We start from the raw sequence: 42679 nt of genomic DNA on the forward strand, positions 1-42679 counted from the left end.
GCGGGAGGAGGTGGGGCTTCCTGGTCCGTCGGGACGGCGGACGGCGCGGCGTCCGTGGCCGCCGCTTCGGCCTTCGCGGCCTCGGACGCGGCCATGGCCTCGGCGAGGTGCTCCGGGACCACGAGCGGCAGGACGGTGCGCACCGGGTAGGGCGCGCGCCCGCGGACCACGACGGTGGCGCGCAGCATCCGGCGCAGCTCCGCGTCGAGCATCTCGGCGTGGTTGGCGGGCCCGGTGGCCACGCCGTAGAGCATCCACCGCGAGCCGTCCACCCCGACGAACACCGACTTCGCGGCGCCGGAGGTGGCGTGCAGCTCGCGGCCCCACTGCCCCTGGAACGACCGGACCGTGGCGCCGCCCTCGCGCAGCGACGCGTCGATCTCGCGCGCCAGCTCCGGCCACAGCTTGGACGACTTGGGGGCCGCCAGCGCGCTGACCGAGAGCCTGCCCTCGGGGAGCGCGACGTGCACGGCCTGCATCCGCCCGTTGGCGGTGGGCTCGACGGCGACGGTGCCCTGCATCGGCACCGGCACCCGCACGGCGCCGAAGTCGACGAGCCCCGCGGCGTCGGTGATCTCCGGGTCGAGGTCGTCCCCGTCGTACGGACCGGTGGCCGGCACGTCGTCGTCCCGGGGCTCGAGCGCGAGCGCACCACCCGTGCGTAGCTCGTCGGGGTCCGCCTTGGTGGCGACGGCCGCGCGGTTCCGCCGGGCCACTACAGCGCCTCTCCGGAACCCAGTCGCTCGTGTCCCCCCGTGGAACCGTGGCCGCCGGCCCCGCGCTCGGACGCCGGCAGGGCCGCGACCTCGACGAACCGCACCTGCTCGATTTTCTGCACGACGAGCTGCGCGATCCGGTCGCCGCGGCGCAGCCGCAGCTCCTCGCGGGGATCGTGGTTGATCACGCACACCAGGATCTCGCCCCGGTATCCGGAGTCGACAGTGCCCGGTGCGTTGACGATCGAGAGCCCTGTGCGCGCGGCGAGGCCGGAGCGGGGATGGACGAACCCCGCGTAGCCCACGGGCAGCGCGATCGCGACGCCGGTGCCGACCACCGCCCGCTCGCCGGGCGGGAGGACGACATCGGCCGTGCAGCGCAGATCGACCCCGGCGTCACCCGTACGGGCATAGGAGGGAACGGGCAGCTCCGGGTCGAGCCGGGTGAGGAGCACCTCGACCGGGGATCGGGGCAGCTCGGCTGCCGGCGATGCGATGAGCGGCTCATGGTGAGGAGCGTCGACAGGGCCGGGCACGACGGGCGACGCTACCCTCGGCTCCCGTGAGCGAGCATCCGTCGGCGGGCGCGCCTGCGACGTCCGGCAGTCCCCGGTTCGACGAGCGGTTGTCCGTGCCCCTGTGGTGGTATCTGCCGGCCATCGGCGTGGGGGTGCTGCTGGGCGCAGAGATCCATATGGGTTACCCCGGCGTCCGGGAGTGGATCGGCTACGCGGTCTTCGTCCCGCTGCTGGTGATCATCCTGTTCTGGCTCGGCCGCATGCGCATCCAGGTGACGGCGACGGAGCTGGCTGTCGGTCAGGCCCGGATCCCGCTGCGCCACGTCGGTCGCGTGGAGGTCGTTCCGAAGGAGAACAAGCAGCAGGCGCTGGGTCCGGAGCTGGATCCGACCGCGTTCCTGATGCTCCGCGCCTGGGTGGCGCCCGTCGTGCGCGTCGAGATCACCGACCCCGACGACCCCACGCCCTACTGGGTCTTCAGCGTGCGCAACCCGGAAGCCCTGGTGGCGGCCCTGCAGAGGTGACGAGGACGGGCCGGAGGGCAGTCGCGAACACGACCCCGAATACGACTCTGCCCCGGACCGGAGAACCGGTTCGGGGCCGTGTCGATCGGGTGACGTCCTCTCCGGAGCGCCACCACGGGGCGCCGGACAGCATCGCCGGCGCCTCGCACGTCAGGCGGCGGTCACCGCGCCGCCCGACGACAGTGCACGTGCGTCAGGCGGCGCAGTCACGGCAGATGTACTGCGAGCCGTTGCTCTCGGCCAGCCGGCTCCGGTGGTGAACCAGGAAACAGCTGGCACAGGTGAACTCGTCAGCCTGCTTCGGCAGCACCTTGACCGTCAGCTCCTCGCCGGACAGGTCGGCACCGGGCAGCTCGAAGCTCTCCGCCGTGTCCGACTCGTCAACATCGACGACGGACGACTGTGCCTCGTTCCGCCGGGCCTTCAGCTCGTCGAGCGAGTCCTCAGCCAGGTCGTCTGTCTCGTTGCGCCGCGGCGCGTCATAGTCGGTCGCCATCGTTCCCACCCTCTTAACACACCTGTCGTCATCGTGCGGCTGGTCAACGCGGCAGCACAGGGCTTTGTGCCCCGCATTGGAGTGACGCGCGTCTCAGCTCAACCCGGGCCGCGACTGGATCGGATATAACGCCGTCAAGTGCTCGGACTGCCCCCGGGGCGCAGAGGGTAGCTCAGGGCCTCGACACGCGCCCGGTGCCCCGCCGTGCTCTGGTGCGGCCGTTAGGGTGCCCGTCGTGGCACTCTCCTCCAACCGCGACGTCACCGACGATTCGCGAGCTGTCCCCGATTCGCACCCCGGGGCAGATGCGGCTGTTGTCGGCGCCTGGTTGGCCGAGCGCCTCGATGACCCCGCGTGGCGCCACAGCACGCTCCGCCCGATCGGGGGTGGCCGGTCGAATCTGACCTATCGGGTGGACAGCCCGGCCGGGGCCGTCGTGCTGCGCCGCCCGCCGGTCGGCGAGGTCGCCGCCACCGCCCACGACATGGGCCGGGAGCAGCGCGTGATCTCCGCGCTGGCGGACACCCCCGTACCCGTCCCCCGCGTGCTGGCGTCGTCGGCGGGCGGGCCGCCGGTGGACGCCCCCTGCTACGTGATGGAGCTCGTGGACGGTGTCGTCCCCCTCGGCGAGCTGCCACCGGGCTGGGCCACCACCGAGGACGAGCGCAGACGGGCGAGCCAGGCACTGGTCGACGTGCTGGTCGCGCTGCACGAGGTCGACCCCGCGGCGGTGGGGCTCGGTGACTTCGGGCGGCCGGAGGGCTTCCTGGCGCGTCAGGTGCGGCGCTGGGTCACGCAGTGGGAGAAGGCCCGCGACAGCGGGATCCCGGTGGAGGAGAAGACGGTCACCGAGCTGACCAGGCTCGCCGAGGCGCTGGCCGGGGCACTGCCCACCACGCAACGCCACACGATCGTGCACGGCGACTACCGCATCGACAACTGCCTGTTCGACGCCGGCGACCCGGGCCGCATCCGGGCCGTCCTCGACTGGGAGCTGTCGACGCTCGGTGACCCGCTCGCCGACCTCGGGCTGCTCCTCGTCTACTGGCGCGAGGCCGACGACGGCCCGGCCTGGCGTGCGGCGCGGTTCATCCCCAGCCCCACGCAGCTTCCCGGGTTCCTCGGGCGGACCGAGATCGCGCGGGCCTATGCCGCGGGCTCGGGCCTCGACCTGGCCCCCCTGCCGTGGTACGTGGCGTTCGGGGCGTTCAAGCTGGCGGTGGTGCTCGCCGGCATCCTGGCGCGGGTCCGCGCGGGGGTGGTGCCGGCGTCGATGGCAGAAGGGCTGGAGGGCAGCGTGGACCCGTTGGTGGCGCTGGGACATCACGTACTCGCCGAGGGACTGGCGGCGTGATGGCGAGCGGAACGATGCGACGCCCCCGGCCCTACCAGCGCCGCAGGCGCACCCCCGTGCTGATCCTGGTGGCGGTGCTCGCCGTGGCCGCGGTGGCGACGTGGACGACGGTGCTGGTGAACGCCTCCGGACCGGCGGGCACCGCGCTGTGCCCGCCGCCGGTCGCGGGGCCGCCGCCCGGTCAGCCGGTGCCGGCAGATGTGGTCAACGCGGTGCCTCCGATCCCGCCGTCGTCGGTCCAGGTGCGGGTGCTGAACGCGGGCGGGCAACGCGGGCAGGCCAACCTGGTGGCCGCGCAGCTGGGCGACCTCGGCTTCGGCGAGGCGGCGCCCCCGGACAACGACCCCTTCTACCCGGACGAGAACCTGGAGTGCATCGGCCAGGTCCGCTTCGGGCCGGCCGGTGAGGCCGCGGCGAGCACGGTGGCGCTGGTGATCCCCTGCGCCGAGCTGGTGCGCGACGCGCGTACCGAGAACACGGTGGACGTGGCGGTGGGCACCGCCTTCGGTGACCTCAACCCCACGCGGGCGGCTCAGGACGTGCTCGACCAGCTGTCGAAGGGCCCGAGCGGGGGCACGGACGGCTCCGCGAACGCCGACCCGAACGCGGCCGATGCGGCCCCCGCCCCGCCGGTGGTGGATCCGTCGCTGCTCGAGGAAGCCCGCTCCGCGAGCTGCTAGGGGGTGGCCCGCTCCGCGGTGGTCACACGGACGCCGCCCCGTGCTCCCGCGCCAGCGCGGCGAGCTCGTGGGCGATGCCGGGGGTGGCGGCGAAGAGGGCGTCGGCACCGAGACCGTCGTCGGGCGGGGTGCTGCCGGTGGGGCCGGGGGTACGCACCACGGCACCGGCCTCGGTGGCGATGAGCGCGCCGGCGGCCCAGTCCCACCAGCTGCAGCCGTGCTCCAGGTAGGCGTCCGCCCAGCCCGCCGCCACCGCGCAGAGGTCCAGTGCCGCCGAGCCGGTGCGCCGGACGTCGCGCACGAGGGGCAGCAGGCCGCTGACCATCGCCACCTGCCGCACCCTGCGCTCCGCGCGGTAGGAGAAGCCCGTGGCGAGCAACGACAACGACACGTCGGACTCGGCGGAGACCCGCAGGGGCCTGCCGTCACAGGTGGCCCCGCCGCCGGCGGACGCGCTCCACAGCCGCCCCGACGCCGGCTCGATCACGGCGCCCGCCACGGACACCCCGTCGCGCACGGCCGCCACCGACACCGCGTACCAGGGCAGCCCGTAGAGGAAGTTGACGGTGCCGTCGATCGGGTCGACGACCCACAGCGTGTGCGAGCCGCCCGCGGTGCCCCCGTACTCCTCCCCCACGACGGCGTCACCGGGCCGCAGCTGCCCGAGCCGCTCCCGGATCAGGTTCTCCAGCGCCTGGTCGGAGGCGGTGACCACATCGGTGGGTGTGCTCTTCGTCGAGAAGCTCTCCGGCGATCCGCCTGCGACGTCGTCGTCCCACGGACGGGGGAGCCCCCGAAGGTGCTCGGCCGCCTCCCTGACGAGGCGCTCCGCGATGCGCCGCAACCCTTCCGGGTCGTCGGCGGATGCTGTGCCGGTTTCGGTCGGTACGGTCGAACGGGCCTCGTCCACGGACGTCATCCGACCATATGACCCCCACAGAGTGACGTCCGTGTACCCGGCCGAACACAGATCGTCCACGCTTCCCGTGGCGAGGCGCGGACGTCTGGAGCACACGCAGTTACAATGACGCGGTACCCCGATGCGGGATGGCCTCCAGAGAGCTCCAGGACGGCGATCCAGCGCGGTATCCGACAACATCTCGACCTGCAGCCGGATCTCATACGCGTCCCGGCGCACCGCAGAGCGCACCGTAGCGAGAGGGCCTAGTGGCAGCCGCAGACTCCGCAACCCGCATCGACTCGACCGTCGAATCGACGACGAGTCCCGCACCCGCACGTGCCCGTTCACGGACGGGCGCGTCCGCCAAGACCGCGACGAAGTCGCCGCGGTCCCGTACGGGTGCGCCGGCGAAGAAGAACGGGGGTTCGACCCGCAAAGCGGGCGCCCCTGCGGGCGATGGCGAACCCACCGAACTCGACGGCGCCGACGTCGAGCTCGATGGCGAGCCGACCGACCTCGAGGAGGTGGACGTCGAGCTCGACGCCGATCTCGTCACCGACGTGCCCGAGGGCACGGAGGTCGCCGTCGACGAGGACGACGACGACGAGGACGACGACGAGGTCGCCAACACCGGCGCCAACCGTCGCAGCCCGGCCCAGCGGGAGCGCTCCTCCACGCCTCAGAAGTCCGGCGACTTCGTGTGGGACGAGGAGGAGTCGGAGGCACTGCGGCAGGCCCGCAAGGACGCCGAGCTCACCGCCTCCGCCGACTCGGTCCGCGCCTACCTGAAGCAGATCGGCAAGGTCGCGCTGCTCAACGCGGAGGAGGAGGTCGAGCTCGCCAAGCGCATCGAGGCCGGCCTCTACGCCGCCGAGCGGATGCGCCGGTCGATCGACGCCGGTGAGAAGGTCTCCCCCCAGCTCCGCCGTGATCTACGCTGGATCGTCCGTGATGGCGAGCGTGCGAAGAACCACCTGCTGGAGGCCAACCTCCGGCTCGTGGTGTCCCTGGCAAAGCGCTACACCGGCCGCGGGATGGCATTCCTGGACCTCATCCAGGAAGGCAACCTCGGTCTGATCCGCGCGGTCGAGAAGTTCGACTACACCAAGGGCTACAAGTTCTCCACCTATGCCACGTGGTGGATCCGCCAGGCCATCACCAGGGCCATGGCCGACCAGGCCCGCACCATTCGTATCCCGGTGCACATGGTGGAGGTCATCAACAAGCTCGGTCGCATCCAGCGCGAGCTGCTCCAGGACCTGGGCCGTGAGCCCACCCCGGAGGAGCTCGCGAAGGAAATGGACATCACCCCGGAGAAGGTGCTGGAGATCCAGCAGTACGCCCGGGAGCCCATTTCCCTCGACCAGACCATCGGTGACGAGGGCGACAGCCAGCTCGGTGACTTCATCGAGGACTCCGAGGCGGTCGTCGCGGTCGACGCGGTGAGCTTCACGCTGCTGCAGGACCAGCTCCAGTCCGTGCTCGCCACGCTGTCGGAGCGCGAGGCGGGCGTCGTGCGGCTGCGGTTCGGCCTCACCGACGGCCAGCCCCGCACGCTCGACGAGATCGGGCAGGTCTACGGGGTCACGCGCGAGCGGATCCGGCAGATCGAGTCGAAGACGATGTCGAAGCTGCGGCACCCGTCGCGGTCGCAGGTGCTGCGCGACTACCTCGACTGAGAAAGTCTGCGGACGCCCTCTGAGCCGGCTCGTGTCGGCTCAGAGGGCGTTTCTCGTGTCGCGCACAACGCTGCGGTGTCAGCACCATGCTTCTGTGGGACGGTCGTCACCGCCCAGTCGAGGCGTCCGCCGAAGAGCTCCGGCCACTTCCCCGGGGAATCCACCAGCTCACAGCCGGCGTTCGGACCGGATTCGAGAACATGCACGGTCTGCCCATGGTCGAGCAGTCTGCGGATGATCACACTTCCCGCCGAGCCTGCGCCTACCACCACGTAGTCATGCTCAGAACGCTCGGAAGACATTCTCCCCCTTGCTCCCGCCCGTTTCCCGGACGGCGGCAGTCTCAGGCCTTACGTGCACGGCGAACCGAGCTTGTCGTCCCACACGGTCGAGGGCAGCTCACGCCGCACCACAGGCATCACCTCGGCGGCGAACAACTCGAGCACGGCGCGCGAATCGGTGGCGTTCAACGCGTCGACGGACAGCGCCAGCACCTCGTGTCGGAATGAGGCATGATAATCGGCGATCTTGTCGATCACCTGTTGCGGGCTTCCTACCAGCGCCGAGCCGCCGTCGATGATCTCCTCGACCGTGCGGTAGGGCGATCCGTGCCGCTGGTGGAGTGCGGACCGAGCCCTCGCGTCGAAGTAGGGTCGGTACCCGTCGACGGCACCCTGCGACGTCGACGCCACGAAAAGGCCATCCGCCCCGGAACCCACCAGCGCGTCGGCCGGGTCCCGCCCGTACGCCACCCAGCGCTCGCGGTAGTGGTCGACCAGGTCGGCATAGCGCTTCTTCGGGTGGAAGAGGTTGGCGGTGAACAACGGGTCGCCGAAGCGAGCGGCCAGCTCGGTGGACTCCGGGCTCGAGCTGCTGCCGTGCCAGATCGGGGTCGACGGCCGGAAGGGCCGGGGAAGGACGGTCACCCCGTGCAGCGGCGGCCGGAACCTCCCCGACCAGGTCACGTCGGATTCGTGCAGCAACCGACGCAGCAGCACGAACTTCTCTTCCTGGTAATCCCATCTGCGGTCGGCGTCCAAGCCGAACATCGGGTAGTCCCGCGCGTCGTTGCCCTTGCCGATCATGAGCTCCAGACGGCCACCGCTGAGCTGGTCGAGTGTGGCGTAGTCCTCAGCCACCCGTACCGGGTCGAGCAGGCTGATCACGGTGACCGTGCTGAGCAACCTCATCCGGCGGGTGTGCTCGGCGACTGCGGCGAGCACCACCGGCGGTGCGGTCGAGAGATACGGCTCGCTGTGTCGTTCCCCCACGCCGTACGCATCGAAGCCGAGCTGCTCAGCGAATACGGCCTCGTCGATCACCTGCCGAAACCGTCGGTGAGCGGTCCGTTCTGTGCCTGAGACCGCTTCCGGGGCATTCTTTATCAGTGAGAACAGTGCGAACCTCATCGGACCCTTCCCGAGTTGCTCCGCCGGCTGACCGATTCTTGCCGCTCGAGGCCCGCCGCGCATTTCCTGAGGCTATGCGCAGACTTGACGAAACCCCAACCGCCCCCACAATATCTCCATGACAGATGGAGCGTCGATACGGTCCATTCGGATCGATGGCGCGGGTGGCGATACCCACACTGTTCACCCGGACCGGGCAGTGTCGGGCTGAACCCGACAGGGACTCGCCGACTTCCATGCAATCAGGGGGCATTCTGTTGAGTGGCGTTTCGTCTCGTTCTGCTCGTCGCTTTCGGTGGGGGGCGCTCGGCACCCTCCCCGCGGCTGCCGCCCTGATGACGTTCGTGCTGGCTCTGTACACGTTGCTCGTCTTCTTCGGCAATGTCACCGATTTCGGCACGAACCTCGAGTTCGTCCGGCACGTTCTCGCCATGGACACCACGTTCCATGACCCGGCCCTGGCCTACCGGGCGATCACGAACCCGGCGCTGCAGGAAGCGGTCTACATCGGCGTGATCGCCTGGGAAGGGCTCACCCTGGTCGTCCTGGTCGGCGCCGTCGCGCAGTGGCTGCTGGCGTTCCGCGGCACGAGCGGCTTCGACCGGGCGCGCCGATCCACCACGGTCGGCCTCCTGATGCTCATCGCACTGTTCGCGGGCGGTTTCATCGTGATCGGCGGCGAGTGGTTCGCGATGTGGCAGTCCACGCAGTGGAACGGCCTGCAGCCGGCCCTGCAGAACACGATCCTCGCCGCGTTCGCGCTGCTGCTGGTGCATCTACCGGCCCGGCAGTGGGAGGCCGGCGAAGCCACCTGACTTCCCACTATTCAGGAGCCTCGTTGCACCATGTGGACAGCGGGGACGAGCATCGAGGTCATGCACGCCGACCGAGAGACCTATACCCACGGGCATGCCGAGAGCGTCCTGCGCTCGCACCTCGTCCGCACCGTCGACAACTCCGCCGCCTACCTGGCCGCATACCTGCGCCCCGGCACCGACGTCCTCGACGTCGGCTGCGGCCCCGGCACCATCACCGTCGACATCGCCGAGCGGGTCGCCCCCGCCCCCGTGCTCGGGATCGACAGCTCGGCCGGTCCGCTGGACGGCGCCCGCGCGCTGGCCGCGAAGGCCGGCACCGGCAACGTCACCTTCGCCGTCGGCGACGTCTACGCCCTCGACGCCGCCGCCGACTCGTTCGACGTCGTGCACGCCCACCAGGTGCTCCAGCATCTGGGCGACCCCGTCGCAGCGCTGCGGGAGATGCTGCGCGTCTGCCGTCCTGACGGGGTGGTCGCGGCGCGCGACGCCGACTACGCGGCGATGACCTGGTATCCCGCCGACCCCAGGCTCGACCGCTGGCTGGAGATCTACCGCGCCATCGCCACCGGCAACGGCGCCGAGCCCGACGCCGCCCGCCACCTCCTGTCCTGGGCACATGCCGCCGGAGCGTCCTCCGTCACGCCGAGCGCGTCCGTCTGGTGCTACGCCACACCCGAGCAGCGGGACTGGTGGGGCGGGCTGTGGGCGGACCGCATCCTCAGCACGGCGATCACCCAGCAGGCCCTCGACGGAGGGCACGCCGATGCCGACGAGCTCGCCGGCATCTCCGCGGCATGGCGCGAGTGGGCCGCCCACCCCGACGGCTGGTTCGCCATCGTGAACGGCGAGGTGCTCTGCCGGCCCTGACCGCGCCCGACCATGCCCCGTCGTCAGGCCCTGATCAGGCAGAACGGATGGCCGACCGGGTCCAGGAACACGCGGAACGAGTCCGGCATCGGCTGCACGTCGTGCTTCCGGGCGCCGATCTCCAGCACGGCGCGCTCTGCGGCGTCGAGGTCGGGGACGTCGAAGTCGACATGCGCGCGCTGCGGGTGATCCTGGCCGGGCCACTCCGGCGGGCGGTACTCGCCCTCCACGATCCTCTGGAACGCGAGCGTGGCGCCGGCGCCTCCCGCGTCCAGCTGAGCCCAGTCGGCGTACTTCTGCGGCGCGATCGGCCATCCGGTGATCCGGCTGTAGAACCCGGCGAGCGCGAGCGGGTCCGGGCAGTCGAGCGCGGTGAGGCTGTACGTGGCGATCGGCGCGGCTCGACGGTCCCGGCCCCCATCGCCTCCGCCCGGCATCAGCGCTTGAGGGCGTAGACGCGGTTCGTCGGCCCCTCCACGGCGAGCGTCCAGTCGCGGAGCCCGGCCTCCTCGGCGATAGCGCGCTCCGTCTCCTCGCCCGGGTGGTTCCCCAGCGCGTGCGGGCCCTTCTGCGCCAGCGCCGCCGGCAGGCACACGATGACCGACGACGCCGTGAAGGCCCGCCCGAGTGGGTTGATGTTCTCGACAACCTCTCCCGACATGTTCGGTTCGACGACCATGCAGGTGCCGTCCTCGGCCAGCGTCTGCTCGGCCCGGCGCAACGCTCCGCCGGGATCGCCGAGATCGTGCAGGCAGTCGAAGAACGTGATCAGGTCGTACTTCTCACCCGGGAAGTCCTGAGCCGTGGCGACGTCGAAGGTCACCCGGTCGTCCAGTCCCTGCTCGGAGGCCAACCGGCGTGCCGTCTCGATGGACGGGCCGTGGAAGTCGTACCCGCGGAAGCGGGACTGCGGAAACGCCCGGGCCATGAGCAGGGTGGAATGGCCGAAACCGCACCCGACGTCCGCGACCGACGCCCCGCGCTCCAGTTTCTCGACGACGCCGTCCAGTGCCGGGAGCCATTCCGACACCAATGCCGCGACATAGCCCGGGCGAAACAATGTGGCGGTTCCCTCGAACAACCCCCGGCTGTAGTCCTGCCAACCCACACCCTCGCCGGTGCGGAAGGCCTCGGCCAGGGCATCCTCCTTGTCGTAGAAGGCTCCGAGAATCCGGAAGGTCCCGACGGCGTAGGTGGGTGAGTCCGGGTCGGCCAGTACGGCGGCGTGCTCGTCCGGCAGCAGGTAGGCGTCGCCCTCGGCGTCGTACCGCACGTACTCCCCGGCCACCTGGGCGGCGAGCCATTCCCGCACGTAGCGTTCGTTCAGGCCGGTGCGCTCCGCCAGTTGCCCCGATGTCAGAGGCCCGGCACCGGCCATGGCCACGTAGAGGCCGAGCCGGTCACCGAGCGCCGTGGTGAGCCCCGCGACGGCAGCACCACCCTCTGTGACGACGCGCTCCAGGAACTCCGTCATCACGCTGTTGTCGAACGTAGCTTCGCTATTGTTCATCGAATGGTCAAAACCCACCACGTGCTCCTCCTCGTGCTGTCGATTCGACCGTGCCCGGCATTTCATTGACACAGCTAAGATTGCCGAGCCAAGGATCATTGTCAAACTTCCGGATCAGCCTGACCGCGGGCGACCCGGACACCACAGATCGATGAGTGCCACACCCGCCGGTTGCGACATTCGCGCGCACCGCCTCGGTCCCGGACGAGTCGGTCGCGGCCTCAAGCGGGTCGGTGGCCGTCGAGGGGGTTGGCGGCGACTCGCCCGGCCATGTCCCTCTTGCCGACCGATACCGCGCAGGCGCTGTCCGGCTTGCGCCCCGCCTGGTCCTCGAAGCTCGCCAGTATCTCCGTGCCGAAACCCAGCCAGGGATAGCGGGCAAGCACCTCCGCCCTCGCGTCCGGCGGGAACTCCTCCGGGCGGCGTCCGACGACCTCCCAGCTGGTGGCGACCTGCAGCAGGTGGGACTCGGGGTCGGCGGTGGCGGACACGTCGTCGCGCATGTGCGTCACGATGATCTCCGCGGCGCGGGAGGCCCGCTCCGCGGGCCAGCCTGCGGCCACCCCGAAGGTCCAGGCCAGGTTCCCTCCTGCGATCTCGAAGGGAAGCATGTAGTTGTCGAACGCCTCGGTCAGCCCGATGTCGTGCAGCAGCGCCGTGACGTAGAGCAGCTCGTCGTCGACGGCGATCCCGTGTGCCGTGCCGTACATCGTCGCCCAGAGGTAGGAGCGGATGGAGTGGTTGAGCAGCGCGGGTGAGTGGAAACGGGCGGCCACGGACAGCGCGGCCGCGGCGGCGGGAGTCTCAGGAAACATGGTCAGCCTTTCATGTGGTCGTCGGAAGCCACCGCCACCTCCGCACGCGCCGGCCGATCGCGGTGGCGTGCAACGAGCGGGCGGTCGATCACGCGGAATGGTGAGGATTCGACGAGTACGGCGGCGGTGCAGGAATCCGTTGCTGCGCCTTGGTCGCGAGCTCCTCGTCGGACACCATCGTGATCATCTCGACCCCGGGTGCACACAGCATGACCACGACGAAGCGGCTCGTCCGGTCCGCGAGCAGGTTTGCGACCGTGTAGTGGATGACGTCGCCGCCCGGTTCCCAGAAGGCCTCTCCGGCCTTGATCGGATAAGGCGCCTGGCCTTCGAGCTCGAACAGCATCTCCCCCTCGAGCATGTAGCCGAAAACGGGGCCGGAATGCCGGTGTGGAGCGAGGCCAGGATCCCCCGGCGGCAGCTCGAGGAGCCGGACCATCGCGGCAGAACCCGGCGCGATGAACGGCGGCACGACTTCCAGCAGATCTATCTGGCTCATGGCGGTAGGAATGGACATCTGATCTCCTCTGTCAGTTGTCGTCGGCGAGCCGTCGTCGAGATCACGAACTCGCTCCCGGTCAGTCCCGGACGACCAGAACGGTCTTGCCCGGGCGGGACCTCCGGAAGGCGCCGCTCTCGTAGGCGGCCCGGCCGTCGGCCAGGGGAAATGTCGCGGCGACGCCGACCTTCAGGGCGCCGGCGTCGATCATGTCGGCCACCCGTGCCAGGCCGTCCCGCTCCGCGGTCACGATGAAGAACAGGGCCGTGACGCCGTACTCGTCGGCCAACTCCTGTGAGGGAGGCTCCTGAAGGGTGATCAGGCGCCCGCCGCGGCGAAGCGCCGCGAACAGGGCTTCCGGCGTCTCCCGGCCGACGGCGTCGATCACGATGTCGAAGACACCCGTCTCCGCGTCGAGCGACTCCTCGTCGGTGTTGATCACGCGCTCGGCGCCCAGGGCGAGGACGTACTCCACGTCGGCGGCATGCACCGTGCACGTGACGCTCGCCCCCAGCGCGACCGCCAGCTGGATGACGAAGGCGCCGACACCGCCGGCGCCTCCGTGCACCAGCACGCGCCGGCCCGGTTGTAGTGCCGCCTGGTCGACGAGCGCCTGCCATGCGGTCAGCGCCGGGAGCACGGCAGCCGCCGCGACGACGTGCGACACCGTGCGCGGCCGGGCGCCCACACTCGTAGCCGGCACGCTGACGTACTCCGCCGCGGCGCCGTCCCGGTCGAACGGGACCAACCCGTACACCTCGTCACCGACCGACAACCCGGCGGCACCGTCGCCGACCTCGGCCACGACCCCGGAGAACTCGTGGGACGGGATGACCGGAGTCCGCTCCACACCGCCGGAGACCCAGGTCTCGGGCCAGGCCAGCTCGTCGAACGTGATCCCCGCCGCATGGACCACGACCAGCACCTCGCCGTCCCCCACGGTCGGCCGTGGCGCAGATTCGTACGCCAGGACCTCGGGACCACCCCGCGTGTGCGCCCGCAGCGCCATCATGCTGTCCATGGGCTCAGCCCTCCTGGTGTCGTCGGTTGCCGACACCAGGATACGTTACACTTCATCTCTGTAAAGGTTGCCGACGTGGGCACTCGCCGTCGGCGTGCCTGCCGGCGACCGGCTCGGCAGCAGAACTGGTGACGACGACGTCGTCGGGCGGTGGCCGTGGTCACCGCACTGGTCGCAGCCGCCGTGCCGCTGCGCCTACCCCCGCCGGAGGTGTCGCTGCGCGAGGGCTTCGCCGTCGCCGCCGACCGACTCGTAGCGATCTGAGAGGAGCTCCGGACTTGCGTATCGATTCGATTCGACCGCCCGACGTTGCGGCGCGAAGATTCCGAGCCGCCGGGTTCTGGCGGGACTCGGGCCCGATATCCGACTTGTGCCGCTGGCGGGACGCGACACCGGGCGCGCCGGCGATCATGGCTTACCGGGCCGATGAGGGGTCGGTCCGGCTCAGCTATGCCGAGTACGCCGGTCATGTCGAGCGGTTCGCGGGTGCGCTGTACGAGCTGGGCGTGCGGCCGGGCGACGTGGTGGCGTGCCAGCTGCCGAACTGGTGGCAGGCGCAGGCGTTACTGCTGGCCGCCACCCGGCTGGAGGCGGTGGCGGCACCGATCATGACCACGATCCGCCCACGCGAGCTGGAGCGGATGCTGCGCCTGCTCGGCGCGAGCGTCTGCGTCACGGTGGACGAGTGGGCCGGGTTCGGCCACGCCGCCGCGTTGGGTGAGATCGCGCACCGGCTACCGGAGCTGCGGCACCGAGTGGTGATCGGCGAGCCGGCTGACGGAGAGATCGACTTCCGGTCGTTCTTCGAGGAGACGCCGTGGGAGGGCTGTCACCCCGTGGCGCTCGACGACGCGTGGGAGGACCCCGACTGCGTCGCCCTGGTTCTCTTCACATCCGGCACCTCGGGTGAGCCGAAAGGTGCGCTGCACACCCAGAACACGATGTACGCGTCGGCGATCAGCGTCGGCGACGTGCACGACTTCGGGCGCGACAGTGTGCGTTTCACCCCTCATGCGCTGATGCACATCGTGGGGCAGGACAACGCACTGGCCGTCCTGCTGGCCGGCGCGTCCATGGTCCTGCTCGACGACTGGTCGGGCGGGCTGGGCTTGCGGGTGCTGGCCGGCAGCGGCACCACCGATCTCGTGGCCGGGCCGAGCTTCGTCCACGACGTGATCGCGGCCATCGGCGGGAAGCCCGCCTGCCTGCCCGCTCTCCGGACGGTGCGCTGCGTCGGCACGACCGTCCCGAAGCAGCTCGTACCGCAGGTGTCGGGCGTACTGGGGGCGCGCCTGCTGAGCGGGTGGGGGATGACCGAGATCGGCACCGGCACGGTGACTCGCAGCGATGACCCGCCGGACTGGGCCGCACACAGCGACGGCCGCCCCGTCATGGGGATGGAGCTGGACCTGCGCTCCGTCACCGAGATCACGAAGGACCGGCCCGGCAGGCTGTTCGTCCGCGGCAGCGGCGTGTGTCTGGCCACGGTGGGCCGGGACTCCGGGGAGCTGACCGTCACCGCCGAGCACGACGACGGCTGGTACGACACCGGCGACCTCGCCGTGCCGGACGGGCGCGGCGGGATCCGGCTGATGGGCCGCGCCGGTGACCGGATCGGCGGGGTGTTCATGATCCCGGTCGGCGACGTGGAGTCCGAGCTGCTCAAGAACCCCGGCGTCGAGGACGTCGCCCTCGTCGGCTACCCGGAGAGCGACGGCGGGGAGCTGGCGTGCGCCGTGGTCGTCCCGGCCACCGAGCCGCCGGTCACCCTGGACGAGCTGCGCACCTACCTCGCCGACCAGGGCATGACCGAGTGGTACCTGCCGAGCCGGGTGGAGTACGTCGACGCGTTGCCGCGCAACGGCAACGGCAAGGTGCGCAAGGAGCTGCTGCGGCGCTGGCTGGTGGATACGGCCTAGATACGTTACGCGGCATAGCTGCAACTCGTACCGTAACGACCACTCCTTGTAACGAATCGGGTATGATCCGGGCGGTCGTCACCGGCAACGAGGTGGGTTCATGGTCCGAGCACGCGCAGCGTCGAACGAGCACATCGACACCGACGCCGACGGTCCGCGTCCCGGAGGCCGGCCCCGCGACGCAGCACTCGACGAGGCGATCATCCTGGCCACCCGCGACCGCCTCGTCCGCGACGGCTACTCGCGCATGACCATCGGTGACATCGCCGCCGACGCGAAGGTCAGCCGCCCCACGCTCTACCGGCGGTGGAGCACCAAGTTCGACCTGGTCGTCGACGCGCTGGACTACGGCTTCCGCAAGGAACACGCCCTGTTCACGGCCGACCTGACCCGGCTGGAGCCACGGGAAGCCCTCGTCGAGACCATCCGTCGGCTGAACCCCGCGTACTTCAACCCGGACGCCATGGTGCTGATGGGCAACTTCGCCGGCGAGGCGATCCGCACCCCGGAACTGCTGGAGATCGTCCGCAAGCACGCGGTCGAACCGCGCGTCGCCCTCGTCGAGAACGTGCTCTCGCAGCTCCAGGAACGCGGCGCCGTGCGCGACGACATCGACATCCACACCATCGCCACCCTGTGCTTCGGCAGCTACCACGCCGCCTTCTACCGCGGGGAGAGCACGGAGGAGATCCCGGAGGCGGTCGTCGACGTGCTGTGGCCCGGCATCGCGAAGACGGCCGGCACGCGGCGCGCACGCTGACGCCGGCAACGCCGACCGGGGCACATTCGGCACGGAGCCTGGCCGACGGTCGGCCCAGCAGCCCGAACCACTGAGGCCAGGACGTCGGCGGCACCGTCCCCACCGCGCTCCGGCCCGGCGTTCAGGGGCGCCCGGAACATCCCGGCCTGTCGCCCTATGCCGCAAACGCCGCCACTGTTGCAATTGACAATCATTTTCAGCTCGCGTTGGGTGGCCGATGTCGCCCGGCCCACTGGGGAGCCGGGCCGTCAATCCGAGTCCCGATCGGCTGGAGCCTGCATGTCGTCACGTCGTTCCCTGGTCGTCCCCCTCGCTGCGGCCGCTCTCGCTGCGGGCCTCGCGGGGTGCGCCTCCTCCCCCACGGCCTCCGCCCCGGCAGGGGCGACGACGGCCGCGGGCGGTGGCGGCCAGGTGATCCCGGTGGCCGCGAGCATCAACACGTGGGGCTCGATCCTGCAGCAGCTCGGCGGCAGCCACGTGAAGGAGACGTCGCTGATCAGCAACCCGAACACCGATCCGCACGACTACGAGCCGACGCCGGCCGACAGCCGGGTCATCGCCGGCTCGAAGCTGTTCGTGGAGAACGGCATCGGATACGACCCGTGGGCTCAGCAGTCCGTGGCGGCGAACCCGGACCCCGACCGGGTCGACCTCGACGTCGGGCAGGTCGTCGGCATCCCCGACGGCGGCAACCCCCACCGCTGGTACTCCCCTCCCGACGTGGAGAAGGTCGCCGACGCCATCACCGCGGACCTGAAGCGGCTCGACCCCGCCGACAGCGCCTACTACGACACGCAGCGGCAGACGTTCGAGACCAGCGGCCTGGCGACGTACCACCAGCTGATCAACGACATCAGGACGACGTACTCCGGCACCCGGATCGGCGCCAGCGAGAGCATCGTGACCCCGCTCGCGGAGGGGCTGGGCCTCGACCTGATCACTCCGGCGGCATTCCTCGACGACATCAACGACGGCACCGACCCGTCAGCCGCCGACAAGTCGACCATCGACGACCAGATCACCCGCAAGCAGATCAAGGTGTACGTCTACAACACCCAGAACTCCACGCCCGACGTCGCCGCGCAGGTCGACGAGGCCAGGAAGGCCGGCATCCCGGTCGTCCAGGTGACCGAGACCCTCTCGCCGGCGAACGCGAGCTTCGAGGACTGGCAGTCGGCGCAGCTCCGGTCCCTGCAGACCGCACTGGCCCAGAGCGCCCGCTCATGATCCGGCCGCCGTCGGGCAAGGTCGCCGCGGCCCCGGTCCTGAGGGCGGTCACCGCGGCGCCGGACGTGGTGTCGCTGCGCCGGGCAGGTTCCGCCGTTGGCGGGCGCACCCTCTGGTCGGAGGTGAACCTGCATGTCCGAGCAGGTGAGTTCGTGGCGGTCCTCGGCCCGAACGGGGCGGGTAAGTCCACGCTGATCAAGACCCTGCTCGGGCTGGTTCCGGTCAGCTCCGGAGAGGTCACCGTGCTGGGCTCCCGGCCCGGACGCCGCAACGCCGCGATCGGCTACCTGCCCCAGCGCCGGGCGTTCGACGCCGGTGTACGGATCCGGGGCACCGACATCGTCCGGCTGGGCTGGGACGGCGACCGCTGGGGAGTCCCGCTGCCCCGCCCGCTGTCGGGACGGCGCGCCCGCGCGACGCGGCAGCGCGTCGACGAGGTGATCGAGCTCGTCGGCGCCGGTGCCTACGCCGGGCGCCCGATCGGGCAGTGCTCGGGCGGCGAGCAGCAACGGCTCCTCATCGCCCAGGCCCTCGTCCGCCGGCCCGAGCTGCTGCTGCTCGACGAGCCGCTCGACTCCCTCGACGTCACGACCCAGGCGTCGGTCAGCGCGCTGATCCAGTCGGTCTGCCGCAGCGAGGAGGTGGCGGTGCTCATGGTCGCCCACGACGTCAACCCGATCCTGCGCTACCTCGACCACGTCATCTACCTCGCGCGCAGCGGCGTGGTGATGGGTCCGCCGGAGGACGTCATCACGGCCGACACCCTGACCATGCTCTACGGCACGCCGATCGACGTGCTGCGCGACCGTGAGGGCCGGCTGGTGGTGGTCGGCCGGCCCGACCACCCGTCCGAGCCCAGCAGGTCGGTGCCATGACCTGGAACCTGGTCGCCGACGTCCAGCAGATGCTCAGCTACCACTTCATGCTCAACGCCCTGCGCGCCGGCACGATCGTCGCCGTCGTCGCCGGTGCGATCGGCTACGTCATGGTGTTGCGCGGGCAGAGCTTCGCCGGGCACACGCTGGCCACGATCGGTTTCCCGGGCGCCGCGGGTGCCACGTGGCTGGGGATCGGGGTGGCGGTCGGCTACTTCGGGTTCTGCATCGCCGGAGCGCTGGTCATCGCCCTGCTCCCGGGGGCCCGGCGGCCGGGCTCCGGGCTGGGCGGCTCCGGCGAGGAGTCCGCCGGCATCGGCACGGTGCAGGCCCTCGCGCTGGCGTCCGGGTTCCTGTTCGTCAGCCTCTACAAGGGTTTCCTGTCCGGGCTGAACAACCTGCTGTTCGGCACCATCACCGGCGTCTCCGACGCGCAGGTGCTCATCCTGCTCGTCGCGGGCGTCGGGTGCCTGGTCGTGCTCGTCGCGCTCGGCCGCCCCCTCCTGTTCGCCACGATCGACCCCGATGTCGCGCGTGCCCGCGGGATCCCCGTGCGCCTGCTGGACGTCGCGTTCCTGGTGCTGCTCGGCATCGTCACGGCCGGCTGCAGCCAGGTCACCGGCAGCCTGCTCGTCTTCGCGCTGCTGGTGGCCCCGGCCGCGGCGGCGGCCCGGCTGTCCGCCAGGCCGGCTGCCGCGGTCGTCCTCTCGGTCGGGCTCGCCCTCCTGGTGACCTGGGCCGGGGAGACGATCGCGTTCTTCTCGCCGTACCCGATCGGTTTCTGGGTGACCACACTGGCGTTCGCGGTGTACCTGCTGGCCATCGCCCACCGTGCCCGGCTCGAGCGCCCGGGCCGGCAGACGTCGTGATCGCCATGCTGTCGCATCCGTTCATCCAGACCGCCCTGATCGCCGGCACCTCCATCGCCCTTCTCGCCGGTTGCGCCGGCTACTTCGTCGTCATGCGTGGCCAGGTGTTCGCGGGCGACGCGCTCTCCCACGTCGCCTACACCGGCGCGCTCGCGGCGCTCGCCGTCGGCCTCGACCTGCGCTTCGGTCTGTTCGTGGCCGCGGTCGGGTTCGGGATCGTCCTCGGGCTGCTGGGGGGCCGGGTCAACGCCGACGACGTGATCATCGGGACGACGCTGGCGTGGGTCCTCGGCGTCGGGGTGTTCTTCCTCGCCCTGTTCACCACGAACGCCGCCAACAGCAACAGCAACGCCAACGTCACCGTCCTGTTCGGATCGATCTTCGGGATCAGCTTCGCGGCCGCGGCCACGGCAGCGGGCATCGCCGCCGGGCTGGTCGTCGTGCTCCTCGTGATCGCCCGACCGCTGCTGTTCGCCAGCATCGACCCCGCCGTTGCCGCCGCGAGCGGGGTGCCCGTGCGCCTGGTCGGGGCGCTCTTCCTGGCGGTCGTCGGCGCTGCCGCGGCGGAGACGAGCCAGATCGTGGGCGCGCTCCTCGTGTTCGGGTTGCTCGCCGCGCCCGCGGCCGCCGCGGGGCGGCTCACCGACCGGCCGTGGCACGGCCTCGCGCTGTCGGCGGCGCTTGCCCTGGCCGCGACGTGGGCCGGGATCGTGCTGGCCTACGCCGCGCCCACCTTCCCGCCCAGCTTCACGATCATGGCCTCCGCTGCCGCCGAGTACGTCATCGCCGTGGTGATCGCCCGTCGGCGGGCCACCGGGCGGGCGCGCCCCGATGCCGTCCCCCGCCGTACGAGCGGCCCGGTGTCGACGGCCCAGGCCCTCCACGCCCGGCTCACCGCCGAGGGGCACCGGATGGGGCTGGCCACGGTCTACCGGGCCCTGCGGGTCTATGCGGACATCGGCGACATCGACAGGACCCGTGCCGAGGACGGGACCGTGCTCTTCCGCTACCGCCCCGACCCCGGTCACCACCACTACCTGCGCTGCCGGAGCTGCGGTTACAGCGTCCCGATCCACTCCGAGCCGTTCGAGGCATGGACCGCGACGATCGGGTCCCGGCACGACTTCACCGACCTCACCCACACCGTCGAGGTCCTCGGCACCTGCTCGTCCTGCTGGATGCACCGCGGCGAGGGCTAGCTCACAGCAGTTACGACTTGCATCGAAGCTGCCGCTCTGGCTCACTGAGGTACGAACACCATCGAACCTACGAGCTGCTTCGAAGGATCACCGAATGAGTCGCTACGTTCTCACCGGCACGACAGGCCGCCTCGGGTCTCGCACCCTTCGCAGCATTCTCGAGAAGAAGCTGATCTCGCCCGCTGATCTGGTCATCTCGTCGTCGAACCCGGCCCACGTCCCACCCATCGCGCAACAGCACGGAGTCGAGATCCGGAGCGGCAACTACACCGACCCGGAATCTCTGAGGTCCGCATTCGCCGGTGCCGATGTGCTCTTCCTGATGTCCCACCCCGACCCGGGCGTCCAGCGCGTCGAGTTCCACAGGAATGCGATCGAGACAGCTCGAGATGTCGGTATCAGCACCGTGGTCTACTCGAGCATGATGTTCGGCGGCGAGACGGGCCTGACGAGCGTCATCGGCATTCAGCAGGGCCACATCCGCACCGCGCGCTACCTGGCTCAGAGCGGCATGGACCATGTGATCGTCCGGCAAGGCATCTATGCGCAAGCCTGGGGGTACTACGCCGGCTTCCAGTCGGGAGTTTTCCGACGGGCAGACACGCAACCTCTCGAATGGGTCATCCCTCACGACGCCGCCATCGCGTGGGCAGCCCTCGACGAACTCGGCGAGGGGAACGCGGCCATCCTCGCCGACTACCGGAGCCATCTGGGACAGACCCTGCGACTGACCGGACCCAGGGCCACCACGATCAGCGAGATCGCACGATTGGTGGAGAGCAGGACCGGCCGCGCCGTGAATCTGCGACTGGTGGGGAAACAGGAGGCGGTGAGGTACCACAAGGAGCGCCAGAGCGTTCCACCGTGGAGTTTCCCGTACCTCGAGGAGAACTGGAGCGCCATGTACGACGGGCTCCAGGACGGGGAGGGCGAGGTGGTCGACCCGCTGCTCGGGCACCTGCTGGGCCGCCCCGCCACGGGCATCGAGGAGATGGCCGATGAGCTGTTCGTACTGCAGTAGGCCGACGGGACACGTCCCGCGCTCAGTGGGTACGGACAGGTGAGCCGGAAGGCCCTGGGCAACGGGATGCCACTCGGTACGATCAAGGATCATTTCGCACGGATGTGGAGACATCGCGGTGACCGAAGCCAAGGACCAGCCGGCCACGGAACAGCTCGAGCTGGGGTCACTTTTCAACGCTCTTGCGGACCCGCATCGGCGATCCATCGTCGAGCAGCTCCTCGGCGAGCCGGTCGGTGCCCGGCGCAAGTGCTCGAGCTTCGGCGTCGGCGTTCCCAGATCAACGATGACCCATCATTTCAAGGTTCTCCGCGAGTCAGGTCTGATCACGCAGTTCGACTACGGAAATCGCGCCGAAGTAATGCTGCGTCGAGCAGACCTCGACATCCGTTTTCCCGGACTACTCGACCTTGTCGCAGCTGATAGCCGGCACCCCTCAGCCACCCCGAAAGGGGACGAAGCTCACAATTAGCTGAACTGTGCAGGGTCCGCTACCCGCGGCATTCGATCGCTTCCCGACGGGTCACCAAGCACCAGGTTCTCGCTCGAACAGCGGATCTGGAGTGTCCGGCGCCATTGACGGCTGATCCACCGCACACCACCACGGCCACGCCGGCCCGCCACCGCTGCTACGGCATTGACCCGCCACGTGCCGGACTCGACGGCCGGCATCAGCCGGGCTGGTCCCCTCGTCAGGAGATCAGACGGCCGCTCGACAGCCGCACTGCACCGATGAACCGCCGAACCGAAAGGACTCACCATGTCCCACCACCTCGACACCCCGCTCGCAGCGCAGACCGGGCAGCTGTTCCTCGATGACCTGTGCGTCTTCCCCGGAGAGGAGAGCACGGTGTTCGTGATGGACGTGAACTCCACCGTCAACGGTCTGCACTCCGAGCCGAGCTTCCACTCCGAGGCCCGCTACGAGTTCAAGGTGCACCTCGACGGCGCGGACGTGGAGGAGCTGACCTACCGCGTGTCGTTCGCCGATCCGGACGCCGACGGGCGACAGGCACTGCAGCTGCATGCGCTCACGGGCAGCGACGCCCACGAGGACTCCGCCACCGGCGAGCTGCTGCTCGAGGGCAGGACGGGGTCGACGGCCGACGGGACGGGTGTGCGGCTGTGGGCCGGACGGATCAAGGACTGGTTCTACATCGACCTGTCCCTGCTGGAGAAGGTCAACTCCGCCGTCGCCGACGGCACCGCGCCGGACCTGTCCGGGTGGCGCCCGGACGACGCGAAGAACAGCTTCGCCGACACCACCGTCGACTCGATCGTGCTCGAGGTCTCCCACCAGCAGCACCCGCAGCTGCGGCCAGGGTCACGGATCGGGGTGTGGGCGGCCACCAAGCTGGCCACTGACGCCGGCGGCTGGCGGCAGATCAACCGGGCCGGTCACCCGATGATGTGGCCGATCTTCTGGCCCGACGACGTGCAGTTCACCAACCCGTCCAACACCCGGCACCCGTCCCAGGACGTCGAGACCGACCGCAAGCACATCGCCGACCACATCACCGCGACCGTGGCCGCGACGGGCAGCTCCGCCGACCCGGCCGGTTACGGCCGGACCCTGGTGGCAGAGCTGTTCCCCGACGTGCTGTCCTACACCGTCGGCACGCCGGCGACCTACGGCTTCGCCGGCCGCAACGGCCGCACACTGGCCGACAATGCGCCCGAGGTGATGCTCTCCCTCGTCACCGGGAAGGCCGTGCCCTCCGGGCTGACACCCGCGGTCAACGAGCAGCTGCGCTCTGCTGAGTTCCCTTACGTCGTCCCGGCCTGACCGCCTGCTCAGCGAGCGCCGAGGGTGAGCAAGTCGGCCAGTCCGAAGCTCGGCCCGGTGGCGGGCAGGGTCGGTTCCCAGTCCGGTTGCACGCTCAGGTAGCCGGCCGGGTCGGCGCGCAACAACCCGATCAGCACCTCCGCCACGATCCGGCCACCGGCCGGGCCGAGCTGGTCACCGCCGCCACGGTGCTCGGCCTCCTTGAGGATGTAGAACCACAACGGGGTGCCGTGCGGCCAGCTCTCCCCCACCTCTTCGCCGGTCAGGGGCGCCACGCCCATGAGCCGCGCGACCGCCTCACCGCTGGGCAGCGCCGTGGTCTCGCCACGCAGCAGGTCCCGCACGGCCAGCGAACGGTAGGCGGCGGTGTCGACCACACCGGTGACCTGCTCGGGCAACCCGATGAGACTCGCCGCGAGCCGGCCGTCGAGGCGCTTGGCCCGCTGCGCGGCCGGGCGCCCGGGCAGATCGAAGACCTGCCCGAGATCCAGACGCCGGTCGGCAGGCAGCGGGCCGAACCCGACCAGATCGGGGAACAGCGGCACCGCCGAACCCCCCTCGACCAGCCGATAGGAGTGCCGGATCTGGCCATGGCCGTAGCGATAGGCCGCGTCGGCGAACTCCAACGGGATGAACGCCTGCAGGGGCGGCGGCGCGAACCACCGGCCGCCCTCGGCGAGCACCTGCTCGACGAGGCTCGCCCCGACGAGTCGGGGCAGGAAGTCGTGGACCACGATCCACTGGTAGTGCCAGGTGAGGGTGGTCCGCGCCCGGTCGAAGACCTCCGCCTCGGGCACCCCAGCCCCGCGCAGCAGGTCGACGATGCGGTTGTGCGCGTGCAGCAGGGCGACGTGCAGGGACAGCGAGAACAGGTGCACGTCGTTGCGGGGCTCGCCGATCAGGGCCACGCCCTGCTGGTTGCGCGGCACGTCACCGCCGTCCGTACCGAGCAGGAACCTCGCCGGGTCACCGAGGTCGAACAGGTACGGCGAGCCGATCGGGCCGTCGGAGTAGAGCATCTCCAGGTTCAGCACCGGGGCGCGGGCGTTGCGCAGCGCATCGGGGGCGACATCCCCGGCGATGGGTGAGCGGTCGGCGGTGATGTCGTGCGCGATCAGCTGGCCGAAGAACGGCCACCCTGCCGCCTCCGTGGCATCGTCGCCGCCGTCGCTCAGCGGGTCCAGGACCGCGGCGGCGTCGCAGATCCCGCCGTCGGTGCCCGCGCGCATCAGGAGCTGCGGGTCGGTACCCAACGGGTCCAGGCCCGGGAACATCCGTCCGTAGCGGGCCGCCCCGGTGGGCCGGTCCACCGCGCGTGCCGGGCTGAGGCAATGGTCCCGCGCGGCCACGTGGCTGCCGTGTGGCGCAGCGCCGCTGACCTGCCCATCCCCCGCTCCCACGCGTCCTCGATGGTGCTGCCGCTGGTCGAACACGTCTCGGTGGTCCCTTCAGTCGAAGCAGGCAGGGACGCCGCCCGCTACCTGAAGGACAGGGCAGGGACCGGATCCGTGACATCGGGTGACCCGGCCCCCACAGGACCTCAGTCGATCCCGGGACGCAGGCCCGGGTCCGATGCCGTCTCGATCACGTCGCTCAGCACGTCGCGGGAGCGGACCAGATCGCCGACCATCCGGTCGATACGGTTCCGCTCCGTCGTCAAGATCTCGACGAGCAACGGGGTGGCGGTCTCGGCCGGACCGCCATCGGCGTCCCGCACGCAGGGCAGCACCCGACCGCCTGGAGCAGGTGCCGGCGGTGAGCCGGACCCGACAGTGATCGAGGCTAGAACGAGACGTGGTCCGTGCTGTCCGCCCGGAGCACGGACATCTGCCCGAACTGGTGCTTGTAGTCTGTCCGGATCTTCTCGATGTTCCGATCGGCTTGTTCGTTGCTCTCCGGGTACAACAGGATCAGAAGATACGATGCCTGCTTTCCGCCCATCCACTGCCCGTGCACGGGCAGCCAGGTCAGGCCCTCCGGAAAAGCAGGCGTGACGTCCGCGTCGAGAAACCGCTCGAACTCCGCGGATGTGATCGCACTGCCGTCCGCTCTGGTGCCACCGAAGAACAGGTCGGTGCGGGTGTCGGCCTCCCATGAGCGGGAGCCAGGCGTGGGCGTTGCGGCGAGGGCGGTACCGCTCGTCCCCAGCATCATCACAGCGGCAACCATCATGACCGCAGTGCGTCGAATCGTGATGCGCTGCTTCATCGCGGGTGGCCGAGCAGGTGGTGGGCGACGGTCGAGCCCACGAGGTAGGCGTTCCGGACAGCCGGATCCGCGCCCGGGAACTGCGACAACAGGTCCCGGATGTCCTGCCCGGGGTAGGGCTGGTCGAAATCGCTCGCGGTGCGCAGGTCCAGGTATCGATCGAGATAGCCGTGACGTGCGAGAACCGTTGCCGTACCGCTGTCCTCCATCTGCGACGTACAGTACTTCCCCTTGTTGTCCGTCCACACGCCGACGACGTACTGGGCGGTCTTCGACAACTCGGCGCCAGCCCAGTAGTCGTCGCCGGTCACGGTGTCGCACACGGTCGTGAACGGCTTCCGGGCGGCCTGTCCCGGGTAGTGGCCCCGGTCCTGCACCGCCTCCGGGCTGTCGGACAGCGCGAGCCCCTTCGTCAGGTCGAAGGCCTCGTCCACGAGCTTGTCGTTCAGGTGGAAGACGTTCGTGTGCTGGTCGGCGTAGGGCAGGTAACCGTGGGGGACGCCGGGCGCGCTTCCGGGTTCCAGATGATGGCCGAGATCCCAGTCCACCACCCAGCGCGCCCACGCCGCGAAGCCGAGCGTTCCGGTACTGGGCGATGTGCCGGCGATGCCCGCCGTCAGGAAGTAGGCACTGTGGAAGTCCAGACCCGGGTCGTCGAGCAAGGACGTCATGCTCGCCACCGCGTTGGACTTTCCTTCCCCGATCGTGGCCACGCACAGCCCATCTGCACTGCAGTGCAATGGCTGCGAAACGTAGGGCACCTGCATCGTGACGGGCAGCGACTCGTGCTGGAGCCACGGAGCGGTCTCGGCGTCGAACATGGTGATCACCAGGACACGCACCACGAGGCGCTCCGGGGCCGCGGCGCCACTGGCCGCGGTCAGCGTCAGTCCGAGCGCCACCACGAGTGCCACAAGAGTCGCGGCGTTGCGTGGATGCCGCATTCCGGCCCCCGTGCGTACAGCTGTTTCAGCCACCCCGACCCTTTCGCATCCGCCTGCTCATCGCCCCTGGCGTGCAGTGCCGGCCCGGTAGGCGGTGAGAGTCGTACCGAGCACGGCGCGGAACGCCCGATAGAGCTGGGTCTCGCCGGCGAACCCCGAGGCGGCGGCGAGGTCGGCTACGGACAGCGACGGCCGGGTCCGCACCAGCCGGGCGGCGTGGTCCACGCGGATCCGCCGCAGCTCGTCGGCGAGCGAGAGCGGGGAGTCGGCGAACAGGCGGAACAGCGAGCGGCGCGACATGTGGCAGGCGCGGGCAACGACATCCGCGTCGAGCCGCGGGTCGACGAAGTTCGTCCGCAGGTGGTCCCGCACCCGCGCCCGGACCAGCTCCCGGGCGTCCGGCTCGGACGGGCCGGTTCCGGCCGCGGTCCCGAGCGCCGCGCCGACCAGCCCCAGTGCGTGGTCGCCGAGGACGGCCGCACCGGCGGCGTCCTGTCGCGAGACCGCAGCCAGGGACGACAGGAACCCGGCGATCACCGACACCGCGCCCTCCGGGTCCAGTCGCACGGCCGTCGCCTGCCGGGTGGCCCGGTCGCTCAGTCCGCTGCGCGCCTGGAGCAACGTCCTGGGCATCTGGACGACCACCTGCTCGAACTCATCGTCGAAGGTGAAGTCGAAGGGGCGCGTGCTGTCGCAGAAGACCAGCGACCCCGGGACGAGCTCGACCTCCCGGCCGTCCTGCTGCACCCTGCTCCGCCCGGCCACCTGGACGGTGGCCATCAGGTAGGCCTCGTCCGCGTCGTCGATCAGCCCGGACGTGCGCCGGATCCGGTGGGCGTCGGCCCGCACCGTCGAGAGCTGCAGGTCGCGGCCACCGGTGTGATCGATACTGGCGCGGAACGGGTGGTCGCGCAGCGGTGTGGCCGAGAGCGGGACGAAGGTGGCGCTGATGACGTCCCGGTACGCGGCGAACGCGCCCGATGGGCGGATCCCGCGGGTGGACCACCCCCCGGGAGCCCCTCCGGACGTGGGGTCGCCCTCCGGCGCGGTCACCCGTCCATCATGCGCCGCCCCTGCGGTCCGGTCCGCGTGGCGTTGCGCACGAGCCGCGGCACCGGCGGTCCCCTCAGCCGCCGGACGCATCTGCGGACCCGTCACACGAGGGGCGTGATCCCCTCTCCCAGGCCGAGCAGGGCACGGCCGTAGACCTGCGCGCCGATCGCCGGGTTGGCCACGGCGTGCCTGCTGGCCACCTCGCTGTCGCGCCAGATGCGCTGCAGCGGGCTGGACTCGGCGAACCCGCCCGAGCCGTACACGGAGACCAGCTCCCGGATCGCCTCGCGCGCGTTCACGATCGCCTGGGCGACGTCCATCCGGCAGCGGGCACGGGTGCGGTGGTCCGGCACCGAGCCGAGCCGCCCGGCCTCGTCGATCTCGGCGACCGCCCGGAACACGAGCAGCTCAGCGGTGTCGATCAAGGTTGCCGCCGTCGCCACCGCGAGCTGGACGGCCGGTGAGTCGGCCTGGGTCGCGTAGTCGGTGTAGGCGATTCCGCGGCGACCGGCCTGCTCCACCACGAACTCCAGCGCCGACTGCGCGAGCCCGAGCTGCGGACCTGCCAGGTCGGTCATCGCGGCGGCCGCGAACGGGACGCGGTAGAGCTCCTCGTCGGGGTACGGGCTGTCGTTCCCGCCCGCCTGCAGGGTGCGCAGCGAGACGAACCGGTGCCGCGGCACCACGACCTCGTCCGCGGCCACCGTGTTGGAGCCGGTGCCCCGCATCCCGGCGACGAACCAGGTCTCCTCGACGGTCACGTCGGCGGCAGGCACGAGCACCAGCCCCTGGTCGACGACCGTGCCACCGGCGTCCACGACCGGGACACCGAGGAAGAGCCACTGGGCGTGCAGGCAGCCGGTGCAGTACGACCACCGGCCGGAGACGGTGAAGCCGCCGGGCCCCGCCGTCGCGCTGCCGGTCGGGGCGAGCACCCCGGCGATCCGGGCGCCGGGGTGCTCGCCCCACACGTCGTTCTGCACCTGCTCGTTCCACATGCCGACGAACCACGACCCACCCGTGAGCAGGCTCGTCGTCCATCCCGTCGACCCGCAGCCCCGGGCCAGCTCCCGGATCACCTCGATCTTCGTGCGGAAGTCGGCCTGGAACCCGCCGAACCGCTTCGGCTGGGTGAGCCGGAACAACCCGGCGGCCTCGATCGCTGCGATGTTCTCCTCGACCACGCGCCGCCCGTCCTCGGTCCGTTGCGCGTTGCGCTGCAACAGCGGAACCAGCTCCGCGGCCCGCCCGACCAGGTCCGCACGCTGCTTGCGGTCCGCCTCACCGACACTCGGCCGGTCGAGCACCACTGCCATTGCTCCTCGATTCCTGGGCATCCGGGTCCCTCGAGGCTGCCGCGCCCGCACCCGCGCCCACCACACAAGGAGTGCCGCCCGGCTGACGATGAGTGCCAGAGCTATCGGCTCAGCGGATCGCGTTCCAGACGGCCCGGGTGCTGCCGCGGGGATCGCGGACGGTCTCGACCGTCGTGCCGAAGCTCCGGACGTTGCGCTCCTGCCCGTAGGGCTCCCAGCCCGGATCCCCGGTGGTGGCGAACGCGACCCACGCCCGGTGCATCGCGTCGGCGAGCTCCTGCGGCGGTTCGTGGCCCGTGAGACCGGTGGTGCAGTGCAACGTGTCGAACACGAACCCCAGCTCGAGCGCGTGGCAGGCCCCGAGCGCACCGTCGAGCACCGGCGACGCCCAGTCGAACTCGTACACGTGCGCGCCCGGGTGCGCCTCGGCCATCCGGATCGTGGGGATGCGGAACAACCAGTCCGTCACGACGTCGGTGAGCAGCACGCCGGGGGACGCCTCCGGCCACAGCGCCCGGTACTCGTCGAGCGCGTCCTCCGGCAACCCGTACTCAGCGGCGAGGGCCTGCAGCGCCGCCTCGGTGACGCGGTCCATGGCGCCGAACGGCACGAGGAACAGCCGGTACTCGTCCCTCGTGGACCCCACGAGCAGGTCGATCCCGGCGGCGGATCCCGCGGCGATGCGGCGGATCGGCAGGTCGGGCAGCACGTGGCCGTCCACCACCGGCTCGTAGACCAGCGCGTTGACCGCGGCGCCACCCCACCCGGCAGCGGCGGGGACCGCCTGGATCCGCGCGGCGAGTGCCTGCTGCGCCTCCACCAGACGCTGCGGTGACACCCGGTGCACGTCCTCGAGAGGCACGCCGGCCTCGTCGGCCACGTGGTCCGCGAAGCGGGCGGCCGTGGCCGCCGACAGGACGAGGTGGCCACCGCCGCTCTGCACGACGGCCCGCCGGAACAGCCCCTCGGCGGCGGGCATCGCCAGCAGCGCCGCGATGCTCATGCCGCCTGCCGACTCGCCGAACACGGTGACGTTGCCGGGGTCGCCCCCGAACGCGGCGATGTTCTCCTGCACCCAGCGCAGCGCCGCCACCTGGTCGAGCAGGCCGAGGTTCGGTGTGCCGCCCGGAAGCAGCAGGAAGCCCTCGGCGCCGAGCCGGTAGTTCATGCCCACCAGCACCACGCCGTCGCGCGCGAACGCGGTGCCGTCGAAGGTCGGCAGCGAGTTGGACCCGTTGGTGTAGCCGCCGCCGTGGATCCAGACCATCACCGGGGCGCTGCCGGCGTCCTCGGGAGCCCAGATGTTGACGTTCAGGTACTCCTCGCCCGGGATGACCACGGCCGGGGAGAGCAGCCGCTCCAGCGGCTCCGGGTCGCGGGCAGCGGGTGCCGTGGGTCCGTGCTCCAGCGCGTCGCGGACCCCGTCCCAGGTGGGTGGACGGGCCGGCGGAGCGAACCGGTTCGGCCCCACCGGAGCCGCCGCATACGGAATCCCCAGAAATCGGGACACGCCGTTCAGCACTCGCCCACGAACCTGCCCCGATGTTGTCGGCACTACGTGACCCATCATTGCAGTCTCACCGTTGGACCGGGTTTTCTCAACGCCACGAAATACTCGGTTCCCGATATACCGGCCCATCGGTACCCGTCGCCGACGAGGCGTTCGAGCAGCTCAGAGGCAGCCCGACAGCGCCACCAGAGGCGACAGATGTCCGGTCGGGCGCCGATGTCCCGATCCGGAGGAATGACTTCCGATGCGGCGGAGATATCGGCCAAATGATGTTGTTGCCGTTCGACGGACGCCTCGGTCGGCAATAGTATCGAGCCATGCTGCTTTCTCGCCGTACTCGTGGCGCGCCCGGCCGAGCCGGCCCGGGCCTGCGTACCCGGGTGGGCGGTTCGGCCGAGCTGCGTGGTGTGTCGAAGAGCTATCCCGGGGTCGAGGCACTCGTCGAATTCGACCTGACGGTCGCGCAGGGTGAGTTCGTCGCGATCGTCGGACCGAGCGGAAGCGGCAAGACGACGGCGATGCGCGTGCTGGGCGGGTTCGAGCAGCCGGACTCGGGAAGCGTCTGGATCGCCGGCCGGGACGTCACGTCGTTGCCCGCGCAACGGCGCGAGGTGAACACGGTGTTCCAGAACTACGCGCTGTTTCCGCATCTCTCCGTCGCCGAGAACATCGGGTACGGCCCGAAGCTGCGCGGGGTGCGAGCCAAGAACAGGGCCGCGCTGGTCGACGACCTCCTGCGGCTCGTGCAGCTCGAGGGTGTGCAGCAGCGGCGGCCCGCGCAGCTGTCGGGGGGCCAGCAGCAACGCGTCGCCATCGCACGGGCGCTGGCGAACGAGCCGGCCGTGCTCCTCCTCGACGAGCCGCTGGGTGCTCTGGACCGCCGGCTGCGCGGGGACCTGCAGATCGAGCTGCGCCGGATCCACCGCGAGCTGGGCACGAGCTTCGTGTACGTGACCCATGACCAGGACGAGGCATTCGGGCTCGCCGACCGCGTCGTGGTCGTGCACGAGGGCCGGGTGGAGCAGCAGGGCACGCCCGCCGAGATCTACGACGCGCCGGCCACGCTCTGGGCGGCGCGCTTCATCGGGGAGCACAACTTCGTGACCGGCCGCGTCGACACGTCCCGTGGTCCGCGGTGGAGCATCGCCACGGACGTGGGGCTCCTGCATGCCGAGACGGCGCACGGAGCTCCCGCAGTCGGCGAGCCCGTCGTGGTCGCGGTGCGCCAGGAGCGGATGGCGATCGAACCGCGCCCGCCGTCCGTGGTGGACAACGCCGTGCCCGTGCGGGTCACCGAAGTCGTCGATGTGGGCCCCGAGCTGCGGATCTCCGCGTCGACGCCCGGCGGTACGACCTTTGTCAGCAGCTGCCCGCGATGGGGCGGCCCCACGGTTCCCGACGTCGGCGCCGACGTCGTGGCGCACTGGCCCGCCGCGTCGGCCCACGTCTATCCCTTGTCCACGCTCTGACGAACGGTAGCCCTCCATGACCCTGCACGACCTGCGGCTGAGCCGCCGGAACCTCCTCGGCGCCGCCGGCGCCCTGTCGGCCACCGCGTTCCTCGCCGCCTGCGGTGGCGCGGGCGGCGGCTCGGCGGCGGCGGCGTCCCAGCTCGACATCTACAGCTGGGCCGACTACTTCGCCCAGGACAACCTCACCGCCTTCACCACGGCGAGCGGCATCACGCCGAAGATCACCACCTACGACTCCAACGACACGCTCTCGGCCAAGCTCAACAGCGCGGCGGGAACCGGGTTCGACCTCGTCGTCCCGACATCGGGATGGATCACCGAGTACGCCTCGCGCGACCTGGTCCAGAAGATCGACCACAGCAGGCTCAACCTGTCCACACTCGACCCGTCCCTGCTCGACCGCGCCTACGACCCGCACAACCAGTACTCGGTCCCGAAGGACTGGGGGCTGCAGGGCGTCATCTACGACCCCCGGGCCGTGGGCGGGGACATCACCACGTGGCAGAACTTCCTGGACGCGGGCGAACGGCCCGGCGTCCAGGGCAAGATCCGGCTGTCCGGGTCGGGGTGGGAGAACGTCGGCGTCGCGCTCTGGGCCGACGGCAAGGACTGGAACACCACCGACCAGTCGGTGATCCGCGCGGGCGGTGACCGGATGAAGGACTGGGTCACCAGGACGAAACCGCAGTTCACCAGCTCCAACGTGGACCCGATCGTCAACGGCTCGATCGTGCTGGCCATCCACGACCAGGCCGGGGCGCGACGCGCCATCGAGCAGAACCCCGCGCTGCGCTGGTCGGTGCCCGGCCCCACCAGCCAGCTGTGGGTGGACAGCTACGCGATACCGAAGGACGCCCCGCACCTCGACGCGGTCTACTCGTTCCTGAACTACGAGCTGACCGAGAAGGCACAGATCACCGACACCCGGTTCCTCGGCTACCCCACCGCGCTCGCGGGCCTGCGCGGCAAGCTGCCGCCGGGCATCGACAACGTCGATCTCATCTTCGGTGGCGCCGGGGTGGACCTGTCGAAGCTCACCACCTTCGTGGTGAACCCGGACACCATCCCGGTCTACCAGGAGATCCAGACCGAGCTCCATGCACTGTCCTGACCAGGCTCGCCGCGCAACGCCGCGGAGTGGCGCAGCCGCGCTCGTGCCCCACCTCCTGGCCGCCGCGCCCGGGCTGTGGCTCACGGCCGTCTTCGTCGCACCGCTGCTGCTGACCGTCGCGCTGTCCTTCGCCCACCCCGGCTTCGGCGACGTGACCTTCGGGTTCACCCTCGACAACTACCGCACCGCGCTGGGCGGGCTGTACGCGCAGACCTTCGTGCAGACCGTCGTGCTCGCTGTCGGCTGCGGCGCGCTCAGCGTGCTGCTCGCCATGCCGATCGCCTACTTCATCGCGCGGCACGCCGGCCGGTTCGCCGGTGCGCTGCTGGCCGCGATCCTGCTGCCGTACTTCTCCAGCTTCCTCATCAGGGTGCTGTCCTGGCAGGTCATCCTGGCAAGCGGCGGGCCCGTCGACAGCGTTCTCCACGCGCTCGGGCTGCTGCACGCGCCGCTGGACCTGATCGGCACCCGGGCCGCGGTGGTCATCGGGATCGTCTACGGCTATCTCCCGATCGCCGTCCTCCCGCAGTACGTGGTCTTCTCCCGCATCCCCCGGTCGACGACGGACGCGGCGGCCGACCTCGGAGCGGGGGCATGGCGCCGGTTCACCTCGGTGGTGCTGCCCCTCGCGCGACCGGGGGTGGCCACCGCCGCGCTCCTCACGGCCGTACCGATGCTCGGCGAGCTCGTGGTGCCGCAGTTGCTCGGCGGCGGCCGCGGTCTCCTGCTCGGACAGCTCCTGCAGACGCAGTACGTCCAGTCCCAGAACTACGCGCTGGGTTCCGCGATCGCGGTGCTCATCCTGGTCGCGGTCGGCGTGCTGGTGGCCCTGCTGCTGCGTCTGACCCGGGGGTTCGACGAGGCGCCGCGATGACGAGACGACGATGACGATGACGATGACGAGCCTGCGATGACGCGATTGCGGTCCACCCGCGCGGCGCTGGGCGTGGTCTGCGCTCTGGGGCTCGCCGTGCTGTACCTGCCGCTGCTCCTCTCCGTCCTCTACTCGTTCAACCAGGGCATCGACGGCAGGCAGACCGCCCGTCTCACCGGCTGGTCACTGAGGGCCTACGCCGACGCATGGCAGGACGACTCACTCCGCTCGGCGGCACTCACCGGCCTGCAGGTCGCCCTCGTGGTCGCGGCCGTCTCCGGCCTGCTCGGCTCGGCATGGGGCTACGCGATGGTGCGCCACGCGTCGGCGCGGGTGCGCCGGGCGCTGGCCGGCCTCGGTTACCTGCTGGTGATCATGCCGGAGGTCGTGCTCGCCGTCTCGCTCCTGCAGTTCGCCGGCCGGCTCGGCGTCCCGCTCGGCTTCCTGACGCTCGCGGCCGCGCACACCCCGATGACGATGGTGGTCGTCGCGCTCATCGTCCGGGCGCGGGTGCTCACCCTCGATCGCCGGCTCGAGGACGCCGGGCGCGATCTGGGCGCGTCCGAGCTGCGGATCCTGGGCGACATCGTCGTTCCCGCACTCCTGCCCGCGGTGCTGACCGGCACCGTGCTGGCCTTCACCTTCTCCTTCGACGACGTGGTCATCTCGGCCTTCCTGACCACACCGTCCGTGAGCACCCTGCCGGTCTACCTCTACAGCAGCCTCAACTACGGCACCGCACCCGCGGTCTACGCGGCGACCACCGCCGTGCTCGCGCTCACGATCGTCGTGCTCGGCATCGCCGGTCTCCTCCACCGCGCCACGACCGTCACCTGACGAAGTGGACGTCGCTGAGTTCGATCGACACCATCAGCTGTTCCAGGTTCGCCCGGCCGTCCGCGCCACACCGGTAGGCCAACCGCTTCGACGGGAGCCGGAAACCGTCCACCTCGATGATGTCGTGCACGTACTGAACCGCCGCGAACCCCCCGGCCACGTCGACCCGGTAGTCGTGCCTGCGCAGCAGGTGGTCCTCCCCGACGTAGAACTCCTGCAGGGTGCTGTGGCCGGCGATCCGCGGCGGGAAGCGCGCCTGGAGCCCGCGCCACCTCTGCCCGTGCTCCTCCACCGGGTCGATCTCGCTGACCGAGAAGCCGGGCATCGCGAGGAGGAACGGCGTGGTGAGGTAGGTCCACAGCGCGTAGCCGTTGAAGTAGGCGCGGTGCAACGCATCCCACGGCGTCGTCAGCTCGTGCCCCGAGAACGACTCCCGCGGGTCGATCCGCTCCGCCACGACCTGACCGTCCAGCTTCTCGATCGCGATCCGGTCGCGGGTGAAGGCGGTCTTCTGGTCGGGAGAGCCGAAGGGCTGGACCGACGCCCACTGCTCGTGCAGCGCCACCGTCATCAGTCGCGGGGCCGGGTCCTGCACCAGACCCTTGATCCCCCACAGCTCACCGCCCGTGACGATGGACGCCTGGACACGGGAGAACCCGTTCCAGCGCTCGAGCCCGCCGTGGGCCTCCAGCACCGCACTCAGCAGGTCGTTCATCGTCGATCCCCTCGTCCGGCGTGTGACGTCAGCGTGCGAGTTCGCGGTCCCTGTGGCTACAGCCGGTCGGGTCGTACCCGTAGAGCCAGTCGACGATCTCGAAGTCGTCGTCGGCCCGCTGCGACAGGAGCGCGTTCCGCATGACGGCGCCGACCCCGTCGATGTGGAGGATCTCGCCCCATGTGTGGGCCGTGGTCTGGACCCTCGCCGTGCGCGGGTAGCGGTGGGACTCGTAGGCCGCGAAGGCGGCCTCGATGTCGCCGGGGTGCGCTGTCACGCTGTCCGCGAGCGCGACCGAGTCCTCGATCGCCTGGCCTGCGCCCTGGGCGAGGTACTGCAGCATCGGGTGCGCGGCGTCCCCGGCCAGCGTGATGTTGCCCCGGCTCCACCCCCTCATCGGCGCCCTGTCCAGCAACGGCCATCGCCGGGTGTGGTCCATGAGCGCCACACCGTGGGCGACCTCCGGGCAGGTGCGTTCGAAGACCCGGTCGAGCTGGCGTCCGATGTCGTCGGTGCCGGCGGGACAGCGCCGCGTGTCGAACGTGGCGACCTGGTTGACCAGCTCCCCGCGGCGCACCGGGTACTGCACCAGGTGCAGGCCCGGCCCGACCCAGATCACCATGCCGTCGGGCTCACGCAGCCCGCCGTGCTCGCCCAGGGCCTCGATCGGCACGGTGCCGCGGTAGGCGACATATCCGGAGTCCTCCGGCTCACCGTCCTCGATGAGCATCGTGCGGGTCCGGGAGTGGAGCCCGTCCGCGGCGATCAGTGCCTCGGTCTCGTACGCACTGCCGTCGGCGCAGGCGACCAGTGCTCCGCCCGGACGGGGCTCGACGCGCAGCACGTGCTTGGACGCCAACAGCTCGACGAGCCCGCTGTCCTCGCAGGCCACCTGTATCGCACGGTGGAGGTCGGCCCGGTGCGTCACGAAGTAGCGGTAGCCGAACCGCTCGAGGAACGGCTCGGCCGTCTCCATCGCCGTGATCGGATCGTTGGTCATGGCATCGCGCAGGACGAGACGGCGGGGGAAGAACGCATCGCGCGTGACGTCGGACAGGACGCCGAGGCGATCCAGCACGCGGGAGGAGTTCGGCGCCAGCTGCAGGCCCGCGCCGATCTCGCCGAACTGCGGTTCGCGTTCCAGCACGCGAACCCGACGACCCTCCCGGGCGAGCGCGAGCGCGGTGGCAAGGCCGCCGATCCCGCCCCCGATCACCAGGAACTCACTGCGCTCGGTACGGGTCATCCGAGATCGCCCGGGATCGATGCCAATTTCGTCCGCATACTGACGAAGCTACGTACGGTTCGGGGCCGCGGTCAAGGACGCCTGGGCGTTCCGTCCCTCTTGCCGCCAATGAGCACGTCAAACGTGCCTCAGGACACAGCTCCTTGCCAGCGGCCGAGACGCAGAGAGGTTTGTCAGTATGCGGATGAATGTGCACCTGCCCGGCGGAGCACGTCAACCCGTGACGGGCGCCTTGTCGACCTCGTAGCCGAGCAGGTCGCTGTGCTGGTCGAGCAGCGCCTGCAGGAGTGAGACCAGCTGCGTGCGCTGCGCCTCGTCGAGCCCCCCGAGCACCGTCTCGTTGACCGTCAAGGCCCGGTCGACGGCCTCGGCGTAGACGGCGCGGCCGGCCTGGGTCAGTCGCACGAGGCGGCGCCGGGCGTCGGCCGGATCCTTGATGTGGGTGATCAGCTGCCGGGCGGCCAGGCGGCGGATCACGTCGGCCGCGGTGGAGCGGTCGAGACGAGCGCGTGACCTGAGCGTGGTCTGGTTGAGCTCGCCCTCCTGGGCCAGCGCGTTGAGCACGGCGAACTGCGGGCTCGTGAGACCGGCGGGGAAGATGTCGGACCAGATCGCGACGTGCGCCTGCTGGCAGGCGCGAAGCAGGTGGCCGATCATGTTCGTGATCTCGAACTCGACGGCCTGCGTCGGGACCGCCGGGGTCGCCATCACAGCCTCACTTCTCGCGGATCGCTCGGATCGCTCTCGGATCGGCCGAGCCGATCGGATGTCGCCGATCGTACAAGCGATCCGTGCGGGAACGCCGGTCGCCGGTCCGCGTCAGCGCAGGACCGCGTCCTGCGGGTACCGGGCGTCGTCGACGGGTGGGGCGGGCATCCGCCCAGAGCCGTCGGGCACCGGAACCGCCGCGAGCAGCGCCTGGGTGTAGGGGTGCTGCGGGTCGCGCCAGATCTCCTGCGCCGGACCCGACTCGACGACCCGCCCCCGGTACATGACGACGAGCCGGTCGGCGATCAGCCGCACCACCGACAGGTCGTGGGAGATGAACAGCAGCCCGGCCCCGCTGTCCACCGCGAGGTCGCGCATCAGCGCCGCGACCACGGCCTGCGTCGACGCGTCCAGCGCCGAGATCGGCTCGTCGCCGATGAGCAGGTCCGGCCGCGCCGCCAGGGCCCGCGCGATCGCGATGCGCTGGCGCTGGCCGCCGGAGAACTCGTGGGGGTAGCGGCGGGCCGCGTCGGGGTCCAGCCCGACCCGCCGCAGCCACTCCGCGGGCTCGGAGGGCGCCGCGCCCCGGGCGACGGCTGCGCGCACCCCGTCGCCGATCTGCACGCCGATCGCCCGCCGGGGGTGCAGCGAGGCGTACGGGTCCTGGAACACCATCTGGACGCGGGTGAGCGCGGCCGGGCGGCGACGCAGCCCGAGGGGTGTGACGGGTGTGCCGTCGACGGTCACGGTGCCCGCCGCCGGCTTCACCAGTCCGCAGACGGCGCGGGCGATGGTGGACTTGCCGCACCCCGACTCCCCCACCAGGCCCACGACCTGCCCGGCCTCCACCGCGAGGTCGACACCGTCCACGGCCCGCACCGGTGGGCGCCCCCGGTAGGTCACGTGCAGCCCCGTCACGTCGAGCAGCCTGTTCACGTCGCCTCCAGCGCGCGCACGTCGTCGAGGCTCTGCACGCCGCCGGTGGCGCCGGGCAGGCTCGCCAGTAGCGACGCGGTGTAGGGGTGCGCGGGGGCGGTGAACACCTGGTGGCGCTCGCCGTCCTCCACGACCTCGCCGTGCCGCATCACCGCCACCCGGTCGGCCACCGCGCTCATGACGCCCAGGTCGTGCGTCACGAGCAGCACGGCCAGTCCCATCTCCGACGCCAGGTCGCGCAGCAGGTGCAGCACCCCGGCCTGCACGGTGACGTCGAGTGCGGTGGTGGGCTCGTCGGCGATGAGGACCGTGGGCGAGCAGGCCAGCGCGATGGCGATCGCGATCCGCTGGCGCTGCCCGCCGGAGAACTGGTGCGGGTAGCGGCGCAGCGCACCCGCAGGGTCGGGGATGCGCACCCGGGAGAGCAGCTCGACGGCGCGTTCCCGCGCGGCGGTCCGGCGGAGCCCGAGGTGGTGGCGTAGGTGGTCGGTGGTCTGCGCGCCGATGCTGAGCATCGGGTGCAGGCTCGTGGACGGGTCCTGGAACACCATGGCGATCTCGGTGCCGCGCAGGGCGTTGCGCCGGCCCGGGGACAGCCCGAGTAGCTCCTGGTCGCCGTAGGTGATGCGCCCCCCGACCTGCGACCCGGGCGGCAGCAGCCCCATCACCGCGAGCCCCGTCATCGTCTTGCCCGACCCGGACTCCCCCGCCAGCCCCTGGACCCGGCCCGCCTCCAGGCGCAGGTCCACGCCGCGCAGGATCTCGGTCCCGCCGATGGAGAGGGTGAGACCGGCGATGTCCAGCACGGTCATCGGGTCTCGGCCTTCCCGAGGACGCCCGCGGTGCGCGGGTCCACGGCGTCGCGCAGCGCGTCGCCGAGGAAGTTGAACGCCATCACGACGGTCAGGATGGCCAGGCCGGGGAACACGCCGAGCCACCACGAGTCGAAGTTCTGGACCGCGGTGGACACCATCGAGCCCCACTCCGCCGTGGGGGGCTTCGCCCCGAGCCCGAGGAACGACAGGCCCGAGAGCAGCAGCGTCGCGGTGCCGATGTCCAGGGTCGCGAGGATCAGCACCGGCCCCACCACCATCGGGACGATGTCGGTGCGCAGCGACCGCAGGGCGGAGAAGCCGAGCAGCCGGTCGGCCAGCACGTAGTCGGCGGTCCGGACGCCCACCACGAGGCCCCGCGTCACGCGGGCGTACGCGGGCCAGGACACGACCAGCGCGGCCAGCACCGCGTTGACCAGGCTCGCCCCGAGCGCCGCGGCCACCACCATGGCGAGGATGACGATGGGGAACGCCATCACCAGGTCGGTCAGCCGCATCACGGTCTCGTCGACCCAGCGCCCGAAGAACCCCGCCGCCAGCCCGAGCACGCCACCGACCACCACCGACAGCCCGACGAGCAGCAGCGCGAGCGGCACCGTCACCTGCGCGCCTGCCAGCACGCGGGTGAACACGTCGCGGCCCAGTTCGTCGGTGCCGAACCAGTGCGCGCCGCTGGGCGCCTCCAGGCGGGGGAAGTCCTGGGCCAGCGGGCCGTAGGGCCACAGGACGGGTCCGAGGACGGCGACGAGGATCCACAGCGCCGCCACCGCGGCGCCGGTGACGCCCAGCGGGGTGCGCCAGGCCTGCGGGATCCGCTTGCGGAACCGCGCCCGCAGGCCGCTCGACCGCAGCGGATCCGCACTGACCACGGTGCTCATGTGACACGCACCCGGGGGTCGATGGCGCCGTAGAGCAGGTCGACGACCAGGTTGATCACGACGTAGATCACGCCGACGACCAGCCCCACGCCCATCACGCCCGGCAGGTCGAGGTGCGACGCCGCCTGGTAGGCGTAGGAGCCCATGCCCGGCCAGGAGAAGATCTGTTCCACCAGCACCGTGCCCGACAGGAGGGCGCCGAACGCCAGGCCGACCACCGTCAGGATCGGCACCAGCGCGGCGCGCAGCACGTAGCGCACGAGCACGGTGCGGCCCGGCAGGCCCTTCGCCCGCGCCGAGCGCACGTAGTCCTGGTCGAGCACCTCCAGCACGGCGGAGCGGGTGAAGCGGGTGAGCAGCCCGACCGTGTAGAGCGTCAGCACCAGCGTGGGCAGCATCAGGTGCGCCACGGCGTCGCCGAAGGTGACCCACTGCCCGGCGAGCAGGGAGTCCACCGTGTACAGGCCGGTCACGTCCGGTGGCGCGGTGGTGGCCGGGGAGAGCCGGCCCGACCCGGGGGCGATGTCGAGCTGGTAGGAGAAGACGTAGAACGCCACCATGGCCAGCCAGAACGTCGGCACGGAGATGCCCACCAGCGACACCAGCCGCAGTGCGCTGTCGGTGAGATGCCCGCGCCGCACCGCGGCCACCACCCCGAGGCCGACGCCGACCAGGATCGACAGCACGATGGCGCCGATCGCGATCTCCAGCGTGGCAGGCACCGCGGCCGACAGGTCCGCAACGACCGACCGGTGGGTCTGCTGCGACTCCCCGAGGTCGCCGCGCAGCAGGTTCCCCAGGTAGGTCAGGTACTGCTCCGGCAACGGCTTGTCGAGCCCGTAGTGGGCGCGGTAGGCCGCCACGATCGTCGGGTCCTCCGCCGCCTGCTGCCCCAGGTTGGCCGCGACGGTGTCGCCCGGCACGAGGTTCGTCAGCACGAACGTCACCAGCGTGACGCCGAGGACGAGCAGTGCCGACACCCCGATGCGGCGCAGCACGTACCGGGCCAGCGGGTGCCCTGGCCGGTGCGTGTCCCTGTCGGCGACCGCGCCCTCGGCCGCGCTACTCGGCTCCGATGGCACCGACATCGACCGTCCAGATCGGGTTGTACGCAGCCCCCGTCACCGACGTCGCCGTGACGATGTTGGAGGGCGGCTGCACGAGCGGGATGAACGGACCGGAGGCGTTGAGGCTCCGCTGGAACTGCTGGTAGGCGGCGTCACGCTGGGCGGTGTCGACGGTCGCCCCCGCGGTGGTGGCCACCGTGTCGATGTCCGGCGCCGCGGTGGCGGGCCAGTTCGCGCGCTTCCCGATCAGGCCGCCGGGAGCGAAGGCGAGGTAGTTGGACGGGTCCGGGAAGTCCGGTCCCCAGTACCAGAGCCCCATCTGCTCCTTGCCGTTGCGGTAGTTGTCCAGCTCGGTGGCCACGGGGGCGGGCGCCAGGTCGACGGTGATGCCGGCGGCGGCGAGCTGCGACTGCAGCTTCTCGGCGAGCGTCTGGAAGCTCAAGCCGTTGAGGGTGAGGTCACTGGGGTAGGCGAGCTTGGGCTTCTGGTCGGCCATCCCGCTGGCGGCGAGGTCGGCCTTGGCCCCCGCCACGTCCGGCTTGAGGGCGTCGGCGGCGGGCAGCGTCCCCGCGATCATCGACGGGATGATGCCCGCCGGCTGCACCGAGCCCGTCCCGGCCACGCCCAGCAGCCCGGGGTAGTCGATGGCCTTCTTCACCGCCGAGACGTACTGGGGGTTGCTGGTGGCGGCCGAGACCTCGGGGCTCTGGTTGAGCAGCAGGAAGATCGTGTACGCGGACGCGCCGCTGGCGACGGTGACCTTGCTCGTGTCGAGGCTGGTCACCTGGTCACCCGAGAGGTCGAGCGCGACCTGGGAGTCGCCCTTCTGGACGTTGAGCACCTGGGTGGCCGCCTTGACGTTGCGGATCACGACGGTGCCGTAGCCGGGCTTGTCGGGGCCGTTGTACGCCGTGTTGCGGGTCAGCACGGCCTGGCTGGCCACGTCGAGCGACTTCAGGACGTACGGGCCGGATCCCGCGGACGCGCCGTTGAGGTACCCCTCGGCGGCGTCCTTGTCGTCGGTGGTGCCGCCGTGGGCCGTCACGACCTTCGAGTTGACGATCGACAGCGCCGGGTTGGGCAGGATGAACGGCAGGGCCGGGTTCGGCTTCGCGCTGGTGAGCACCACCGTGGTGGCGTCCTTCTTGGCCACGGTGACGCCGTCGAGCAGGAACGACGGGTTGCCCTTGAGGCCGATGAGGCGCTGCAGGGAGAACACCACGTCGTCGGCGGTGACCGGGGTGCCGTCGGAGAAGACGCGCCCCTGCGCCAGCGGCAGCGTCAGCGTCGTCGCGTCCGGCGAGAGCTCGTAGCCCGTCGCCAGTTCGCCGACCGGCTTGGTCAGGTCGTTGCCCGCGAAGGTCAGCAGCGTCTCGTACATGCCCTTGGTGAGCATCTGCCCGGTTAGCTCGTACTCGCGGCCCGGGTCGATCGTCTTGAGGTCGAAGCTCGAGTCGATGACGAGCGTGTCGCCGCCCGCTCCCCCGCCGCACTGGTGGCCGTGGCCG

Annotated in this window: 44 protein-coding genes; 19 read left to right on the plus strand and 25 right to left on the minus strand. The window is 70.8% G+C overall.

What is annotated here, in order from left to right:
- Together HF577_RS17265 and dut are read right to left on the minus strand one after the other, a co-directional pair.
- Nucleotides 1-716, minus strand: a 716-nt coding sequence (locus tag HF577_RS17265; protein ID WP_169396901.1) for a DUF3710 domain-containing protein, incomplete at its 3' end; no start/stop codon positions are given.
- Complete coding sequence (gene dut, locus HF577_RS17270; RefSeq protein WP_211174427.1) at nt 716-1192, minus strand: dUTP diphosphatase; 477 nt, start codon at nt 1190-1192, stop codon at nt 716-718. The genes HF577_RS17265 and dut, both read right to left, overlap by 1 nt.
- An 86-nt stretch (nt 1193-1278) precedes the next feature.
- Between dut and HF577_RS17275 the strand changes: the two genes are divergently transcribed.
- On the plus strand, nt 1279-1758 hold the full coding sequence (locus tag HF577_RS17275) for a DUF3093 domain-containing protein (protein ID WP_169396903.1): 480 nt from the start codon (nt 1279-1281) through the stop codon (nt 1756-1758).
- Between the two features lie 193 nt (nt 1759-1951).
- Here HF577_RS17275 and HF577_RS17280 read toward each other — a convergent pair whose 3' ends face one another.
- Nucleotides 1952-2254 (minus strand): DUF4193 domain-containing protein, encoded by a 303-nt coding sequence (locus HF577_RS17280; protein WP_169396904.1) that lies wholly within the window; start codon nt 2252-2254, stop codon nt 1952-1954.
- 235 nt (nt 2255-2489) lie between these two features.
- Between HF577_RS17280 and HF577_RS17285 the strand changes: the two genes are divergently transcribed.
- A complete protein-coding gene (locus tag HF577_RS17285) occupies nt 2490-3608 on the plus strand; it encodes a phosphotransferase family protein (protein WP_169396905.1) in 1119 nt (372 codons plus the stop codon).
- Between the two features lie 14 nt (nt 3609-3622).
- A complete protein-coding gene (gene cei, locus HF577_RS17290; RefSeq protein ID WP_211174420.1) occupies nt 3623-4288 on the plus strand; it encodes an envelope integrity protein Cei in 666 nt (221 codons plus the stop codon).
- Between the two features lie 22 nt (nt 4289-4310).
- Here cei and HF577_RS17295 read toward each other — a convergent pair whose 3' ends face one another.
- Nucleotides 4311-5207, minus strand: a complete 897-nt coding sequence (locus HF577_RS17295) for an inositol monophosphatase family protein (protein WP_169396907.1) — start codon at nt 5205-5207, stop codon at nt 4311-4313.
- A 248-nt stretch (nt 5208-5455) separates the two neighbouring features.
- Between HF577_RS17295 and HF577_RS17300 the strand changes: the two genes are divergently transcribed.
- Nucleotides 5456-6868, plus strand: coding sequence for an RNA polymerase sigma factor (locus HF577_RS17300; protein ID WP_169396908.1), 1413 nt, complete (start codon nt 5456-5458; stop codon nt 6866-6868).
- A 350-nt stretch (nt 6869-7218) separates the two neighbouring features.
- Here HF577_RS17300 and HF577_RS17305 read toward each other — a convergent pair whose 3' ends face one another.
- On the minus strand, nt 7219-8277 hold the full coding sequence (locus tag HF577_RS17305) for an LLM class flavin-dependent oxidoreductase (protein ID WP_169396909.1): 1059 nt from the start codon (nt 8275-8277) through the stop codon (nt 7219-7221).
- Nucleotides 8278-8612: 335 nt separating this feature from the next.
- Here HF577_RS17305 and HF577_RS17310 point away from each other — a divergent pair, with 335 nt between their 5' ends.
- The gene (locus tag HF577_RS17310; protein ID WP_246266502.1) at nt 8613-9092 is read left to right on the plus strand and encodes a DUF2165 domain-containing protein; all 480 of its coding nucleotides are present in this window, start codon (nt 8613-8615) and stop codon (nt 9090-9092) included.
- Between the two features lie 60 nt (nt 9093-9152).
- A complete protein-coding gene (locus tag HF577_RS17315; protein ID WP_169396910.1) occupies nt 9153-9962 on the plus strand; it encodes a class I SAM-dependent methyltransferase in 810 nt (269 codons plus the stop codon).
- Nucleotides 9963-9985: 23 nt separating this feature from the next.
- Here the strand turns inward: HF577_RS17315 and HF577_RS17320 are convergent, their stop codons facing one another.
- From HF577_RS17320 to HF577_RS17340, 5 genes are all read right to left on the minus strand, one after another.
- Nucleotides 9986-10399: a VOC family protein gene (locus HF577_RS17320; protein WP_169396911.1), complete on the minus strand. Its 414-nt coding sequence runs from the start codon at nt 10397-10399 to the stop codon at nt 9986-9988.
- Nucleotides 10399-11436 carry a class I SAM-dependent methyltransferase gene (locus HF577_RS17325; protein ID WP_211174421.1) on the minus strand — a complete coding sequence of 346 codons (1038 nt, stop codon included), beginning with the start codon at nt 11434-11436 and terminating at the stop codon, nt 10399-10401. The genes HF577_RS17320 and HF577_RS17325 overlap by 1 nt, the downstream gene beginning before the upstream one ends.
- A 257-nt stretch (nt 11437-11693) precedes the next feature.
- Nucleotides 11694-12287: an HD domain-containing protein gene (locus HF577_RS17330; protein ID WP_169396913.1), complete on the minus strand. Its 594-nt coding sequence runs from the start codon at nt 12285-12287 to the stop codon at nt 11694-11696.
- Nucleotides 12288-12375: 88 nt separating this feature from the next.
- The gene (locus tag HF577_RS17335; RefSeq protein WP_211174422.1) at nt 12376-12804 is read right to left on the minus strand and encodes a cupin domain-containing protein; all 429 of its coding nucleotides are present in this window, start codon (nt 12802-12804) and stop codon (nt 12376-12378) included.
- A 61-nt stretch (nt 12805-12865) separates the two neighbouring features.
- Nucleotides 12866-13807 (minus strand): NADP-dependent oxidoreductase, encoded by a 942-nt coding sequence (locus tag HF577_RS17340; protein WP_211174423.1) that lies wholly within the window; start codon nt 13805-13807, stop codon nt 12866-12868.
- 368 nt (nt 13808-14175) lie between these two features.
- Between HF577_RS17340 and HF577_RS17345 the strand changes: the two genes are divergently transcribed.
- The 9 genes from HF577_RS17345 (at nt 14176) to HF577_RS17385 (ending at nt 23463) form a co-directional block, all read left to right on the plus strand.
- The gene (locus tag HF577_RS17345) at nt 14176-15726 is read left to right on the plus strand and encodes an AMP-binding protein (protein WP_281359783.1); all 1551 of its coding nucleotides are present in this window, start codon (nt 14176-14178) and stop codon (nt 15724-15726) included.
- 100 nt (nt 15727-15826) lie between these two features.
- Nucleotides 15827-16486: a TetR/AcrR family transcriptional regulator gene (locus HF577_RS17350; RefSeq protein ID WP_169396915.1), complete on the plus strand. Its 660-nt coding sequence runs from the start codon at nt 15827-15829 to the stop codon at nt 16484-16486.
- A gap of 279 nt (nt 16487-16765) precedes the next feature.
- Entirely contained in the window at nt 16766-17713 is a 948-nt protein-coding gene (locus HF577_RS17355) for a metal ABC transporter solute-binding protein, Zn/Mn family (RefSeq protein ID WP_169396916.1), read from the plus strand.
- Entirely contained in the window at nt 17710-18588 is an 879-nt protein-coding gene (locus tag HF577_RS17360; RefSeq protein WP_169396917.1) for a metal ABC transporter ATP-binding protein, read from the plus strand. The genes HF577_RS17355 and HF577_RS17360 overlap by 4 nt, the downstream gene beginning before the upstream one ends.
- Entirely contained in the window at nt 18585-19457 is an 873-nt protein-coding gene (locus HF577_RS17365; RefSeq protein ID WP_169396918.1) for a metal ABC transporter permease, read from the plus strand. The genes HF577_RS17360 and HF577_RS17365 overlap by 4 nt, the downstream gene beginning before the upstream one ends.
- Nucleotides 19458-19462: 5 nt before the next feature.
- Nucleotides 19463-20656, plus strand: coding sequence for a metal ABC transporter permease (locus HF577_RS17370; protein ID WP_169396919.1), 1194 nt, complete (start codon nt 19463-19465; stop codon nt 20654-20656).
- Between the two features lie 94 nt (nt 20657-20750).
- Nucleotides 20751-21677: an NAD(P)H-binding protein gene (locus tag HF577_RS17375; RefSeq protein WP_169396920.1), complete on the plus strand. Its 927-nt coding sequence runs from the start codon at nt 20751-20753 to the stop codon at nt 21675-21677.
- 118 nt (nt 21678-21795) lie between these two features.
- Nucleotides 21796-22149 (plus strand): ArsR/SmtB family transcription factor, encoded by a 354-nt coding sequence (locus tag HF577_RS17380; protein ID WP_169396921.1) that lies wholly within the window; start codon nt 21796-21798, stop codon nt 22147-22149.
- A 288-nt stretch (nt 22150-22437) separates the two neighbouring features.
- Complete coding sequence (locus HF577_RS17385; protein ID WP_169396922.1) at nt 22438-23463, plus strand: DUF4331 family protein; 1026 nt, start codon at nt 22438-22440, stop codon at nt 23461-23463.
- Between the two features lie 8 nt (nt 23464-23471).
- On the opposite strand, the gene HF577_RS17390 is transcribed toward HF577_RS17385, so the two are convergent.
- The 7 genes from HF577_RS17390 to HF577_RS17420 all read right to left on the minus strand — a co-directional run bounded on the left by HF577_RS17390 (nt 23472) and on the right by HF577_RS17420 (nt 30554).
- Nucleotides 23472-24863 carry a peroxidase family protein gene (locus HF577_RS17390; RefSeq protein WP_169396923.1) on the minus strand — a complete coding sequence of 464 codons (1392 nt, stop codon included), beginning with the start codon at nt 24861-24863 and terminating at the stop codon, nt 23472-23474.
- A 140-nt stretch (nt 24864-25003) separates the two neighbouring features.
- Nucleotides 25004-25180 carry a MerR family transcriptional regulator gene (locus tag HF577_RS17395; protein ID WP_211174424.1) on the minus strand — a complete coding sequence of 59 codons (177 nt, stop codon included), beginning with the start codon at nt 25178-25180 and terminating at the stop codon, nt 25004-25006.
- Nucleotides 25181-25245: 65 nt separating this feature from the next.
- The gene (locus tag HF577_RS17400) at nt 25246-25671 is read right to left on the minus strand and encodes a DUF3574 domain-containing protein (RefSeq protein WP_211174425.1); all 426 of its coding nucleotides are present in this window, start codon (nt 25669-25671) and stop codon (nt 25246-25248) included.
- On the minus strand, nt 25668-26615 hold the full coding sequence (locus tag HF577_RS17405; RefSeq protein WP_169396925.1) for a purine-nucleoside phosphorylase: 948 nt from the start codon (nt 26613-26615) through the stop codon (nt 25668-25670). The genes HF577_RS17400 and HF577_RS17405 overlap by 4 nt, the downstream gene beginning before the upstream one ends.
- A 57-nt stretch (nt 26616-26672) precedes the next feature.
- Complete coding sequence (locus HF577_RS17410; protein WP_169396926.1) at nt 26673-27668, minus strand: AraC-like ligand-binding domain-containing protein; 996 nt, start codon at nt 27666-27668, stop codon at nt 26673-26675.
- 101 nt (nt 27669-27769) lie between these two features.
- On the minus strand, nt 27770-28984 hold the full coding sequence (locus HF577_RS17415; RefSeq protein ID WP_169396927.1) for an acyl-CoA dehydrogenase family protein: 1215 nt from the start codon (nt 28982-28984) through the stop codon (nt 27770-27772).
- Between the two features lie 109 nt (nt 28985-29093).
- A complete protein-coding gene (locus tag HF577_RS17420) occupies nt 29094-30554 on the minus strand; it encodes a carboxylesterase/lipase family protein (RefSeq protein ID WP_407692216.1) in 1461 nt (486 codons plus the stop codon).
- 257 nt (nt 30555-30811) lie between these two features.
- On the opposite strand from HF577_RS17420, the gene HF577_RS17425 reads away from it, so the two are divergent.
- From HF577_RS17425 to HF577_RS17440, 4 genes are read left to right on the plus strand one after another with little or no spacing between them, the layout of a single operon-like run.
- Nucleotides 30812-31963, plus strand: a complete 1152-nt coding sequence (locus HF577_RS17425) for an ABC transporter ATP-binding protein (RefSeq protein ID WP_169396929.1) — start codon at nt 30812-30814, stop codon at nt 31961-31963.
- Between the two features lie 16 nt (nt 31964-31979).
- Nucleotides 31980-33077, plus strand: coding sequence for a polyamine ABC transporter substrate-binding protein (locus HF577_RS17430; RefSeq protein ID WP_169396930.1), 1098 nt, complete (start codon nt 31980-31982; stop codon nt 33075-33077).
- A gap of 43 nt (nt 33078-33120) precedes the next feature.
- Nucleotides 33121-33951 (plus strand): ABC transporter permease, encoded by an 831-nt coding sequence (locus HF577_RS17435; protein WP_169396931.1) that lies wholly within the window; start codon nt 33121-33123, stop codon nt 33949-33951.
- 36 nt (nt 33952-33987) lie between these two features.
- Nucleotides 33988-34788 carry an ABC transporter permease gene (locus tag HF577_RS17440; protein ID WP_169396932.1) on the plus strand — a complete coding sequence of 267 codons (801 nt, stop codon included), beginning with the start codon at nt 33988-33990 and terminating at the stop codon, nt 34786-34788.
- Here the strand turns inward: HF577_RS17440 and HF577_RS17445 are convergent.
- From HF577_RS17445 to HF577_RS17480, 8 genes are all read right to left on the minus strand, one after another.
- On the minus strand, nt 34781-35503 hold the full coding sequence (locus tag HF577_RS17445) for a hypothetical protein (RefSeq protein ID WP_169396933.1): 723 nt from the start codon (nt 35501-35503) through the stop codon (nt 34781-34783). The two genes, HF577_RS17440 and HF577_RS17445, sit on opposite strands and share 8 nt — an antisense overlap.
- 28 nt (nt 35504-35531) lie before the next feature.
- Nucleotides 35532-36749, minus strand: coding sequence for an FAD-dependent oxidoreductase (locus tag HF577_RS17450; protein WP_169396934.1), 1218 nt, complete (start codon nt 36747-36749; stop codon nt 35532-35534).
- Between the two features lie 213 nt (nt 36750-36962).
- The gene (locus HF577_RS17455) at nt 36963-37457 is read right to left on the minus strand and encodes a MarR family winged helix-turn-helix transcriptional regulator (RefSeq protein ID WP_169396935.1); all 495 of its coding nucleotides are present in this window, start codon (nt 37455-37457) and stop codon (nt 36963-36965) included.
- Between the two features lie 111 nt (nt 37458-37568).
- The gene (locus tag HF577_RS38450; protein ID WP_169396936.1) at nt 37569-38393 is read right to left on the minus strand and encodes an ABC transporter ATP-binding protein; all 825 of its coding nucleotides are present in this window, start codon (nt 38391-38393) and stop codon (nt 37569-37571) included.
- Nucleotides 38390-39205 carry an ABC transporter ATP-binding protein gene (locus HF577_RS38455; protein WP_169396937.1) on the minus strand — a complete coding sequence of 272 codons (816 nt, stop codon included), beginning with the start codon at nt 39203-39205 and terminating at the stop codon, nt 38390-38392. The genes HF577_RS38450 and HF577_RS38455 overlap by 4 nt, the downstream gene beginning before the upstream one ends.
- Nucleotides 39202-40104, minus strand: a complete 903-nt coding sequence (locus tag HF577_RS17470; RefSeq protein ID WP_169396938.1) for an ABC transporter permease — start codon at nt 40102-40104, stop codon at nt 39202-39204. The genes HF577_RS38455 and HF577_RS17470 overlap by 4 nt, the downstream gene beginning before the upstream one ends.
- Complete coding sequence (locus HF577_RS17475) at nt 40101-41192, minus strand: ABC transporter permease (protein ID WP_169396939.1); 1092 nt, start codon at nt 41190-41192, stop codon at nt 40101-40103. The genes HF577_RS17470 and HF577_RS17475 overlap by 4 nt, the downstream gene beginning before the upstream one ends.
- Nucleotides 41167-42679: ABC transporter substrate-binding protein (locus HF577_RS17480; protein WP_169396940.1), on the minus strand; the 1513-nt coding region annotated here is incomplete at its 5' end. The genes HF577_RS17475 and HF577_RS17480, both read right to left, overlap by 26 nt.

The organism is Pseudonocardia xinjiangensis (genome assembly GCF_012911925.1).
GTDB classification, from domain to species: Bacteria; Actinomycetota; Actinomycetes; order Mycobacteriales; family Pseudonocardiaceae; genus Pseudonocardia; species Pseudonocardia xinjiangensis.

Bases quoted from the DNA above. Each gene is read 5' to 3' on its own strand.
- HF577_RS17325 (WP_211174421.1), bottom strand. From the start codon at position 11,436: ATGACGGAGTTCCTGGAGCGCGTCGTCACAGAGGGTGGTGCTGCCGTC.
- HF577_RS17355 (WP_169396916.1), top strand. From the start codon at position 16,766: ATGTCGTCACGTCGTTCCCTGGTCGTCCCCCTCGCTGCGGCCGCTCTC.
- HF577_RS17475 (WP_169396939.1), bottom strand. From the start codon at position 41,192: ATGTCGGTGCCATCGGAGCCGAGTAGCGCGGCCGAGGGCGCGGTCGCC.
- HF577_RS17280 (WP_169396904.1), bottom strand. From the start codon at position 2,254: ATGGCGACCGACTATGACGCGCCGCGGCGCAACGAGACAGACGACCTG.
- HF577_RS17455 (WP_169396935.1), bottom strand. From the start codon at position 37,457: ATGGCGACCCCGGCGGTCCCGACGCAGGCCGTCGAGTTCGAGATCACG.
- HF577_RS17305 (WP_169396909.1), bottom strand. From the start codon at position 8,277: ATGAGGTTCGCACTGTTCTCACTGATAAAGAATGCCCCGGAAGCGGTC.
- HF577_RS17365 (WP_169396918.1), top strand. From the start codon at position 18,585: ATGACCTGGAACCTGGTCGCCGACGTCCAGCAGATGCTCAGCTACCAC.
- HF577_RS17310 (WP_246266502.1), top strand. From the start codon at position 8,613: ATGACGTTCGTGCTGGCTCTGTACACGTTGCTCGTCTTCTTCGGCAAT.
- HF577_RS17385 (WP_169396922.1), top strand. From the start codon at position 22,438: ATGTCCCACCACCTCGACACCCCGCTCGCAGCGCAGACCGGGCAGCTG.
- HF577_RS17350 (WP_169396915.1), top strand. From the start codon at position 15,827: ATGGTCCGAGCACGCGCAGCGTCGAACGAGCACATCGACACCGACGCC.
- HF577_RS17430 (WP_169396930.1), top strand. From the start codon at position 31,980: ATGACCCTGCACGACCTGCGGCTGAGCCGCCGGAACCTCCTCGGCGCC.
- HF577_RS17375 (WP_169396920.1), top strand. From the start codon at position 20,751: ATGAGTCGCTACGTTCTCACCGGCACGACAGGCCGCCTCGGGTCTCGC.
- HF577_RS17340 (WP_211174423.1), bottom strand. From the start codon at position 13,807: ATGGACAGCATGATGGCGCTGCGGGCGCACACGCGGGGTGGTCCCGAG.
- HF577_RS17470 (WP_169396938.1), bottom strand. From the start codon at position 40,104: ATGAGCACCGTGGTCAGTGCGGATCCGCTGCGGTCGAGCGGCCTGCGG.
- HF577_RS17315 (WP_169396910.1), top strand. From the start codon at position 9,153: ATGCACGCCGACCGAGAGACCTATACCCACGGGCATGCCGAGAGCGTC.
- HF577_RS17320 (WP_169396911.1), bottom strand. From the start codon at position 10,399: ATGCCGGGCGGAGGCGATGGGGGCCGGGACCGTCGAGCCGCGCCGATC.
- HF577_RS17425 (WP_169396929.1), top strand. From the start codon at position 30,812: ATGCTGCTTTCTCGCCGTACTCGTGGCGCGCCCGGCCGAGCCGGCCCG.
- HF577_RS17400 (WP_211174425.1), bottom strand. From the start codon at position 25,671: ATGAAGCAGCGCATCACGATTCGACGCACTGCGGTCATGATGGTTGCC.
- HF577_RS17335 (WP_211174422.1), bottom strand. From the start codon at position 12,804: ATGTCCATTCCTACCGCCATGAGCCAGATAGATCTGCTGGAAGTCGTG.
- HF577_RS17450 (WP_169396934.1), bottom strand. From the start codon at position 36,749: ATGACCCGTACCGAGCGCAGTGAGTTCCTGGTGATCGGGGGCGGGATC.
- HF577_RS38455 (WP_169396937.1), bottom strand. From the start codon at position 39,205: ATGACCGTGCTGGACATCGCCGGTCTCACCCTCTCCATCGGCGGGACC.
- HF577_RS17405 (WP_169396925.1), bottom strand. From the start codon at position 26,615: ATGCGGCATCCACGCAACGCCGCGACTCTTGTGGCACTCGTGGTGGCG.
- cei (WP_211174420.1), top strand. From the start codon at position 3,623: ATGCGACGCCCCCGGCCCTACCAGCGCCGCAGGCGCACCCCCGTGCTG.
- HF577_RS17330 (WP_169396913.1), bottom strand. From the start codon at position 12,287: ATGTTTCCTGAGACTCCCGCCGCCGCGGCCGCGCTGTCCGTGGCCGCC.
- HF577_RS17415 (WP_169396927.1), bottom strand. From the start codon at position 28,984: ATGGCAGTGGTGCTCGACCGGCCGAGTGTCGGTGAGGCGGACCGCAAG.
- HF577_RS17360 (WP_169396917.1), top strand. From the start codon at position 17,710: ATGATCCGGCCGCCGTCGGGCAAGGTCGCCGCGGCCCCGGTCCTGAGG.
- HF577_RS17295 (WP_169396907.1), bottom strand. From the start codon at position 5,207: ATGACGTCCGTGGACGAGGCCCGTTCGACCGTACCGACCGAAACCGGC.
- HF577_RS17440 (WP_169396932.1), top strand. From the start codon at position 33,988: ATGACGCGATTGCGGTCCACCCGCGCGGCGCTGGGCGTGGTCTGCGCT.
- HF577_RS17445 (WP_169396933.1), bottom strand. From the start codon at position 35,503: ATGAACGACCTGCTGAGTGCGGTGCTGGAGGCCCACGGCGGGCTCGAG.
- HF577_RS17420 (WP_407692216.1), bottom strand. From the start codon at position 30,554: ATGATGGGTCACGTAGTGCCGACAACATCGGGGCAGGTTCGTGGGCGA.
- HF577_RS17370 (WP_169396919.1), top strand. From the start codon at position 19,463: ATGCTGTCGCATCCGTTCATCCAGACCGCCCTGATCGCCGGCACCTCC.